Raw genomic sequence first — 57,671 nt, 5'->3', positions numbered from 1 at the left:
AAACGAGATACGCCGCGATCTGAATTTACCCGTCTGGCCCGATTTTGCCGGGGTAACCAAAGACGACGGCGGCCTCGACCGGGAAGCGCGCCGGATGATGCTTACCCTTGAGCGCTGCGAACCCTGCGAAGGGGCCGGGGTGGCCTGTTATTCCGGGTCGACTGTCACCCACGTAGGGATCGTGGTCAGTATCGATGGTCTGCTGCATGTGGCGGAATGCAATCCGGGAACGAACGTCACCTTTCTGCCGTTGCCGCGGTTTAAGCGGCGATTTGTCAAAGTGGAGTTCTGGCAATGACCATTCGTTTTTATCCGTCCCGGCTTCCCGGAGAACCACTCGAAACGCATGAGCATGGTGTAACCAGTATTCGCAACTGGCTGGTGGCAAATGTTGAAGGCTACGGGGATCGGGATGTCCCACCGCTGACCGTTGAGGTTGAGGGGCTGTCAATTCCGCCAGGCGAGTGGGCCACCTGCGTGATCCGCCCTGATAGTGATGTTCGGCTTTATCCGGTTCCCTTCGGGCTGGAAGCCGCGACAATTGCATGGATCGGTGTCGGTATCTCCGTTGCCGCAGCAGCCTATTCGCTGTTTATAATGAGCACCATCGATACGGGCGGCTATACCTCATCCACAGGGCGGAGTCTCGACCTTAACCCGGCAAAGGCGAATACCGCAAAACTCGGTGATGCCATTCGTGAGGTATTTGGCCGGGTGCGTATCTACCCTGATTATGTGGTGCAGCCGGTTACCCGGTTTGATGCCGCCGATCCTACGAAAATGCGCGTCCAGATGTTGCTGTGTCTCGGTGTCGGTGATCTGATTTATACCAATGGCGATATCAGGGTTGGCAGTACGCCAGCTTCAACGCTACCGGGATTCAGCAGCACCCATTACCCGCCAGGCGCGGACGTTTCCGGTGATGAGCGCAGCGAAAACTGGGTCAACTCCACCGAAGTGGGCGGGACGTCATCCGGCACCGGGCTGGATATGGCCCAGACGTCGCCGGACGCAGACGACATTATCGCAGACAGCATGACCGTATCCGGTTCGAGCGTAACGTTTACCGGGCTGGACACGGATGATGATGACGATAATGACGAGAACGATAACGCGCTGCCGCCCAGCTGGGTCGCCGGCGCCGTGGTCGAACTGAAAGCCCCGGCGAACTACCAGATCACTTCGGCGGCTGGATACAGTGTTATCGCCAGCCCGCTGCTGACGGAGATCGCGCCGGTAGTAGGTATGCCGGTGACGCTGGGGTTTAACTCTGTCGATTACGATCTGTTTATCGCGTCATATACCCCCGGTCAGGCTGCAGTGCCCGGCGCCGGGGGGAATGCGGCAAAACTCCAGGCCAGTGCGGCCCCGACCACCTACGATTTTTCGACCAGCTCCAGCACGTTCACGATCACCTGGCAGGGGGTTACCTACCCGGTGTCGCTGGTGGCTAACTACGTCTCTATGTCGGGACTGCTGGCGGCCATCACCGAGGGACTCACCGGCTCCGGCCTGGTTGCACAGGACAACGGCGGCACCGTACTGATAACCGAGTCGGCCAGTCCGTTCGCGGGTGGGGCGATCACGTCCTCTTCGCTGCCTGCAGCTGTTTTCGGTGATGCCCCGGTTTACACCTCCGGCACGGCATCAACCGGCGGCAGCCCGGCGGTAACGGCGAATGTGACGCTTGCCTATAACAGCGCCACGGGAACAGCCTTTTCCGGCATGCCGGAGGGGGTGCAACGGCTTTCACTTGCTCACCGCGGGAATGAGTACCGCATTGTCTCGACCGACGGCACAACGGCGACGGTGGCGCGCCTGGTTAATGGTGCCGTTGATGAGTCATGGCCGGGATTCACCGCCCGGACGATGATCGACTATGAGGCCACTGGTCTTAACGACACGTTGAGCTGGCTGGGGCCGTTCCTGGTTTGCCCTGAAAATGAGACCGTCGATATGTTCGAGGTGAATTTCTCCTTCCCGAACGGCATCTGTGGCTTTGACAGCAAGGGGAAAAAGCGGCTTCGGCATGTTGAGTGGGAGATTCAGTATCGCGTCTACGGTTCCGGATCGGGGTGGGTGAGTCACCAGGGAGAGTATGCGCTTAAAAACGTCAACGGGCTGGGATTCACTGAGCGGATCACCCTCAGCTCACCAGGGCTGGTAGAGGTTCGCTGTCGCCGGCGCAATGAGCAGGGCTCAAACAACGCCAGGGATTCGATGTACTGGCAGGCACTGCGCGGGCGACTGCTGACGCGCCCTTCATCCTATCCCGGTGTGTCGCTGATGGCGGTGACCGTTGAGACGGGGGGCAAATTGGCGGCTCAGTCGGACCGCCGCGTAAACGTTGTGGCCACGCGGGCCTATGACTCAGGAACGGCCAGAACCATTTCGGGAGCGCTGCTGCATGTCGGGAACTCGCTGGGGCTGGAAATGGATGTCGACACCATCAACGCGCTGGAATCCGCGTACTGGACGCCACGGGGCGAAAATTTCGATTTTGCTACCGGCGACAGTATCTCAGCGCTGGAAATGCTGCAGAAGATAGCCAATGCCGGCAAGTCCCGCTTCCTGTTAAGTGATGGCCTGGCGACGGTCAACCGTGAGGGGATTAAGCCCTGGACTGGCGTGATCACTCCGCATGAGATGGTGGAGGAGTTGCAGAGCGGATTTACCGTACCGTCCGACGATGATTTTGATGGTGTCGACGTGACATACATCAACGGGACTACCTGGGCAGAGGAGACCGTTAAATGCCGGATGCCAGACAATCCCACGCCGGTGAAAATCGAGGCCTACAAACTCGATGGAGTACTGAATCAGGATCACGCCTACCAGATCGGCATGCGTCGCCTGATGAAATACCTTCAGCAGCGGGTGACGTTCCAGACCACTACCGAGCTGGACGCGCTGTGCTACAACCTGGGCGATCGCATTGTGCTCACGGATGATATTCCGGGTAACAACACGATTTCCTGTCTGGTGGAGGCGATGACAACGGCTGGTGGCGTGACAACGTTCACCGTCACGGAGCCGCTGGACTGGTCTTTCGAAAATCCCCGCGCGCTGATCCGCTATCAGGATGGCTCTGCATCCGGGCTGATGGTGGCGAGCAGGGTGGGTGATTTTCAGCTGTCAGTCCCGCACCTGAGCGAGTTTGATGATCCCATGCGGGTTGACCTGTCGTCGGCAACCATCGAGCCGATCCGCCTGGTGTTCTGCGGCTCAACGCGCCACGTCTACGACGCCATTGTAGAGGAGATCGCGCCGCAGTCTGACGGCACCTGTCAGATCACCGCAAAAGAATACCTCGAATCGTTCTACCAGTACGACGACGCCACATACCCCGGCGACGCTGCTTAATACCGAAAAAATCCCTTTCAACTTTTCTTTCGCTCAAACCCTCGTTTGGGCGAAGCCTCTTTTTGGAGCAAAAAACATGGCCTTTGATCCGCCTCTTGGGAGCACGTCGCCCGCGGTGCTGCTCGATAACGCCACTCGCCTGGACGAACTTGTTAACGGGCCAGCGGGAACGGTTAATGATCGTGCCGGGCAACCGCTGGACTCCTGGCGAAAAATCATCGCCGCCCTCCTGGAAAGTTCTGCAGCAGCGATGGAAACCATTCGTCTGACGCTGATCCCCCTCGGTGAACAATACGCCACAGAGGCCGATGCGCAGGCGGCGATTAATAACGGAACGATCCCCGCTGGTTCATATTTTTTCGTCAGGAGCACTGACGACAGCGCGCTCGCTGTTGAATACAGGAATGTTTCTGGTACAGCTCAGCCTACCGGACGCAAAATGCCGTCTCAGGATTTGCTAAACCAACTGACTGAGTCGCTCGGTTTTCTGCTTCCCCTGGCTGACACCACACGTTTTTTTAAGGCCGGGGTAACAGGCACAGCCTACGAAGCGATCAACGCTGAAGATATCTTTATCGATGCTGAGAATAACCTGCAGTACTGGATAAAGGACGGCGTGCGGCAGTACTTCCTGCCGGTTCGGGTCCCGACACTGGAGGCTGACACCGTTCTTGTTGACGGTATCGCCGTCGATCCGGCTGCTATTCCCCCGGCTGTCCTCGCCACAAACCTGCTTGGCCTGGCTCAGTCCAGCAAATTCCTGGACCCGGAGGCATTTCAACCCGGCGGCGCGTATGAGGGCTGGGAAGGCTACGACAATATCTGGCTGGATAAATCAGGAAATATTCAGGGTTATACCCGTGAAGGTATCAGCTATTTGCTGTTGCCCCTGTCAGTGCCTGAACTCAGTGCAAAAAAAATCCGCCTCGACGGTGAAGACCTGCGGGACGTGATCGCCAGACGCACGGAAACACGGCTCCCGTTCACAGAAATGGTGGACGGAAAAAGCCAGATCATGCTGCTGAATAACCAGACCGGCCAGCTGTCGCAGGTGACTGATGGCACCGCAAATGAAACGGACCCGGTAGTTGATGGCGGCGGTGTGCTTTCCTGGACTTCGGACAGGGACAGCAGCGTACCCGGCGGGAAATATTATCTGGCGGAGAGCGGCAAAATTCATCCTGTCATTTCCCGGCGCGTCCTGGCGGGCTGGGGCGATTCGTTCATGGAAAACCCCGTTTTTATGAATACCCTCCATGCTCTGACAGGTTTACCCGCCTACAACTTTGGCAAATCAGGGCTCAGAAGCACCGCTGTTGCTGCCCGTCAGGGGGGCGATCCTTTTTACTGTATACCGGTGGATCGAGTAATCCCGGCCAGTGGGACGGTCAACCTGATACCGAACGTACCGGGACCCCATGCCTCTGCATCAAACGGGGCAATGGCGGCCATAAAATGCCAGCTGGCTGGCGTAGACGGAACGTTTAACTGGGATGGCGTGCAGGCCAGCTTTACCCGTGATACGGCGGGCAGTGCAAAGACTGTCAGCGTGCTGACAGCGCTCTTTGTTTACCCTTATACCACCTCTGACGTGCTGGGCTCGATGCCTGCAGGCGTGCTGTATCCTGAGCACGATGAAGCAATTCTGATCCTGACCTGCGGTCGTAACAACACAACCAGCGTCAGCGAAGTGGTAAATAACGTAATTAATACCGTCAATTATCTCAAGCCGATCGGGAAATTGCCCTGTATCTGCCCTCAGTTTACACGCGGTGATGAAACCCGAGGCTCTGCTGGCTATCAGCGTATTCATGCCATTAACGCAGGGCTCAAAGCGGCTTTGCCGGAGTACTACTGTGAAATTGATGGCGTTGATCTGCTGCAGAACTTCAAAAACCACTACAACCCGGCGAATGCAACCGATGTGCAGAATATCGCCGACGACACCACACCTGCTTCCCTGAAATACGACACGCTGCATCCGTCACAGACGCTGATGAGCGGCGCGCTGTACGTCGGGGCAGAAGTTAACGCAAATTTCGTTTGCCAGTTTCTCAAACATAAAGGATGGGTTAAATAATGGGTAAGGTCGAACAGAGCACCGACTGGGTGAACGACACCGGGTCAAAATTATATTATTTTCCGTCCATCAATGCCGGTACGCTGGGAATGATCGATGTGAAGCATAACTGGGCAGGAGGGGCGAAGAACCTGGCTCCCGGTGCCCAGCTCAAAAATCTGTGCTATCTGGATGAACCGGCCAGCGTGGGTTCAGTAGCCCTGAACTTTGACAGCACTACCGGTGGGCTGATTTTCGATAAAACGTCGCGCCAGTACCTGCGCCTGCCGGCGGGGTTTATTCCGACAGCGGCCATGAAAGACTACATGCATACGTTCTGGCTGAAAATCGATCCGGCGAATGCTGGCGCGGATGGTTTCAGTAATGTCTGGGTGGGGATTGGGGCAACCAGTTACGCCACTACCGCTAACCGGTTGATTCAGGTCTATCCGACCATCACGGCTGGGATGATCACGGCGCTGACGGTGTGCGTGCGTGGCATTAACTACAGCATTAAGGATTACATCGGCAGTCTGGCCGACGGCAATCTTCACTGCCTGAGCGTCCGCTATCAGGAGTCGGTTGATGGCACGCAGCAAAAGGGACTGGCTTATCTGGATGGCGTTCTTGCTTATGAGGGGGTCTGGACGGGGAAAATTGCCTATCCGACGGCGGCTGTTAACCTGAATGGCATCGGATCAAACCTGGCGGATACCACACCCTTTGCAGGTCGGTTTTACCGTGCGCGAATTGACGATCTTACACTGGTCAGCAAAACTGCGCTGCAGGTCATCGCGGAGGAGATGGTGGCAGTGTCGGGAAGGTTTAGCTAAAAAAAATGTATAGATATCATAATTAATGATATCTATACATAATATGTCTACTTTGAAAAAGCTTTTACTAAAGAAATAATCAATCCAATTATCGTCGGGATTGCTAAGATAATTGTGTATTTAGCCTCTGAAACCGCAGACTTAATTGCTGCATCATTTATTTTTGTTGTGTTTTCTATTTTTTCATGAATGCTTTTTGATGAGGTTTCTAACCTCCGGTCAAGTTCATTGAATCGATTGTTGGTTGATTCAAACTTATATTCATATTTATCGAGCTTATGGTCCAATTGAGTCATTAGATTATTTATTTGTGTTAATGATTTGGTTATTTCATTAACTTGGGACTCCAGTCTGTCTAGTCGATACAAAAAATCACCTCCACCCCCACCAGAACCTATTGAGCCGCCCCCCCCTCTATAGTCCATAGAGTCGGATGAGCCTTTATCTCTATACACATCCAAGTTGGTTATTTTATTTGGAAACATTTTTATTTACGCTTTCTTCAGGAAATGTTTGGTTATTTTCGAATTCATATTTTGTGTTCAACACTGCATATGCGTTGTAAAGTTTAACATACCCGCAGTTGTTACAAGTTGATATAACAAATGGAGTTTTATCGTCATCAGAAATTGAGTTGATTGCTTTTACTTTATGTATCAATAAAATGCTGTCTTTACCATCGGTGTCACTCAGTGTAAAAAAGTCTTCATTTCCACACTCCGGACATGCCAATTTAATCCTTCTCACCATTAAATGCCTAATGAAATCTCTAACCGTAAGTGATTTAATTTCTTCATCTGCGTTTTCAGGTATAAACCAAAAGTCCATACTTCCATCCTTAATGTAAGATTTTAGTAATGATAGAAAGTATCATTGCTTCAAATGAAATAATCAATAGTCGTAACAACTTTTTTAAAAAACAGCGTCAGCGGTTTGAAGCCTAGCATCACAATCTAGGCTATTCGCTTTGCTCGTTAACTGAACCGGGAGGCGCACAGGTTGTAATCGGCAGTCAGTATATCGGTGGCCGTCAGGCCGGATGAACCGATATCATCAACCCGTGCGCGATACAGCATACCTGTCCAGGACAACGGAAACGGATTGCTCGTTCCCACCCTGCGCGTTGTTGGCTCTCCGGGTGGTGTCACCGCCAGCGCAGATGTTGAGGTAAACACCACCACCTTATCGATATAGGCGCGAATAGTATGCTGAGTGCCATCCGCGCTGAACTCGCATTCAACGGCAAACTGATGCTGCCCACCATCAAACAGGGGGAGCAGATTGCTGGTCACTACGTAGTTTTTACCACGTACGGCCAGCTCTATTTTAGTCGGTTGTCCGGTTGCATCGGTCGTCGGCACTACTGATAACAGCGCATTCGCATAGCCGTTTGTTTCGGTCGTGGAAAAATGCAGGAGCTGGTTGTTGAAAGTGGACAGGGACCCGGCTTTCGTAACTTTTACCCAGGCCATAAACAGCCAGTGCTTATCGCTGACTTTCATGCAGCTGGCGGCATCCAGATCAAACCCGTCGTTTTTTACGCCAGCGAAAAGCATGCCTTTGTTTGCTGCGCTGTAGGTTTTAGCCAGGGAAAACGCCCCGGTGTGATCGTTATAGGTTAGATCGTGGATTATCGCTCCAGCAGCTAAATCTTTACCTCCTCCCATTGCGTCGACAGCCATATCAAATACGCTACGGGTACCTTTGTTAATGCTTTTATCGCGATAAAATTTCTTCCCGGTATCGTTAATCACTCCCTTTAACACTTCAATTCTTCCACTCATTACAATACCCACCCTTTTAATTTCATAAAGTTGTAAACGAACTCGGTATTAACATCTGCTCCTGCATACAGCGCATACTCTGGTGTGACTGAGCCCGATATACTCTGGCTGGGGTGCAAATTGTCGTAACGTAACGATCTCGGTGTTACGCCATTATTGATATCTTCGACATCTCCGGGCGACGTCGGATTATAATGATTCATAAAGTTTTGCAGCAGATCGATACCATTAATCTGGCAATAATTATCTGGAAAATTCTGCTTATATAAGTTATTTAAAATACGCACGTAATTATTATTGGTTGAACCCGTTGGCTCAGTCCCACCAGGAAAATCAGGCAATATCACAAAGCGTTTTCCTACCGATTTAAGCCATGACACCATCGCTTGCGCATTACTGATTATCAAATCAATCTCAGAAATATTATTTCGACCCAGCCAGAAAATATTAATACACTCATCATGCTGATCGTACCGGGTTCCGCCCGGCGCGCCGTTTGTTACTGAAAACCCTGTTATCGGATAAACGATCACCGGAGTGGGCACACTGACTGTCAACGCAGCGCCTGCAGCAGTCCTGGTAAACGTCGCATTCGTCCCGTCCCAGCCAAACATCCCGTCAATACCCGCAAAGGAGCAGGCAATACTGGTGGCGGCAGCATTACCAAAAATGCGATTTGGGCCGGGTTTAGCGGGACTTAACGTCACTGCACCAGATGCGGGGATGACACCGCCAGCAGGAGTGTAAAACGTATGGGCAGCTCCCTGGCGGCTGGCGATACCTTCAGATGTCAGTCCAGACTTGCCAAAGTTGTAGGTATAAAGGCCTGTCAGCTGGGCGAGCCGTGAAAGAAAGCGGCCGTTCTCCATGAAGCTGTGACCCCATCCAACCAGTTTTGGCCTGGCGATATAGGGATATTCTTTAAAGCCTGGGCCCTCGGCATAAAACAACCCGCCGGGGGCATTGTCGGCTCTGTCTGACGTCCATACGATCCGGTCCAGAATATCCGGCCGGGGATTCGTTTCGTTGCTGCTCCCTGTCGTTACGGCGATTTCTTTCTTATTCTCAGTATCATAAACGCGAACCTGTGATTTCCCGCTGGCGTCGATCTGCGTGAATGGTGCGTAGGGGTTAACTTTTGGCGGTTGTAAAGAAAACAGATAAGCCTGTTGCCATCCGATGGATCGCTGTATGTATTCATCCAGATCAAACTGAATGTTTTTATCTTCGTCCAGGATGACATATCTCGCGGGGTTCAGCTCATACTCACCCGATGCGGAGCTGAATTCCGTTGTACCGCTGAGCACTTCGAGGTTTGTTTTATCCATCGTTCCCAGGATACCAGCAGGATTAATACTCTTCCCGTTAACTGACAGGCCACAGAAATCAAATAAGCCGTTTTTCAGCGCGACCAGAATGTTGTATTCGCTGTCCACCACAACAGAATCGTATTCATCATTTAATTCTGTCATCGTCCTGAACGTCGTGGTTTCAGACAGCGCAACCAGGGGGGTCAATTTACTGACCACTATATCGGAGGGCATACGCCTGCCGGTCGCGGTGAGTGTGCCGCTGATATTGATGTATTCATCTGCGAGAGCATCGTCGGCTGTGCTACGAACGAACGTTGCAGAGCCAACCGGAATGTTCGCGATATCCGCCTGCGCTTCCGGGAGGGTCATATACTGACGGCTCAACGGAACCAGGTTGCGCCGGATATCGTCCAGCGTAGTCGAAATCCGCGACATGATACCTCGCCAGGTATCCAGATCAGCCCCGGAGCGGTCAGGGAAAACCAGTGCCAGGCTATTCAGCAAATTATCCAGGCGAGTGGCGTTATCGAGCAGCACCGCGGGCGACGTGCTCCCAAGAGGCGGATCAAAGGCCATGTTTTTTGCTCCAAAACGGTATTCGCCCAAACGAGGGTTTGAGCGAAAGGCTGCGGCTTTTTACAATCAGCTATTTCAAAGGGTTACAACATGCTGATTGGTTATGCGAGGGTATCAACCGGGGATCAAAACCTCGATTTACAGAAAAACGCGCTGATCCGCGCAGAATGTGAGCTGGTTTTTGAAGACACGGCCAGTGGGAAAAATGCCCGGCGGCCAGGGTTAAAGCGCGCCTTACGGCGGCTGCGACCGGGCGATGTGCTGGTGGTGTGGAAGCTGGACAGGCTGGGCCGCAGCGTGCGCGATCTTATTACGCTCGTGTCGGAGCTGCAGGCGCGCGGGGTGAATTTCCGCAGCCTGACCGACTCGATTGACACTTCGACGCCAGCCGGCCGCTTTTTCTTCCACGTTATGAGCGCCCTGGCGGAGATGGAGCGCGAATTAATAGTGGAGCGTACCCGAGCCGGTTTAGCCGCAGCGAGGGAGCAGGGGAGAGTAGGTGGACGGCGCCGGGTAATGACCACTGAGGTTGTGGAGCGATGCCGCAGGATGTTGGGTACGGGCGCAACCCGGCAGCAGGTAGCCGATGTGATAGGGGTGGGAGTGAAGACGATTTATAAATATTTTCCAGCCGGTTAAGTTTGCTCACCTGCGAACCGTATGCAAGAGATCGCAGGTGAGCAATTTGCTATGAAGCATTGCTATAGCTGAAAAATTTTAACCTCGCATTGTTCGCAAAACCATCAAACAGCTAAGGCTTGAATTCACTTTAAGACTTACCTTACTCATTACATCAATATGTTACGGCAATGGCGTAAATTGATAGCCATAGCCTATATTGATATGTCGCCCTGTTAAAACTACTGTATATAAAAACAGTATTAATGTGAGCGAGTCTATCATGCAGTTCTACACGCCCGTTGAGTTACGTCAGATCATGCTGCTCCCCTTGTACAGCGACCTTGTGCAATGTGGTTTTCCAAGTCCAGCGCAAGATTATGTTGAGCAACGTATCGATCTGAACGAGTTGCTCGTTAACCACCCCAGTGCGACGTATTTTGTCAAAGCCGCCGGCGACAGCATGAAAGACGCCGGCATAGGGGAAGGGGATCTTCTGGTTGTGGATAGCTCAAGGACAGCAGTTCATGGCGATATCGTTATTGCTGCTGTGGATGGGGAATTCACCGTTAAGAAGCTGCAGCTGCATCCGCGGGTTCAGCTTAACCCAATGAACCCTGCATATTCGCCGATAGTCGTGGGTAGCGAGGATACTCTCGATGTGTTCGGGGTCGTAACTTACATCATCAAATCGGCTGGCTGAGATGTTTGCACTTTGCGATGTGAACTCATTTTACGCATCCTGCGAAACTGTTTTCCGTCCTGACCTGAAGGGGCGGCCGGTGGTCGTTCTGTCAAACAACGACGGCTGTGTGATCGCCCGTTCGCAAGAAGCGAAGCCCTTCGTCAAAATGGGGGAGCCTTTTTTCAAGCAAAAGGACATGTTTCGCCGGCACGGTATTATCGCATTTAGCAGCAACTATGAGCTTTATGCCGATATGTCCAACCGAGTGATGACAACACTGGAGGAACTCTCTCCACGCTGCGAAATTTACAGTATTGATGAGGCATTTTGCGATCTTACTGGTGTGCGAAACTGTCGCGATCTTACCGACTTTGGCAGGGAAATTCGCGAGACGGTTCTGCGCAGGACGCACCTCACGATCGGCGTCGGCATAGCCCAGACTAAAACCCTGGCGAAGCTGGCCAATCATGCTGCGAAACAGTGGCAGCGACAGACCGGAGGAGTTGTGGATCTGTCTAATCTGGAAAGGCAGAGGAAGTTGATGGCTTTGCTTCCGGTGGATGAGGTCTGGGGAGTCGGGCGCCGCATCAGTAAAAAACTGGAGGCAATGGGTATTAAAACAGTGCTTCAACTGGCTGATACTGATATCCGTTTTATCCGGAAACATTTTAATGTCGTGCTGGAAAGAACTGTGCGGGAGCTGCGTGGCGAGCCATGCCTTGGACTTGAGGAGTTCGCGCCGGTAAAGCAGGAGATTGTCTGTAGTCGCAGCTTCGGGCAGCGGATTTCCACCTACGAAGAGATGCGCCAGTCGATATGCTTATACGCATCCCGTGCCGCGGAGAAACTCCGTGGCGAGCATCAGTATTGTCGGTTCATCTCAGCGTTCGTTAAAACCAGCCCCTTTGCGTTGAATGAACCGTACTACGGGAACAGCGCATCAGTAAAGCTGCTAACTCCAACCCAAGACAGCAGGGACATCATCACCGCGGCGACGAAATGCCTTGATGCAATCTGGCGAGATGGACATCGCTATCAGAAAGCAGGCGTGATGCTTGGTGATTTCTACAGTCAGGGCGTGGCCCAGCTCAACCTGTTTGACGATAACGCACCGCGGAAAAATAGCGGAAAACTGATGGAGGTCCTGGATCATCTGAATGCCAAAAATGGGAGAGGGGCGCTGTACTTTGCCGGCCAAGGAATCCAGACTACCTGGCAGATGAAGCGAGAAATGCTTTCGCCTCGGTACACCACAAGATACAGTGACTTGCTCGAAGTCAGGTGATTCAGCCAATTAATATTACATTGTTCGATCGTGTGTCTACTCTTTCCGGAGTCCGCTTAAAGCGAAAAGCGTACCTGGAGAGCCGGGGTGTAATATTTACAGATCTGCGCTCCAGGGTGAAGGTTGATCTTGTCAATTTAAATCCATGTTACATCATGGTTTTATTGAGGTCGTAAATCACCGTATTTATAAGAGGCTGTTGTACCACCATCCATAAGCAGATCACTGCCGGTTACATATGTCCCGTTCGGCCCAAAAAGGAATTCCGCTAAGGCAGCTATTTCATCCGGTGTTCCCCCCCTGCCTACCGGTGATTTATCCAGCATATTTCGGTAAAACTCACCTCTTTCAGCACTATTAAGTTCGTCATAGGCCAGCGGTGTAAAAATAATACCGGCGCTAATGCAGTTAATTCGTGCCCCCCGTTTACCCCACTTCACGGCCTCTGACATCACACGAAGCGCATTACAGCGTTTGGAAATCTGATAAGCATATAGGCTGTCTTTAATTTCTTTCACCAAGGGCATCTCCAGCAGCGCTTCGGGAGATAATGTTGCCAGGTCATCGGCCTGAGCTTGAGTCAGCTCATCAATGGCTAAACGATGACTGGACTGCGAACCAATCACCACACATGAGCCACCCGGTGCAATGACTTTACCAAATTCTTCAAATAGCACAGCACTTCCATAGAGATCCACGCGGATGAGATCCTGTGCTTTCGCCTGAGAAGGTGACAATCCTGCGGTATGAATAATTCCTTTGACGTTTCCTGTATTGCACGCCGTTTTCACAAGTTGCTGTATCGACTGACGTGAGCTGACATCAACTATTGTTGTACTTACCTCGAAACCGGCCCTGGAAAGCGTTTTTTCTGCCTGCTGTGCGTTTGTAGCTTTGATATCTGCCAGCAAAACATGTTTTCCCACACTAACACGTCGTGCAATAGCCTGGGCAATCGAGCCGCTACCGACAACAACAATAACATCTTTCATAATAACCCTCGTTTACAAGCTGTGGCAGTAACCTTGACGATTGACACTGGCGATGCATAAAGCATAGCGGTTATGAACAAAGGAATTAACCAGGCTAAAGAGCATAACGCTATGAGTTTTGCTCATGAATCACAGGGTGCTTAGTGGTTGGCGCGGGAAAAGGGACCGAGAAAAGAGATAGCAACGGTATGATTTGGAGGAAACAGAATGATATCTATTGGCACAAATCGGCAAGCCCAGTGAGTTGTCTGAGCCTGTATGAGCGAAAAGCGGACGCTGGGTTTACCGTTTCGGTAAAACTTATCTGGCAGATTTCGATACTACACCAGACCCACTAAACAACATGCGGATACCGAGGCCTACCATGACAACTCCTGTAAATCGTTCCTGCCATTTTATAAAGCCTGGGTGTTTACCTAACCAGTTTCCAAATGTTCCTGATGCCATTGCAACTGACCCCAGTGAAACAATTCCAGCCAGCTTTTGGATACTCCCCAGAACAAGCAATTGCAGCCAGACGGGACCCTCGGCGGGATCGACAAACTGAGGAAGAAAAGCAAACATGAACAACAGAGATTTTGGGTTCGTCAGGCTGTTCAGGGCACCTTCCTTAATGGCATTCCAGTCAGAAATTTTTGCCGTTTTTCGCAGCCGCGTATCAGTGCCTGAAGTTGCAATCATTTTTATGCCCAGCCACATCAGATAGGCCGCACCAGCCCACCTTAGCAGATCTAGCGCCACCGGCCAGGCATGAACAACGGTTACCAGCCCCATGACAAGAAAAGAAACTTGCACAAAGCCTGCTACAAAAACATTACCCAGTACCGTAAGCAGTGCAATACGTCTTCCCTGACCGACTCCTCGGGCGATAGTTAGCATCATGTCTGGACCCGGAGAAATCTCCAGAAGCGTCAGCGCGAGAAGAAAAGTTATAAACGTTTCGATGGAAGGCATCTTGGTTGAGTCCGGAAAAATATTTCCGCTACGTTACCTCAGTCCTATTCGAGCCGAAAGCGGAATATACTGCAGCGTCCGCTCCTGGCACAGAACGGACGAAGCGCTTAAGACCCGCTAGAGGGAGTAGAGGACATCGGTCATGACAAAGAATTACGCATGAAGGTTTAAGAATCGCTTGCCAGAGATGCTTCAGCCATCGTGTAGTAGCTCACAGCAGGTCTCATAGTTTATGCTTTGAGCATGTAGATGCATGATTTTACAGTCTGTCCGGAATATGTAGTTACCTCTACTGGTACCCGTTCATACTCAGAACCTTCGAACTCATCGAGCATGTGCCAGTGAAGATGCAAATTCTCTGACATGAAAATAAAACCCTGTACACGATTACCGGAATCATCTAATACGATCCCCGGATATCCCATCTCTGCACCCCAACCTTTATCTAATAAAGAACCACCAACGTGGCCTTCCTGCCATGTCCCCCCAATCTTTTCAAGAACATGAGCATTAGGTCGGCCAGGCCCCAGGGTCCCGTAGACAAACAAGCTTTCCATCATTCCTCCGCTTATCGTAAAGCCAATGTGAATGTTCTATGTGCTAATTTTGTTTTTCGGACTCTGGCATGACAAATCATTTGTTCTCACAATATGCGTGAATTATTATCACGCGTATGATATTTGATCGCCTTCCCCCATTGCAGACTCTGCGTGCTTTTGAAGCTACAGCACGGCTTTCCAGCATGACGCTGGCAGCAGCAGAGTTGCACGTAACGCATGGCGCGATAAGCCGGCAAATCCGGAAGCTTGAAGAGCATCTGGGGTTAAAACTATTTTTCAGGCTGACCCGACAGATAATACTGACTCAGGAAGGGGCTGACTATCATCGCACTGTCACCCGTCTTCTGAATGAATTAATGATGGAATCTGAGCGTCTGCGCGGAAGGAACCCTGAAAAAAGTTTACGTGTCAGTACAACGGTTTCATTTGCCAGCAAATGGTTGGCACCGCGTCTGAGCCGCTTCAGGCAGAGATATCCAGAATTTGATTTTCAGCTGGATGTTACTGACAGTAATGTGGATCTAAATGATGGTCAGGTAGATGCAGCCATTCGTTACGGTCTTGGCCATTACCGCGACGTTTCGTATGAGCGTATCTTCGATGAAACAGTTACTCCCGTCTGTAGCCCTAGTTTTCTTAAAGAACATAATGGTCTGACAGAAATTAAGGAGCTGTCAAACTGCGTTCTTCTTCATGAATACAGAATGTTGGCGAACTGGGAGGCATGGTTTGAAATGGCCGGAGAAAAAAATTTTTGCTGCCATCATGGCCCCTTATGGACTCTTGGCAGCATGGCGACTGAGGCTGCTATACGTGGCGAGGGTGTTGCTCTGGGACGCAGTGTTCTGATTGCAGATGATGTAGCTGCTGGAAGGCTTGTTGTCCCATTTCTGCAATACAAACTTAAGGCTGAGCGGGGATACGATTTAGTTTATCGCTCAGACAATCAGGATTCATTTAAAATACGAATTCTGAGACAGTGGCTCTCTGAAGAAATGAGCTTGCTGGAAGATTGAATGTCCATCTTAAAATAGTTCATTTCTGGCACGGAGCGGACTTAATCACTGAGTGTGAGGTCCGCTATGAGCGAGGTGCGGACATTTACTATTTATATCTGTTTAGCTCCACATTCTTTTGAGTGTTCCGATTGTCCGTACTTAAGTGGTTTACTAAATTTGGTCACCTGAAGAGAGTTTCTCTCAGTTTTTCGATTCGCTCTTACCGCTCGGACGTGTCAGAATAATATTCTGACAGTCGGCTGAGCGTTGTAATGCACTTTGCAATAATCCACGTTCACTCGGATCATTCTGAGCATAAATCCAGAGATTTTTCACATTATTTGCATTAAGTAAATCGCCTAAAAAACTCCATAGCATTTCTTGGTCATCTCGCCTCAACCCGAACAAATTATATTCTTCGATCCGATTTATCAGTTTCGACAGTGTTGGGGAGTCGTCGGCAAGTGAGCTTGCTGCAAGGAAGGCTCTCATTTGATCATGGCGGAACTCCCATGATTGACCGGCTCTTCGTATTATTCGGATACTGTCGCGTGATAATATGGCCGCGACATCCGCTCCGAGTGCTAATCCTTCCTCAATAGTGAATGCTCGTTGTCCTTTAACAATCATCTGTACTGCAAGCTGTCGTAACGGGAATAGATCAGGAATATCCGCACCGTAACTAGTAGCCATAATAAGTACTGCGCGATAGAGCTCAATCCTGCCATTGGGAATCGGTGCACCAGCTTTTGCGAGGTCTACCACCAGACGGAGGTCGTATCCTGAAATTATCACACTGTTGTGATCCTCAGCAAGGTACTGCTCTAGCACCGTACCCTGTTCGTATCCGAGCCATAACCGCAATAGTTCAGCCCTCTGTTCTGAGATATCTGCTGGTAAGCGCCATATATCCCAGCCTTCACCAGGCTCTGACTGAGAGGTAGCAATCAACTTTACTTGGGGATACTGGCGTCCAAATGCGGCAATAGCTTCACTGCGATCGGCCTCGTTGGTGCCATCAAGCGCGACGGCTATGTTCCCGGAACGCAACATGGCCGTGAGTGTATTTTCTTCCAGTATGAGGCCATATTTTTCGAACCGCTGGCGAATAGCCTCCACAACCCAACTTTCTATGTGGGCTGTATGCGGAGAGGGGATAGCTGAATAATCTCGCACAGGAAATAAAACAAATATAAAGCCGTACTTGCGAACACTATCTTTTAACGTCTTGCATGTCGGATTGCTGTAATATTCCTGTGCCCAAGCTGCAAAAACAGTACTTTTACCCATACCAGTACGCCCTTGTAACCAGATTCTTTGTGTGGATGAAAGTTGTTTGGGAAGGGTAGATGCATCTACTATCTGTCCCTGATTTCCGCGGACAGGTGGGTCTATAAAAGTGACAATATTGTTCATCATTTCACGACGAACACATTGAAACCATGGTTCGAGTATCCAGCACTGTATGGCTGGGGAATGACGTAACAGGAAAACAGGCCATGTCAGCAATTTTGTCCCCCAGGCAGGATCCAGTAGTATGCGAAGTGCTGGCATAGAGTTGTGAGACATCCACAGAAAAAACAGGAAGATAATTATATAAACGATCCCAAGTCCCGATACAATCTGCGGCCAAATGGTAATAATGCGATGGAGTAAAGGCTGATTGAGGGAGACCTGTAAGGGTTGGCCAACTTGTGAATACCCCTGAACAAGTATCATCGTCCAGTTACCAGTGGTGTCCAAAGTCACACCTGATTCCAAGTCTGCGACGTCAGCATTCACGACCGTACCTTCCATACGCCGTACCGGAGATGAGCGTATTAGTTTATCCCCCATGATTGTTAGCAAACGCATCCCGAGCATATCAACGGCTGGGGCACAGGGATGACTAAATCTCAGATGAACTTCCAATGGCGTATTTTGTACGACCCACTGGTGAGTATCAGAGAGTAGTTTAACAGTAGCATCGCGAAACGGCTTAGCTGGAACCTCGAATAGTCCATATTGGGCGAAAAGCAAAACCCCCCCGCTCGGTAGCTCGAGCACATCAGATACTTTGCCAGTCTTCACTCTACCGACGGACACTGCGATGTCCAAATGTGCATCATAACGAAACCATCCATTTTCGGCATTAATTAGTACCCCACCTCTTGGCAGGGAATATATTCCATATACCGCTCCAATCAAAATGCCTAAATGGCCAGCCGGTCCAACCTTCTTCGTCTGCGCGTCGTAACGAAAAATCCCGTTCTCTGTTCCCAAAAGAATCCTGCCGTCTGGAAGTGCCAGTAATCCGGAGATGCCACCGGTATCTGCCCCACCAACGGATACTACCTGACCAGAGTTTGCATCGAAACGGAACAATCCATTTTGGGCTCCAAGAAGCAAACTCGCACTTGAGCTTTCGAGCACCTCAGTTACATACCCTGTAACTTCTCCACCGGCTGACACCATCCTCTTTGCTCTCGAATCGTAGCGAAACCAACCGTTAGCCGCCCCCAGGATGACATCGCTACGACCACCTGGCGATGATAGTGTTCTGTACACATAGGCTATATCGGCCCCACCGACGGACACGATCTTTTTTACCTTTGTATCGTAGAGAAACCATCCATTCCCTGCTCCTAATAACAAATCACTACCGTCTCCAGGTAGCTTTATCACTTTATATACATAGATAGCTTCAGCTCCATCAGTTGGTACCACCTTTCCGCCGTTCGTGTCATAACGAAACACTCCCTTTTCAGCGATGATTAATAACTCGCCATCAGAAATCTCAAATACATCGGAGACGGCACCAGTACCAGTTTCTCCAGCAGGTACAATCCGATTATCAGTTGGGTCATAGCGGAAAATTCCATTTTCAGTAGTGAGTAACGCTCCACTATTTCCAGGTAAAGTAAATACCCCAGTTACTCCTCCCGTATCAGCGCCACCGACTCGTACTACTTTATCAGTGTCGGGATCATAGCTGAACACTCCATTTTTAGCGCCGATGAGCACCTGACGATTTGGCAGCTCAAGCATTCCGGCCATGTAGCCTGTATCCGTCCCTTCAATAGGTAAAACCTGAGTCAACCTAGCATCATAACGAAATAATCCGTCATTCGTGACGAACAAAATGCCTCCGCCCGATAATGAGAATTTCCTATATGCGTAACCTGTTGCTAGGTTACCTGCTGATACAACCTTGTCGCCTGCATAATCGTATCTGAACCATCCTTTTTTTGCGTTGATCAAGACCCCATCATCCGGGAGTGAAAACACGCCATATACATCACCCGTAATACTCTCGTTTCTAAACGGTATTACACAGGTATCTGCTGGTTCTCTGGTAAGAGTTGTAGGGAATGAAGCCTGAGATGTAGTACTGATTAGCACGAATAAGAGTAGAACTTTAATCTGCAACAAGCTTATAAGGTAGCATGTTCTCTGTTTGATCATTGAATTATCACCTTTATGTTACAGCCGCTTATTTATTATTGAATACTGGAACGCTATTTGAAAGTTTAATATTAGGAGTAGCTTATCGGATTGAGTTTATGATAATTTTTTCTAGTTTCTCTTGTTGAATTTTTAAGACATATTTATGCAGCCTTATTTCATTGCGACTGTAAATCAACGGGTCTCACACCTTTGGTCCATAACTCAAAGTTAGTTATACAAGATAACCGGAAGAACTACGTCCGCTCATGGCACATTCCGGACGTTATCAAAGCTATAGGCTTTTGATAGCCTCAATCAATTCAGACCCCTGATTCTTCACATTACCCACTGCCCGCGTCACGGCGTGCCAGATAAACTTGTCGGCGGGCACTGCTCCGTCGGCTGCTATCTCTTCAGCTTCCTTCCCACCTATATCCTGGCGCATCCATTCGCGTGCTGCTTCCGGCATCAGAACCAGCGGCCGGCGGTCGTGAATATCGACCAATCCCTGATCGGCCGCAGCGGTCACTATCAAAAACCCTTCGGCTTCATCCCCGCGCTCGAAAGGAACGCTGCCGATCGCAGCCATGAATATTGGCTGGCCGTCTTTCCGGTGGATGAAATAGGGCTGCTTCTTGTCTCCTTCTCGCTTCCATTCGAACCATCCATCAGCAAAGCAGATCGCCCGGCCATGTTGCCAGAGAGGTTTAAACATCCTGCTGTTGGCTGCGGTCTCAACCCTGGCATTAATCAAGGGCGGTTTATCCCACCACCCGGGTGCGTAACCCCAGTGAATCGGATCGAGGTGCAGCTGTTCGTCTCGTTCGCTCAGAAGCAAAACTTTAGTCCCCGGCGCCACGTTGTAACGCCCAATTGGCTCAGGATCGTATGCAATGTCGCGCTCGGCCTCTTCAGCCAAATAAGCCAGATATTCTTCACGGGTTTGGGCTTGTGCAAAACGTCCACACATAGAAACCTCCAGTCAGTAAGACTAAAAGTATAGACGTTGCGAGTGATGGCCAACTGATGGGTTTTCCTAGGGAGGGCCGTTATCATGAAAGAGTGGTGCGCACCGAAAATTACATGATTAACGCAGGAGATGATGCCATGGGAGGATATTGTCGTAAACATGTACTATTTCTTTCTGGAAAGCTGCTCGCAAAAGAGGGGCATAGAAGGGGCATCGGATAAGAAAAAGGAGCCAAAAAGGGCATTAAATTCGTAGGCTGGCGTCGGTTGGCGTTGTTAGTATGGGGTAATAACTGACTGTATTAGAAGATAAAATTAATAAATTCAGGGGCTTGAAATTATTTGGAAAACTTATCGATGTTGTATTTTTCTTTTTTACTGATTTCTTGATTTTGCAGCATGTAATAGTGGCTCAATTCATAGTGTGGCATCAGAAGAGCACGCGTTCTGCCAGCCTGGACAACGTGGCGCTGGCGCGTAGCAATTAATGAGGTCTGACAGACAACCGTGGCGTGTATGGTACGGATTCAGGGGCAGAATGTCAGCATCTTTCCGGCACTTTCCGCTGCGGGCAGGCAGGCGGAGGCGGTGTAAGCGGAAATAAAAAGCCCGCCGGGCGGCGGGCTGTGGCGTTAACGCACCACCAGGACTGAGCACTCGGCGTGGCGGACCACCGCGGCGGCGTTGGAGCCCAGCAGATAGGTGGTGATATCTGGCCGGTGCGACGCGATGATCACCAGGTCGGCGGGTAGCGACTTGGCCAGCGCGAGGATCTTATCTTTTGGCGACCCTTCGGCGACGTGAAAATGCATCCGATCTTCCGGGATGGAAAATTGTTTGGCGATCTCTTTAAGCTGCGTTTCCGTTCCTTCGCGCAGCTCATCCATACCCGGCAGTTCGGCGGTGTAAGCCATTCCCAGTGAGGCATAATAGGGCAGGGAAGGGATCACGGAGAGGAAATGGACCTCGGCGTCGTCAATCCGTGCTTCCGATTCAACGTGACTGATAATGCGTTCAGTAAATTCTTTATCAGAGATATCGATAGGGACAAGAATCATTCTGCTCATAAAAACCTCCTGTTTAAGTATCCCCTCACATTGTACGGCATTAGAGCACGTTTTGTATCATGACCGTGGTCACACTTTGACATTAACGTGGCTTGCGTTCGGGGAATTTCCCTTTGATCACGCCGTCATAAAATCGTCCTTTTGACACCACCTGTAAAAAATCGCGGAAAATACGCGGTGGCACGCCGGTATATTGCAACGGCGGCTGGTGATAAAAATAGATTTCCAGTGTGGCGGAGGCGTCATCGTAGGCGACAGAGATAATTCGGGATGATTTTACCGGGTGATGATGCATGGTGGACGTCCTCGGGCAAGCACTGACTGAGCACGACTATATCACTAAATGGACGGCTATTTTAACCAGCGGGATATATTGTTTTGTTTTATCTACTGTACGGCGGGAGGAAGAAGCCCGCCGGAACCGGCGGGCTGGCGCATCAGAACTGGTAAACCAGGCCCAGGGCGACGATGTTGTCGGTAGAGATACCGTTGTCTTTGTAGAAGCTGTCGTTGTCATCCAGCAGGTTGATTTTGTAATCAACGTAGGTAGACATATTACGGTTGAAGTAATAGGTAGCGCCAACGTCCATATATTTGACCAGATCTTTATCGGCGTAGCGGCCGTTATTATAGAGATCTTTGCCTTTGGACTGCAGGTAGGAGATGGCCGGACGCAGGCCGAAGTCGAACTGATACTGCGCGGTGACTTCGAAGTTTTGCGTTTTATTGGCCACGCCGTCATTGCCGTACGGGGTCATATTGCGGGTTTCTGAGTACATGGTCGCCAGGTAGATATCGTTGGCGTCGTACTTCAGGCCGGCGGTCCAGGCTTCGGCTTTATCGCCGCGGGCGTTGGTCTGGGTCATCTGATCGTTGGTACGGTCAGAAGAGGTGTAGGCCGCTGCCGCGCTGATGCCCATGCCGAAGTCATAAGAGGTGGAGAGACCGAAGCCATCGCCATTGTCGAAGCGAACATCGCTGTCGCTGCTGCGGTTATTGGTGCCGACGTTGATATCCTGCGCGTTCTGACCTTCGTTTTTACCCTGATACTGCAGGGCAAAGTTCAGACCCTCCACCAGGCCAAAGAAATCGCTGTTGCGGTAGGTCGCGACGCCGTTGGCGCGGCCTGCCATAAAGTTATCCGCATAGGTGTAGGAGTCGCCGCCGAACTCCGGCAGCATATCGGTCCAGCCTTCGACGTCGTACAGCACGCCGTAGTTACGACCGTAGTCGAAGGAGCCGTAATCGCCGACTTTGATACCCGCGAATGCCAGACGGGTCCACGCCTGATCGCTGGAGCTCTCGGTGTTGTTGGCCTGAACGTTATATTCCCACTGACCATAGCCGGTAAGCATATCGTTGATCTGGGTTTCGCCTTTAAAGCCGAAACGCAAATAAGTTTGATCGCCGTCTTTTTTCGAGTCGCTGGAGAAATAGTGCAGACCGTCTACCTTGCCATAGAGATCTAATTTATTTCCGTCTTTATTATAAATTTCCGCCGCATGGACGGCACCGGCGGCTAATAAAGCCGGAATAACGAGGGCCAGTACTTTTCTTTTCATGAAGAAATTCCTTTAACTGTTTTTATGTTTTAGCTTCCGGGAAGGAAGTGAACTCATGCTAAAGGAGCGGTCTGAGATATGGTAAGACTCAATTGTTACGATATAAGTAAAATCTAAAATAAATAATACCAAAGAAATGGTGATAATTATGCTGAATATATCCGTGGATAATATACAAAATAAAAATTATACATGCCCAGGGTAATCACGTATTATTCGCACGTTATATGCCTTTATTGTCATGCCAATTATTTATTGTTGCCGTCTCATTCTGCGGAATGATTTTGTTTATCGGTAAAACGACAAGCCCGAACAACATGTTCGGGCTTTTTTTATGGCTGCAGGATGGAAAATAACCTTAGCCTTCGCTCGGTGATTTCTCCGCTTTGCCGGCCAGCTGGGCGAGGAAGTCATACCGTTTCTGCAGATCGGCGGCGGCGTCTTTCCACAACTGCTCCGCCACCTCCGGCTGCTGGGCGTTCAGGCGACGGAAGCGTTGCTCGTTGAGCAGCGTCTCGGCCAGCGCGTCGGACGGCGGACGAGAATCCAGCGCCAGCGGCAGTTTGCCTTCGTCAGCGCGACGCGGGTCGAAGCGGTAGAGCGGCCAGAATCCAGTGGCGGTCAGCTGACGCATCTGATCGTGGCTGAGCGCCAGATCGTAGCCGTGCTCTTCGCAAGGACTGTAGGCGATGATCAGCGACGGTCCCGGATAGGCTTCCGCTTCCTGAATCGCTTTCACCGTCTGGTTCAGCTGCGCGCCCAGCGAAATCTGCGCCACATAGACATGACCGTACATCATCATGCTGACGCCCAGATCTTTGCGCGCCTTGCGTTTACCGTGTTCGCCAAACTTAGTGACCGCCCCCAGCGGGGTGGCTTTTGACGCCTGGCCGCCGGTGTTGGAGTAACACTGGGTATCCAGCACCAGAATGTTGACGTTTTCCGTCAGGCTCAGCACATGATCCAGACCGCCGAAGCCAATATCGTAGGCCCAGCCGTCGCCACCGATCAGCCAGACGGATTTCTCCACCAGCGCGTCAGCATCGGTCAGCAGCTCTTCAGCGCCGTCCACGCCGGCCAGCGCCTGGCGCAGGGCCGCCACCTGTTCGCGGCGTACTTCCGGCGTCGCCTCGGCATGCAGCGCCGCGTTCAACTCTGCCGGCAGTTTGTCGGCAAATTCGCTCAGCAGGCGCATCACGCGCTGACGGTGCTGGTCGACGGTTAAGCGGAAGCCGAGCCCGAATTCAGCGTTATCCTCAAACAGCGAGTTGGCCCATGCCGGGCCGCGGCCGTTGGCGTCGGTCGTATACGGCGTCGAGGGCAGGTTGCCGCCGTAAATGGAGGAGCAGCCGGTAGCATTGGCAATCAACATCCGATCGCCGTACAGCTGGGTCAGCAGTTTGATATACGGCGTTTCGCCACAGCCGGAGCAGGCACCGGAGTATTCAAACAGCGGGCTGATCAGCTGCGAGGTGCGAATATCTATCCGCTCCAGTTTTGTGCGGTCGATTTCCGGCAGGTTGAGGAAGTAATCGTAATTGACCTTCTCCTCTTCCACATGCTCCAGGCGCGACATCATATTGATAGCCTTGATCTCCGGGTTCTGGCGATCTTTCGCCGGGCACACTTCAACGCACAGGTTGCAGCCGGTGCAGTCTTCCGGGGCGACCTGCAGAACGTATTTTTGTCCGCGCATATCGCGGGATTTGACGTCCAGCGAGTGCAGACTGGCAGGGGCGTTCTCCATCTCTTCCGGCGCGACCACTTTGGCGCGGATCGCCGAGTGCGGGCAGGCGGCGACGCAGTGGTTGCACTGCGTACACAGCGCTTCCTTCCAGATGGGGATCTCTTCGGCGATATTGCGTTTCTCCCAGCGCGTGGTGCCCATGGGCCAGGTGCCGTCCGGCGGCAGGGCGGAGACCGGCAGCGCATCGCCGAGGCCGGCCAGCATCGCGGCGGTGACCGTTTTGACGAAATCCGGCGCGGCGTCGGAGACCACCGGCGGGCGGTTCGGACTGCTGGCGTTCACTGGCTGGAGCGGCACTTCCGCCAGCGATTCCCGGGCCAGGGCCAGCGCCTGCCAGTTGCGTTCCACCAGCTCCTGGCCTTTGCTGCTGTAGCTTTTGGCGATGGCTGCCTGCAGTTCCGCCAGCGCGCTGTCGCCCGGCAGGATGCGGGTGAGATGGAAGAACGCCATCTGCATCACGGTATTAATGCGCGCGCCGAGGCTGCACTCGCGGGCGATTTTCGCCGCGTTGACCACGTAAAAACGCGCTTTTTTCTGATTCAGGGTGGCCTGGACTTCCTGCGGCAGGCGAGACCAGACCTCATCGGCGCTGTACGGCGTGTTGAGCAGGAAAATACCGCCGGGCTTCAGCCGCTCGGCCATCTGGTATTTATCGATAAACTGTAGCTGGTGGCAGCCGACGAAATCAGCCTGCGAAATCAGATACGAAGAACGAATCGGTTTTTCGCTGACGCGCAGATGCGAGACGGTGAGGCCGCCCGCTTTCTTCGAGTCATAGACAAAATAGCCCTGTGAGAACCACGGGGTCGAGTTGCCGATGATTTTGATGTTGTTTTTGGTGGCTGACACGCTGCCATCGCTGCCGAGACCGTAGAACAGGGCCTCGAGCTTGGCCTCTGCTGGCAGGGTATTTTCTCCCAGCGGCAGTGACAGATTGGTCACGTCATCATAGATACCGACGGTAAAGCGTGGCTTCGGCTGAGCGGACTGCAGTTCACTAAATACCGCCAGCACGCATTCCGGGCCGAACTCCTTGGAGGAGAGGCCATAGCGGCCGCCGATGGTGCGCGGCAGCGTCTCGCGCTCGCCGCGGTTAAAGGCTTCCGCCAGGGCGGTCATCACATCTAGATACAGCGGCTCGGCAAGCGCGCCAGGCTCTTTGGTGCGATCGAGCACCGCTACCGCCCGGGCGCTTTCCGGCAGCGCTGCCAGCAGGTGAGCGGCGGAGAACGGGCGATAGAGGCGCACTTTCAGCACGCCGACTTTCTCGCCGCGGCTCAGCAGTTCATCAACCACCTCTTCGCAGGTACCGATGGCCGAACCCATAATGACGATCACGCGCTCTGCCTGCGGGTGGCCGTAAAACTCAAACGGTTTGTACTGACGGCCGGTGGCGGCGGCGAAGTCGTTCATCGCCGTCTCAACATGGTCATAGACCGCGTCGTACCACGGATTGGTGGCCTCCCGGGACTGGAAGTACGTGTCGGGGTTGGCCGAGGTTCCGCGGATCACCGGGTGTTCCGGATTGAGCGCGCGCTGGCGATGCTCGGCGATTTTATCCTGCGGTAGCAGGGCGCGAATGGTGTCATCCGCCAGCGGGGCGATTTTGTTGATTTCGTGCGAGGTGCGGAAACCATCAAAGAAATGAATAAACGGCACCCGGCTTTGCAGGGTGGCGATATGCGAGATCAGCGCAAAATCCTGCGCCTCCTGGACGCTGCTGGCGCACAGCATGGCGCAACCGGTCTGCCGCACGGCCATGACGTCGGAATGATCGCCGAAGATCGATAGCGCGTGGGTGGCGACGGTGCGGGCGGCGACGTGCAGCACAAACGGCATCAGCTGGCCGGCCAGTTTGTACAGCGTGGGGATCATCAGCAGCAGACCCTGCGATGAGGTAAAGGAGGTGGAGAGGGCGCCGGTCTGCAGCGCGCCATGTACGGCGCCAATGGCGCCTGCCTCCGACTGCATTTCGACCACGCGGGGAACATCGCCCCAGACGTTTTTCAGCCCATTGCCGGCCCAGGCGTCGGCCTGTTCCGCCATCGTTGAACTGGGCGTGATCGGGTAGATGGCGATAACTTCACTGGTGCGAAACGCGACGGAAGCGACCGCGCCATTACCATCAATCGTAATCATATGAAGACACCCTTACATTGCGCAAAAGAATGGACACGTGAAACCGCGACGCGCCCTGTAATTATATAAGGGGTAGTTTAGCAAACCGTTGGCGCGGCCATTTTTGCATTTGTGTCCTCAATGCGCCGGCCACCCGTGACCAGATCAATATTTTGCATGGTTCGCGGAGAAAATGGCTTCCTGCCGAGTGTCGAATCACGTGCGCCCGGCGACCAGGCCGGAGCAGATCAAGCTTTCGGCGAAAATTTGCTAGAAAATGTTAATGAGGCGCATAAATACGTACTTCCCCCCTCGACGCCGCCCGCCACGCTGCCTATTATTCTGGGGTTTGCTTTTTTAAGACGTTTCCGAGGGGAGAGAGAATGCGAGCTGCGATATTAGTAGGTTGTGCGGCGCTGTTGCTGTCGGCGTGCAGTAGTGAACCCGTTCAGCAGGCCACGGCGGCGCACGTCACGCCAGGCATGCGGGCGGCGATGAGCGACGCCGGTCAGGCCAACTGCGCCATGATAGGCGGCTCGTTATCGGTGGCTCGTCAGCTCGATGGTTCGGCGATTGGCATGTGCGCGCTGCCGAACGGCAAACGCTGCAGCGAGCAGGCGCTGGCGGGCGGCAGCTGCGGCTACTAACGGCGGCCCCGTCGCGGGGCAGCGTCAGCGGCACCTCAAGGCCGGCTAGTGCATCAGGTCGGCGAGCTTATAGACCAGCGTCTGGTCGGCGGTCGCCAGCGTCAACTGGTTTTCCGTCAGATCGACCTGCGCGCCTTCGCGCAACATCTTGCCGATCGTCGCGTCAAGGGTATTAAGCTGGGCATCGTGGCACAGCATCCGGGTCATCGCCAGCGACTTCACCTTCAGCTCGCCGTCCGACACCTTGCCTTCCCCGCTAAAACCGTTGCACATATTGCCCGAAACATACATCTTGCCCGTAATAGCCATCTTCTCGCCGAAGCTCAGCTCCAGCGGCCGGTCGCCGGCGTTGACCGCCTGGCCGTTGACGCTGGTCAGCACGAAGCGATGATGCTGCAGCTGTTCCGCGCCGGTGGACACCTTACTGTTATAGACACAGCCGGACAACAGCATACCTGCCGCCAGTAGCGCCGCCAATTTGTTCATTTTCACTCCAAAACATTCACATTTCTAATAAAACCAAGCCAGTGTAACGGTATCGCAGCGGGGATCTGTGGGGATTATCTGAATGTGCTCCCCCCGGGAGAGGAGCACAAAAGGGAAAGGAATCAGACGATGGCGTTCGGGCAGGTTTCGCCGTTGGCGACCTGCTGCAGGTTGCCCAGGGTGGTCTCCGAAATGCTGATCAGCGCCTCAGCGGTGAGGAACGCCTGGTGGCCGGTGAACAGCACGTTGTGACAGGCGGAGAGGCGGCGGAAAACGTCGTCCTGGATCACATCGTTGGATTTGTCTTCAAAGAACAGATCGCGTTCGTTCTCATAAACATCCAGCCCCAGCGCGCCAATTTTCTGGTGCTTCAGGGCGTCGATGGCCGCCTGGGAGTCGATCAGCGCGCCGCGGCTGGTGTTAATCACCATCACCCCGTCCTTCATCTGGTCAAACGCCTCGCGATTGAGCAGATGGTAGTTTTCGTCGGTCAGCGGGCAGTGCAGGGAGATCACGTCCGACTCCTTGTACAGTGTAGCGAGGTCGACATATTCCACCCCCAGCTCCAGCGCGGCGGCGCTTGGGTACGGGTCGAACGCCAGCAGGCGCATGCCGAAACCTTTGAGGATCCGCAGCATCGCCACGCCAATTTTCCCGGTGCCGATCACCCCGGCGGTTTTACCGTACATGGTGAAACCGGTGAGGCCTTCGAGGGAGAAGTTGGCATCACGGGTACGCTGATAGGCACGGTGGATGCGACGGTTGAGCGACATCATCATACCGATCGCATGCTCAGCGACGGCTTCCGGCGAGTACGCCGGGACGCGGACCACGCGCAGGCCAAGCTCCTTTGCCGCCTCGAGGTCGACGTTGTTAAATCCGGCGCAGCGCAGAGCGATATACTTCACGCCGTGGGCCTTCAGCTCTTCCAGCACCGGGCGGCTGCCGTCGTCATTGACGAAGATACACACCGCTTCGCAACCGTTGGCGGTTTTGGCGGTCTTCGCTGTCAGCAGGAAGTCGAAGAATTCCAGTTCAAAGCCGTAGGTATCATTCACGTGCTGCAGGTACTTTTTATCGTACTGCTTCGTACTGTAAACCGCGATTTTCATAAGACTTTTCTCCAGTGATTATAACGTCACGGTAGCATATTTAAAATAATCGTACAATTATTAAAAAATAGTTTAAGTGTAAGGTGCTTATGCTAATTCTAGAGCATATCGCGGATTTGCGGAATCTCTTTGAAAGACAAAGTTTTTTCACCACAAACTGAGGCTTAAAGCGCCGGGGGAGAGCAGCAGAAACGGCCACAGCAGACCGGAGCTGACGTTAGCCAGCTGAAACGACCACAGCGGCAGGCCGCTGGCGCCGCTGACCAGGGGCAGGGTGGCGCGCAGGGGAGAGAGGAAGCGACTGAAAAAGACCGCCCACAGCCCGCGGCGCTGAAAAAAGAGTCGGCTGCGGGCCAGCCGCTCGGCGGTGAGCCAGCGTAACTGTGTGAGGCGGTGACGATAGCGAACGCCTAACCACCACGAGAGCCAGAATCCGCCGATGGCGCCGAGGCTGGCGCTGGACCACATTAACAGGAAATGACCGAGGCTGGCGGAAGCGAATGTCCCCAACAGCAGCAGACCGGAGGTGCCCGGGATCGCCAGCGACACCAGCGCGCAGGATTTAGTGAAGGTAAGCAGGAAAACCATTAGTAATACCAATGGATAGTGGCCCTGTGCGCTCTCAATGAGCGAGATAATTAACGACACGGTTTCTCCCGCAAGCCATTTCTGTCTGGCTGGAGTGTGGCAGGCGCTGCTTAAACAAAAGCTAAATGATGACGGCCGATCGCCGCGCCGCGAGTCCGGCTGGCAACTATGCTTTAACAGGTCGCAAACTTTCACTCACTGGTCGAACGTGTCACAATGGGCGCCATTCGGCTTTTACTTATGTTGAATCAGGATATTAACTGCCCATGAAGGGTAAATATAAAGCCGCCATCGCGCTGGTGTTAGTGCTGGTGTTATTGCCGCTAACGCTGCTGTTGACGCTGACCCACTGGGTGCCGACGCTGGCGGGCATCTGGCTGCCTGTGGGCACTCGTATCTCGTTGCAGGAGAGCCCGCGTCTGACGCGGTCGGCTCTGCTGATCCCCGATCTGCGCTATCTGGTGGGCGACTGTGAACTCGCCCGGGTGACCGATACCCGCCTTTCGCGTCCCAGCCGCTGGCGGCTGCATATTGGCCAGCTGGACATCAACAGCGCTTGTCTGAGCAAACTGCCGGCCAGCGAGCCCACGCCGGGATCGCCGCGCACCCTCGCCGAATGGCAATCGATGTTGCCCTACAGTTGGTTAACGATTGATAACCTGCGGCTGTCGCCGTGGGAGAAATGGCAGGGGCGGCTGGTGATGTCGTTGACGCCAGCGCAGCAGGACATCGGCTTTGCCGGTAAGGAACTGAGTCTGCAGGCGCGCCTGCGCGGCCAGGCCCTCACCGTCAGCCAGTTCAGCGCCCGGCTGACTGACGATCAGCCGCCGGTGAAGCTGGTGGGAACCTTCCACCTGCCGCTGGTACCGGATGGTCTGCCGGTCGACGGCCAGATGCAGGGCACCTTTGAATTTCCACAAACCGCGGAATGGATCGATGCCGAGCTCGAGTGGCAGCACAATCGCGGCCAGCTGCTGGTGACGCCGCGCGGCGAGGTAGAGCCGATCCTGGACCTGCCGTGGGAGATCACCCCGGAGCGGATCACCATCAGCGACGGCCGCTGGCGCACCCGCTACCAGAACTATCCGCTCAGCGGGCGCGTCGCATTGTCGGTGGGTAACTGGCAGCAGGGGACCGAGCAGATGACCGTCAGCGGTCGCTTAAATGTCCTCACCGAGGGGCATGCCGGCAAAGGCAACGCGGTGCTGAATATCGGTCCGGGCAAGCTAAGCATGGATAACAGCGACATGCCGCTGCGGCTCACCGGCGAGGCCAAGCTGGGGGAGATGATCTTCTACGCGGCGCTGCCGGCGCAGCTCAGCGGGTCGCTGGTCAGCCCGCAGCTGGCGTTTCATCCCGGGGCGCTGCTGCGTTCGCGCGGACGAGTGATCGATGCGCTGAATATTGATGAAATTCGCTGGCCGCTGGCTGGGGTGAAAGTGACCCAGCAGGGCGTCGATGGCCGCCTGCAGGCGATCCTCCGCGCCCATGAGCAGCAGATGGGCGACTTTACGCTGCATCTGGACGGTCAGGCGAGCGATTTTCTGCCCGACAGCGGCCGCTGGCAATGGCGCTACTGGGGTGAGGGACACTTCACCCCGATGCAGGCGCGCTGGGATGTGAAGGGCAGCGGGGAGTGGCGCGACAATGCTATTACCCTGAGCAGCCTCTCCACCGGCTTCGATAAGCTCGAGTACGGCACGATGCGGGTCAGTACGCCGCGTCTGACGCTCGAGCAGCCGATCCGCTGGCTGCGTGATGCCCAGCACCCGCGGCTGACCGGCGCGCTGTCGCTGGACGCGGCCAAAACCACCTTCTCCGGCGGCAGCTATCTCCCGGCGTCAACGCTGAAATTTGCCCTCGACGGCCGGGACCCGACGTGGTTCCAGTTCACCGGCGCCCTGCACGCCGATACCATTGGCCCGGTGCGGCTGACCGGGCGCTGGGATGGCGAACGGCTGCGCGGCCAGGCGTGGTGGCCAAAACAGTCGCTGACGGTGTTCCAGCCGCTGGTGCCACCGGACTGGAAGATGAACCTGCGGGAAGGGAGTCTCTATGCGCAGGTGGCCTTTTCGGCGGCAGCCGGGCAGGGATTTGAGGCGGGCGGCCACGGCGTGCTGAAGGGCGGCAGCGCCTGGATGCCGGATAACCAGATTAACGGTGTCGACTTCGTGCTGCCATTCCGTTTCAGCGACGGCCACTGGCAGCTGGGCACCCGTCGTCCGGTCTCCCTGCGTATTGGCGAAATCGTCAACCAGGTTACCGCGCGCAATCTGACGGCGGACCTGCAGGGCACCTGGCCGTGGAGTGAGGCCAATCCGCTGCAGCTCAGCGACGTCAGCGTCGATCTGTTAGGCGGTAAGCTGACGCTGCTGCAGCTGCGCATGCCGCAGCGCGACCCGGCGCTGATCCGCCTGCAGCATATCTCCAGCAGCGAACTCACCAGCGCCGTCAAGGTGAAGCAGTTCGCCATGTCCGGGGCGGTGAGCGGCGCGCTGCCGCTGTGGCTGGAAAACAACCAATGGATCATCCACGACGGCTGGCTGCGTAATGACGGGCCGATGACCCTGCGGCTGGATAAAGACACTGCCGATGCGCTGGTGGCGGACAATGTCTCCGCCGGGGCGGCGATTAACTGGCTGCGCTATATGGAGATCTCCCGCTCGTGGACGCGGATTAACCTCGACAATCTGGGCGTATTGACGCTTAAGGCCACCATCAACGGTACCAGCCGGGTGGACGGGAAAAGCAGTACCGTGCATTTAAACTACGCTCATGAAGAGAATATTTTCGACCTGTGGCGCAGTTTACGCTTCGGCGACAATTTACAGGCGTGGCTCGAACAGAATGCCATGCTGCCCGTGCGGCACTGTACGGACGGTAAGACATGTAAGGAACCTAAATGAAGAAGTTGCTACTGGCCATGGTGGCGCCGATGCTGCTCGCCGGCTGTACGCCGCGTATCGAAATTGCGGCATCGAAAGAGCCCATCACCATTAATATGAATGTCAAAATTGAGCATGAGATCCATATCAAGGTCGATAAGGATGTGGAAAATCTGCTGAAATCCCGCAGCGATCTGTTCTGAGGCGACGATGAGAAAACGACTGTTAAGCGCAGCGCTGGCGCTGACCTTACTCAGCGCGCCCGCGCTGGCGTTGACCCTGAGCGAAGCGCGGCAGCAGGGGCGGGTGGGGGAAACGCTGAACGGCTATCTGGCGCCGCTGCGCCAGGATAAAGAGACCTTAGCGCTGGTGAAGCAGATCAATGCCGCGCGCAGCGAAAGCTACCAGCAGCTGGCGGATGACAACAATCTGCCGGTAGATGAAGTGGCGAAAATGGCCGGGCAGAAGCTGGTGGCCCGGGCTCAGCCCGGGGAGTACGTCCAGGGGCTGAACGGCCAGTGGCGGCGTAAATGATCAGCGGCAGCGCTTGCGGTATTCGCCCGGCGAGACGCCAAAGCGCTGCTTAAAGGCGGTGGAGAAATGGCTGTGGTCGCTGAAGCCCCAGCGGTAGCCGATCCCCGCCAGCTTTTCGTCGTCATGGGCGTTCTGTAGCGCCCGGGCGCACAGATCCAACCGCCGGTTCTTAATATACTGCGCCACCACCAGCCCTTTGTCGGCAAACAACCGGTACAGGCTGCGTACCGACATCCCCGTCTCGCTGGCCAGCCACTCCGGGCGCAAATGCTCCGACTGAATGGACGCATCGATTAAGGCAATAATCTTCTGAAACTGCTTTTCCCGCCGGGAAGGGGCAGGCTTGCGCTGATGCAGCACCGGGCGCAACAGGCAGGCGATCGCCTCCAGCGCCGCTTCACTCTCGCTGGCGGAGAGTGTCGTGCCGCCCATGCTTTCCAGCAACAATCGCTGGCTGAGCTGCACCATTGGCAGGGATTTGTCCAGCCGGCAGGCGGTGGCGATGTCGCCTGTGGGCGCCACCCGCTGGCGCGGCAGCAGCAGGGAGGCCTGACGCGAGGTCTGCTGCCAGACAATCGAGCAGGGGCGGGCGGCGTCGATTAACGTGATATCGCCTGCCGCCAGCGTCACCTGGCGCTCGTCCTGTTCGATGATGGCTTCGCCGGCAAGCTGAAATACGGTGTAGAACCAGGCGTCGTTATCGCGTTTTATCTCATTGTGTGTGCGGTAGAGATTAACCCCGGCGGCGGTGACCGTGCTGACCTTGAGGTTACCAGCGTAGCGGGCGTCAATCTCGCCGTGGAAGCGCCCCTCCAGCGGCCGGGCGGCGAAATGGCCGCAGACCTGATTGATCGTCGCCAGCCAGCGCTGGTACGCCAGCCCCCCCTCTGCCGTGGTCATCATTCGCCCTTCTCCTGTAATAACAATGTTTCCGCATTGTTGCATTTATGCCGCCTCAGGCAAGGCCGCGATGGCGGGTATATGAAAGAACTATTACCTGCGGCACATTTCTGCCAGGGTAAGCCGCGGATTTGCGGCGACTGTCACAGCGGCGCAAACGAATGTCACAGAGAAAAAAGCGCCAGCCGCCAACCGGACATAGACTGAAAGCACTATCCGCGAAGAATAAGGAAAGGGTATGTCCACCTCTCAGATAGCGCTGCTTGCCAGCGTCCAGCAGTTTTTAGACCGTCAGCATGGCCTGTATATCGACGGCGCTCCCTGCGCCGCGCAGAGCGAAAACCGGTTAACCGTCTGGGATCCGGCCACCGGGCAGGCGATTGCCACCACCGCCGACGCCAGCCCGGCGGATGTTGACCGGGCGGTAATGTCCGCCTGGCGCGCTTTTGTCGATCGCCGCTGGGCCGGGCGCACCCCGGCCGACCGTGAACGCATCCTGCTGCGTTTTGCCGACCTGGTGGAGCAGCACGGCGAAGAGCTGGCGCAACTGGAAACCCTTGAGCAGGGCAAATCCATTGCGATCTCTCGCGCCTTTGAGGTCGGCTGCACCCTTAACTGGATGCGCTACACCGCGGGGCTGACCACCAAGATCAGCGGCCGGACGCTGGACGTGTCGATCCCGTTCCCGCAAGGGGCGCGTTACCAGGCGTGGACCAAAAAAGAGCCGGTCGGGGTGGTGGCGGGCATCGTCCCGTGGAATTTCCCGCTGATGATCGGCATGTGGAAGGTCATGCCGGCCCTGGCGGCAGGCTGTTCGATCGTCATCAAACCTTCTGAAACCACCCCGCTGACCCTGCTGCGGGTGGCGGAGCTGGCGACCCTGGCGGGCATACCTGACGGGGTATTCAACGTGGTCACCGGCAGCGGCGCCGGCTGCGGCGCGGCGCTGACCGCCCATCCGCAGGTAGCGAAGGTCAGCTTTACCGGCTCAACGGCGACCGGGAAACAGATCGCCCGCGTGGCCGCCGACCGCCTGACTCGCGTGACGCTGGAGCTGGGCGGCAAGAACCCGGCGATTGTGCTCAAAGATGCCGATCCCCAGTGGGTTATTGAGGGGCTGATGACCGGTAGCTTCCTCAATCAGGGACAGGTCTGCGCCGCCAGCTCGCGGATCTACATCGAAGCGCCGCTGTTTGACACCCTGGTCAGCGGTTTCGAGCAGGCGGTGAAATCGCTGCAGGTGGGGCCGGGGATGCAGGAGACGGCGCAGATCAACCCGGTGGTCTCCCGGGCCCACTGCGACAAGGTGGCGGCCTACCTCGAAGAGGCTCGCCAGCAGAAGGCAGAGCTCATCAGCGGCAGCGCCGGACCGGATGCGGGGGGGTACTATATTCCGCCGACGCTGGTGGTTAACCCCGACGCCGGACTGCGCCTCACCCGTGAGGAGGTATTTGGCCCGGTGGTGAACCTGGTGCGGGTGGCCGACGGCGAGGAGGCGCTGCGTCTGGCCAACGACAGCGATTTTGGTCTGACCGCCAGCGTCTGGACCCGCGATCTAACCCAGGCCCTGAACTACACCGACCGTCTGCAGGCGGGAACGGTATGGGTCAACAGCCATACTCTGATTGACGCCAACCTGCCTTTCGGCGGCATGAAGCAGTCTGGTACCGGCCGCGATTTCGGCCCTGACTGGCTCGACGGCTGGTGCGAAACCAAATCCGTCTGCGTGCGTTACTAGACCGCTGTCGGGGAAAGCGAATGGCTTTTCCCGACGCGCCGCTTGCCGACCTCCGGTCTTTCTCGCTACTGTGGAGGGCAATCTTTGCCCAACCAGGGCGGTGAATCACCAGGAGGTCTTCGGCATGACAGCATTTCCTAAGGTTGCACTTATTGGTCCCGGCGCCATCGGCACGACTATCGCCGCCGCCCTGTTTGAGGTGGGGAGGGCGCCGATGGTCTGCGGGCGTACCGCCCATTCGGCGTTGGTGCTGCGCACTGACGAGGGCGAGATCGTGGTGCCCGGCCCGGTGCACACCGACCCAACGGCGATAGCCGCCCCCTTCGACCTGGTGTTTGTCGCGGTGAAAACCACCCAGACGGAGGCCATCGCCCCCTGGCTGACGGCCCTGTGTTCCGCGGACACCGTGGTGTGCGTGCTGCAAAACGGCGTCGAGCAGCGCCAGCAGTTTGCTCCCTTGACCGGCGGCGCGACGGTGTTGCCCTCGGTGGTCTGGTTTCCGGCGCAGCGCGATGCCGATGCCTCTGTCTGGCTGCGCGCCACACCGCGCCTGACCCTCCCGGATCTGCCGGGGGCAGAGCGAGTGCAGCAGGCGCTGGCGGGGACCCGCTGCGCGGTGGACCTGGCGGCGGATTTTACCACCGTGGCCTGGCGTAAACTGTTGCAGAACGCCGTCGCCGGACTGATGGTGCTGACCGGACGCCGCGCCGGGATGTTTGCCCGGGAAGACATTACTGCCCTCGGACTGGCTTATCTGCGCGAATGTCTGCAGGTGGCGCGGGCGGAAGGGGCCGCCCTGGGCGACAGCGTGCCGGAGGAGATTATCGCCGGTTTTCACCGGGCGCCTGCCGACTTAAGCACCTCTATTATGATCGATCGCCTGAATGGCCGACCGCTGGAGTGGGATATTCGTAACGGCGTGGTGCAGCGTCGCGGGCGTCAGCACGGCATTCCGACACCGCTCAGCGATACCATCGTGCCGCTGCTGGCGGCAGCCAGCGACGGCCCGGGCTGACCCGGGCAGGCGCGGGGTTAGTCCACCAGGGAGGGATCGAGGTCGATCATTAACTGCTTCATTTCGGCAAAATGCTGCCGCGAGAAATCGGCAATCTTCTCCCAGTCCTGGGCCGTTTTTTCCGCTACCGCGTCTGACAGAACCTTCAGCGGCTGGCCGGTGGACCAGGCGGTGATCAGGATCTGACAGGCGCGCTCCAGGGTCCAGATATCATCGAACGCCTCGCCGATGGTCGGGGCGGTCACCAGCACCCCGTGATTCCCCATCAGCAGGCGGCGTTTGTCCGCCAGCAGGCCCGCCAGCCGGGCGCCTTCTGCCGCGTTGTCCGCCATCCCGCCGTACAGCGTATCGACGGCGACCCGGTTAAAATAGCGGGCCGTGTTCTGGTCGATGGGCAGGATCTGCGGCGTCGCCAGACAGGCGAGGCTGGTGGTGTACACCGGGTGCAGATGCAGCACCACCCGCACGTCCGGGAGCCGCTGATGGATCTGCCCGTGAATAGCCCACGCGGTGGCATCGACGTCAGGGCGCGCGGCGCAACGTTCATCATCGGCGTTCAGCACCAGCAGATCGCTGGCGCGGATGCGCGAAAAGTGTTTCCACTTCGGGTTGAGTAAAAACGTTTTCCCGTCGGCGGAGAGCGCGGCGCTGAAATGGTTGGCCACCGCCTCATGCATGCCAAGATGGGCAATGATGCGAAAGGTGGCCGCCAGGTCGATGCGGATCTGCTCTTCATCGGAATCGCGCATGGGCATTACTCCGCTTTCGGCATCAGGGTCTGCAGATCGTCCGCCGTCGGCGCCTGGAAGTGATATTTCTTCAGCAGGGCGGCATATTCCGGCGTCGCGCTGTATTTTTTCAGCGCCTCTTCGAGGGCGGTTTTCACCTCAGTATTGCCTTTTTTAACGCCAAAGCCGTTCAGCACCGGATAGATCAGCGTGTCAGAGGAGATAACCACCCGGTCACCCAGTTTTTCCACCACCCCGCGCGCCACGGCGGCGTCGGTGATCTGCGCATCCACCGCGCGCGACAACAGCGCCTGGGTGGTCTGCGGGTCGGTGGTATAAACGCTCAGCGCAATCGGCTTCAACCCCTTCTTCACGCAGTAGTCGGCGGAAAGCTTCTGCAATTGCGCCAGCCACGAGGTGGCGCCCATCGAGCCGATTTTATGCCCGCAGAAGTCCTCCGGGGTCTTAGGCTGGTAGTCGCCGCCTTTGCGGGCGAGGATCGCTTCCCCACTTTTCAGGTACGGCACCATATCGATCACCTTCAGGCGTTCGGCGGTAATGTACATCGACGAGTTGGTGATATCGAAGCGCCCACCCTGCAGCCCGGGGATCAGGTTGGGGAAGCGGGTATCGATATTCACTGCTTCACGGCCCATAGTCTTCGCCAGACCATCGAGCAGCTCGATGTCAAAACCGGCTGGCTTATTGTTTTCCATGTACTCGTAAGGAAAAAAGGTCATGTCCGAACCGGCGGTGATCTTACCGCTTTGCTGAAAGGCCAGTGCGCTAAAGGATGTCAGAGCAGCCGCTGCGCAGAGCAGCAGGGTCAGCGGGCGTGGTGCGAAAATGCGTGTCATAAAACCTCCGGAGTGTGGGCAAATTACATGCTGGCGCGATCGGCGCCGGCCTGCTGAACAAAAAACGAAGCGCCGCGCGGCTTCTGCGGCAGACGAAGCTGGTTATTGGTGCTGCGCACCAGACCGCTCTCTTCTCCCGCGACCAGTTGGCCGGCATGGCGGCTCGGCAGCGGGTTTTCGCCGTAGGGTAGCGCATCCTCCGCGGCGTAGACGCTGATGAACAGGGTGCGCGGCAGGGCGGTTTCGTTGGGACTGGAGGCGTGCAGCAGGCGGGTATGCATAAAGCAGACTGAGCCCGCCGGGCCAAAACAGGCCTGCGGCTGCTGGCAGTGCGTCGCCACCACCTCATCATCCACCGCCCCCGTGAAGCGCCCCTCCTGCCAGTGGGACCACAGCGGCCCCTGATGACTGCCCGGCACCACGTTGAGCGGACCATTCTCTGGCGTCACCTCGCTGACCATCAGCAGGGCGGTGATGATGTCGTCATTGCTGTGTGGGGTGAAAAGGAAATCCTGATGCCATTTCACCTCGGTGGCGGTGTGCGGCAGCTTGGAGTTAATTTTGCTGTGATGAAAGCGGGTGCCGCTGCCGCCGATCAGCTGCGCGGCGATGGTCGCCATCCGCGAGTTCAGCGCAGTATGGCGATAGGCCTCGGAGATCTCCGTCGGGGAGGCGACCCGGCGCAGCGACGGATGGTCAGGAGCATGATCGCGCTCGATATCGAAGCGCGGCCGCCCGTCGAGGGTTTCTCCCCACACCGTCGCGTGACCTCGGCTCTCCTCGACCCAGCCGTCGAAATCGCTCTGCAGGGCGGCGATGTCGGCGCTGGAAAGCACCTCTTCGACCACCAGAAAACCCTGCTGATGAAACTGATCAATTTGCCACTGCGCAATCATAGTTTTTCCTCTTCACGTTCCGATAGTTAAGCCAGAGAAACATCTTTGAGAAAGGCCTCGACCCGCGGGTGTTGCCCGCTACGCATCGCCTGCGGCGTGTCATCGCACACCACCCGGCCTTTCTCCATAAACACGATCCGGTCGGACACTTTGAAGGCGAAGTTCATCTCGTGGGTGACGATGACCATGGTGATGCCTTCGTGGGCCAGGGATTCGATAACCTGCAGCACTTCATTCACTTTTTCCGGATCCAGCGCCGAGGTGGGCTCATCGAACAGCATGATCTGCGGACGCATCATCAGGGCGCGGGCGATCGCCACCCGCTGCTGCTGTCCGCCGGAGAGCTGGTGCGGATACTTCCAGGCGTGCTCCAGCATGCCCACTTTGTGCAGCAGTTCGCAGGCGTGCTGGCGGAGCTCCGCGTCACTTGCCAGATGGTGATAGCGCGGGGCCAGCAGCAGATTGCCGAACACGGTCAGATGCGGGAACAGGTTAAAGCTCTGGAACACCATGCCGATGTTCAGGCGATGTTCGGCATTCTCCATAAAGCGCGGCTTCTGCTGCCCCTGACGGTCGAGGTGAATAAAGGGTTGGCCGTTAATCTGAATTTCGCCGTTATCGATCTGCTCAAGACCGTTCAGCAGGCGAATGAGGGTGGTTTTCCCCGAGCCTGACGGACCGATGACCGAGACCACCTCGCCGGGCTGGATCTGCAGGCTCACCGCCCCCAGCACTTCGACGTTGTTGTAGGCCTTATGCAGCTTAGAGGCCTGCAGCGCCGGCTCATGACTCTGGGCGACGCTGCGCGCCATCGCCGGGTGGCGGGCGCTGGCCAGCCGCTGCATCTCGGCATCTACCGGACGAGCGGTATTGCGCTGGGTCACGTCAAGGTAGTTCTCCAGCCGTTTCAGCAGAAAATCGAACACCGTGACGATAAAGATGTAATAAAACGCCACGGCCGTCATCGTCTCCATGACCAGAAAGTTCTGCGAGTAGAGCTGCTGGCCGACCATCAATATTTCGGTCAGGGAGATCACCGACACCAGCGAACTGAGCTTCACGATGGCGATATATTCATTGGCCAGCGCCGGCAGGGCGACGCGCAGCGCCTGGGGGATGATCACCCGCCACTGGATCCCGGCGTAGCGCAACCCCAGGGCCCGTGCGGCTTCGCTCTGCCCGCGAGGGATGGAGAGCAATCCGCCGCGGTGGATCTCGGCGATATAAGCCGCTTCGCTGAGGACCATCGCCAGCAGGCCGGCCCAGAAGGGATCGTTCAGCACCGGGGCGAAGGAGGGCAGCGCCTGCGGCATGTTGTAGACAAAAATCAGCAGGACCAGCAGCGGCATACTGCGAAATAACCAGATATACAGCCGGGCTGGGGTGGATAACCAGCCGCGCGGCGACTGTTTGGCCAGCGCCAGAATAAATCCGAGCACAATACTGCAGCCCCAGGTCAGCAGACTTAATTTAATGACGGTCCAGGTGGCCCACCAAAAATCGGCATCGCTGAGCAGGCTTAACATGTAGTTCCAGTTAAACGTCATGGGCTATTTCACTCGTCATAATTATCAAAAATGAAAGTGGCTCGGCTGTGCCGTAATGGGGAGCCACCGGTATTCATCGTGCGAATACACTATGCTGGCAGGATGCTTTCAGAGGCAATTAGTAAATTTTTGGCCTTTAAGTTTAAAAAAACTATACAGCGATATTAACGATATGGAATTTAAAGTGATTGTTAAGATACTTTGCGTAAACAATTTAAAAACAATGACTGTAATTCAATAACGCTATTTTGAGCAGACAGGTTATTTTGCGCGAAACTGGGGCAGACGCTGCCAGTCTGGCGTGCAGCGTGGCGCATGATGGTGCAATGGTGGAAATAAACCACGCGGGCGTAGAGCAATAATAAATATTGTCGCCCCTTGTCGGGCAATGCGCCGCGCTTTTCCTGGGGTGGCACGCGGATTGCTTGGGACTTAGAGGAAAACTATTCCCCGTGTGCGCCGGACCATATTTTATCAATGGTGATGCTATGAACCGATTTACCCTGAAGCAGCTCAAATATTTCGTCACCGTGGTGGAGACGGAGAGTATCGCCGAGGCCTCCCGCCAGCTGCACATTGCGCAGCCGTCGATTTCGATTGCCATCAAGAATCTGGAGAGCACCTTCGACCAGCAGCTGTTTATTCGCCACCATGCGCAGGGCGTTTCGCTCACCTCCAGCGGTCGGCGGATCTACGATAAAGCGAAAGAGCTGCTGCGCCTGTCCTGGGAGTTCGAACAGAATTCGCGAGCGGATAAAGAGCTGGTTTCTGGCATGATCTCCATCGGTTGCTTCGAATCGGTGGCTCCGCTGTATATGCCGAAGCTGGTGGCCGGGTTTAAGAAATGCTATCCGGAAATCACCCTGCATCTGTACGACGGCGAACAGCATGAGCTGATGCATGGCCTGCACCGCGGCCGCTTCGACCTGGCGCTGGTTTACGATCTGGAGCTCGGCCATTCGATCAATAAAGAGCGGCTCAATGCCCCGCATAAACCCTACGCGCTGCTGCCCGCCGCGCATCCGCTGGCGCAGAAGGCGCAGGTGACGCTGCAGGAGCTGAGCCGCGAGCCGATGATCCTCCTCGATGCGGTCCCCAGTAAAAATTATTTTATCTCCATCTTTAAGGAAAAGGGTTATCACCCGGAAGTGGCTTACAGTTCCCCCTCCATTGAAATGGTGCGCTGTATGGTGGGTCAGGGGTTGGGTTTTTCGGTGCTGGTCACCCGGCCCTGCTGCGATATGACCTACGATGGTGAAAGAGTGGTGCAGCGGGATATTGCCGACGAGATGCCCGCCTCGACCTTAATTATGGCGCATCTCGCGAATAATGAGCCCACGCGGCCGACGCAACTGTTTATGGATTATTGTCGCAGCATCGAATTAACCCCAACTCACGCCTGAAATAACGCCTGTCGATCCGGCAGGCCTTATTTTTTGTCGTCACTCAGCCTCGTAAAATTCTATTCAGTCGATCGTTTTATAATATTTTACCAATTCGTCACAGTTAAATAACCTGAAAGCCGTCAATTCCGGCGACGTCGTCGGCAACTGTGCTTGAAGGATAGCGAAATGACTGAACAGATTACCGAGATCGATACCCTGGTGGTGGGCGCGGGGCAGGCGGGCGTCGCCATGAGCGAGCATCTGACCCGGCTGGATATCCCCCACCTGGTGCTGGAAAAGCAGGGTATTGCCCAGGCCTGGCGCAGCGGACGCTGGGATTCGCTGGTCGCGAACGGCCCGGCCTGGCACGATCGGTTCCCGGGCATGGTGTTCCCGGACTGCCCGGCAGACAGCTTTGTCGGCAAAGAGCAGGTGGCAGACTATTTTGCCGCCTATGCCCGCAGCTTCAATGCGCCGATCCGTACCGGGGTGGAGGTTTTCAGCGCCGAACGCCTCGTCGGACGGCCGGGCTTTCGTATCGACACCTCGCAGGGGGTGATTGAAGCGCAGCGGATTGTGGCGGCCACCGGGCCGTTTCAGCGGCCAGTGATCCCGGCCATCGCCCAGCAGAGTCAGGCTATTCAGCAGCTCCACTCCGCGCACTATTTTAACCCGCAGCAGCTACCGGAGGGCGGTGTGCTGGTGGTTGGCGCAGGATCCTCCGGCGTGCAGATTGCCGATGAGCTACAGCGAGCCGGACGCGCGGTGTGGCTGTCGGTGGGAGCGCACGACCGCCCGCCGCGTCGCTATCGTCAGCGCGATTTTTGCTGGTGGCTCGGGGTGCTGGGAATGTGGGATGCCGCGGCCAATGCGCCGGGTAAAGAGCATGTCACTATCGCGGTGAGCGGCGCGCGCGGCGGCCATACCGTCGATTTTCGCCAGCTGGCGCATCAGGGAGTCACGTTAGTGGGGCAGACCCGTGGCTTTGACGGTGACAAGGCACTGTTTCACCACGACCTGGCGGAGAATATCCGCCGCGGCGATGCCTCCTACCTTGCGCTGCTCGACGCCGCGGACGCGTGGGTGGCCCGCAACGGCATGGACCTGCCCGAAGAGCCCTCCGCCCGCGAATTTCTGCCCGATCCGGCCTGCGTCACCGACCCGCTGCTCAGTCTCAATCTGGCGGAGGCCGGGATCGGCACCATCATCTGGGCGACGGGCTACACCACCGACTATCGCTGGCTGAAGGTCAACGCCTTCGATGACGCACAGCGGCCACAGCATCACCGCGGCGTATCGACGGAGCCGGGCGTCTATTTCCTCGGCCTGCCGTGGCTCTCGCGGCGCGGGTCCACCTTTATCTGGGGCGTCTGGCACGATGCCAAATATATTGCCGATCAGATCGCCATTCAGCGCCAGTACCAGCGTTACCAGCCGTCCTGTTAACCGTTTTCCTTAAGGAGTGCTTTGATGCCAACTCATACCCGTATTCGCATGTTTAACACCAAAGAGACCTACCCGAACCAGGCGCTGAACAACGATCTGTGCCAGGCGGTGCGGGCCGGCAATACCGTCTACGTTCGCGGCCAGGTTGGCACCGATTTCGCCGGCAATCTGATTGGCCTCGGCGACCCGCGGGCGCAGGCGGAGCAGGCGATGAAGAATGTTGAACAGTTGCTGAAAGAGGCGGGAAGCGACCTCTCGCATATCGTCAAGACCACCACTTATCTGATCGATCCCCGCTATCGCGAGCCGGTCTATCAGGAGGTGGGCAAATGGTTAAAAGGCGTCTTTCCCATCTCCACCGGGGTGGTGGTGTCGGCCCTCGCGCAGCCGCAGTGGCTGATGGAGATTGACGTTACGGCGGTGATCCCTGACGACTGGCAGGGGGAGGCAGCAGAATGACTCTCTCTATTAGCGCCCGCTGCCCGGAATCAGGTCAGTTGGGCATTGCCATTAGTTCGTCGAGCATGGCCGTGGGATCGCGCTGTCCGTGGCTATTGCCCGGCGTCGGCGCAGTCGCCAGTCAGAACATAACCTTACCGTCGCTGGGGCCGCATATTCTTGGTGCGCTTGAGGCGGGGGCCTCCGTTGAGCAGGCTCTGAACCTGGCCCTGGCGGAGGACCGCTTCCGCGAATATCGCCAGGTCGCGGCGATTGATGCCAACGGTGAAGTGGCGGCGTTCAGCGGAGAACATACTCTCGGGATCGGTGGCACCCTGGCGGGAGATAACTGCGTGGCGGCGGGCAACATGCTGGCCAGTCACGAGGTGATCGCCGCGATGGTGGCCGCCTTCGAGACGGCGAGCGGTGAACTGGCCAGCCGGCTGCTGGCCGGGCTGCGCGCGGGGATTGCCGCCGGGGGCGAGGCCGGCCCGGTCCACTCGGCGGCGGTGAAGGTGGTGGACGATTACCCGTGGCCGGTGGTCGATCTGCGTATTGACTGGGCGGAGACGGATCCGCTGGCGGCCCTTGAGCAACTGTGGCTGGCCTGGGAGCCGCAAATGGACGCCTATATTACCCGGGCGCTCGACCCTCGCGATGCGCCCGCCTATGGCGTCCCCGGCGATGAATAACATCCTCGCCGCGCTGCTGGCTTTTGACACCACCAGCCGCCATTCGAACCTGGCGATGATCGACTGGATCGCCGATTTTCTCGCTGCCCGCGGCGTGGCGTCCCGCCGCTTTTATGACCCGTCGGGCGGTAAGGCCAATCTCTACGCCCGGCTGGGGCCGTCCGGCGGCGGTGGGGTGATGCTCTCGGGCCACACCGACGTGGTCCCGGTGGACGGCCAGGCCTGGAGCGTTCCGCCTTTCAGCCTGACCGAGCGCGATGGCCGCTACTATGGCCGCGGCAGCGCCGATATGAAGGGGTTTCTCGCCTGCGTGCTGGCGGCAGTGGATGACTTTCTGGCGGCGCCGCTGCGCATGCCACTGCATCTGGCCTTCTCCTATGACGAAGAGGTCGGCTGTCTCGGTGTGCGCAGCCTGGTGGATTTTCTGCAGGCCTCGCCGGAGAAACCGGCGCTGTGCCTCATCGGCGAGCCGACAGAGATGCAGCCGGTGTTCGGTCATAAAGGCAAACTGGCCATGCGCTGCTGCATCGAGGGGCAGGCCTGCCATTCGGCCTATGCCCCGCAGGGGGTGAACGCCATCCGCTACGCGGCCAGGCTGATCAACCACCTGGATCGGCTGGGCGTGCGTCTGGCCCGGCAGCAGGACAGCCGCTTTTCGCCGCCCTTCAGCACGCTGCAGGTGGGCACCATTCAGGGTGGGGCCGCGCTGAATATTGTTCCGCAGTCCTGCCGCTTTGATTTTGAGATCCGCTACCTGCCGGGGATGCGTCCCGAAGCGGTCACCGAGGCGCTGGCGGCCTACGCCCGCCGCCAGCTGCTGCCGGAGATGCGCCGGGTAGGCAGCGGGAGCGACATCCAGTTCCAGCTGTTAAGCCACTATCCGCCGCTGCTCAGCGATCCGCAGTCCGACTTCGCCCGCTGGCTGTCACAGTGGTGCGGCAGCGATCGCTTCTCCACCGTGGCGTTCGGCACCGAAGGGGGGCTGTTCGATGAGATGGGCGTCGCGACCCTGGTCTGCGGACCGGGCAGCATGGCCCAGGGCCATAAGGCCGATGAGTACATCAGCATCACGCAGACCGAGCGCTGTATGACGATGCTGCGACAGCTTTGCGCGTGGATGCGTGCCGAACCGGCGGAACCGCTCACCTGATCCCTCAACACAGGAACCCAAGCGATGCACAACCAACACTCTCCCCACATCGATCAAGCGACCATCGACCGCTGGCAGGCGGATGGCGCGGTGTTATTAAAAGGCGTCTTTACCCCCTGGGTCGATCGCCTCGCCGAGGGGGTCACGGCGCTGATGGCCAGCCCCAGCGAGTATGGTCATGCGCGCACGGTGATCCCCAAAGATGGTTCGCCGCCTTTTTTTCAGGACTACTGCAACTGGTCGCGGATCCCGGCGTTTAGCGAGTTTGTCTTTCAGTCAGCGGCCGCCGAGATCGCGGCGGCGCTGATGCAGTCGCAGACGGCGAAATTTTTCCATGAACATACGCTGGTCAAACCGGCCGGAGGCAGCACGGTGACTCCCTGGCATCATGACCAGCCTTACTATTGCGTCTCCGGCAGACAGAACGTCAGCTTCTGGATCCCGCTGGACCCGGTGGCGGAGGCCACTTCGCTGCGCTGCATTCGCGGGTCGCATCGCTGGGAGGAGGAGTTCAGTCCTACCCGTTTCAATGGCACTAAGCTTTACGAGCACACCCGGTTCAGCGCGCTGCCGGATATCGACGCCCATGAGGACGAATACGATATCGTCAGCTGGGCGCTGGAGCCGGGGGATGCGGTGGCCTTCCATTTCCGCACCGTCCATGGCGCCCGCGGCAACCCCGGCGCGCGGGCGCGACGGGTCTTCTCCGCCCGCTGGGTGGGGGATGACGCCGCGTTTGCCGATCGCGGTGGCGTGACGTCGCCACCGTTCCCCGAGCTGACCCTGCGGGACGGCGACCCGCTGGATTCCCCGCTGTTCCCCCAGGTTTGGCCGCGGGCGTGAGCCACTGGCGGCGGGATCTGCTATGATCCCGCCTTTCGCTGTCTGGAGCCTGTCGATGTTCAACGACGCCATTGTTTATGACCGTTACGGGCCGCCGGCCGCCGTGCTGACCCTGAAACGCCTGCCGCTGGCGCCGCTGGCGGGCGGACGGGTGCGGGTCAGGATGCGCTATGCCCCGGTGAATCCCTCGGATTTGATCCCCGTGACCGGCGCCTATCGCCACCGCACCCGACTGCCGGCCGTCGCCGGCTATGAAGGCCTTGGCGAGGTGGTCGCCGCGCCATACGGCAGCCGGCTGTCCGCGGGACAGCGGGTACTGCCTCTGCGCGGAGGCGGCACCTGGCAGCGGTTTATCGATCTGGATGAGACCTGGCTGGTGCCGGTGCCGCCAGCGGTTGACGATCTGCTGGCCGCCCGCGGGTATATCAATCCGCTGACGGCTATGCTGATGCTCAAGCGCTGGCCGGTTGCCGGAAAACACCTTGTGCTGACCGCGGCATCGTCCTCCTGCGCCAGCCTGCTGGGACAGTGGGCGCTGGCGATGGGCGCCCGCTCGGTGAGCGGGATTATTCGCTCGCCGCAGCACCGGGCGCGCCTGGAACAGGCCGGGATCTATCCGATCCTCGATACCGACCGGGCGCTGATGGAGAAGGTCAGCCAGCACAGCGATCTGGTGTTTGACGCGGTGGGCGGCGAACTGGCGAATACGCTGCTGTCGGTGCTGCCCGCATCGTCGACCCTGATCTCCTATGGTTTATTATCCGGGCGGCCGCTGACCCAGACGCGCGGTAGCGCGACGGTGCGCAAGTTTCATCTGCGGGAGGCGTTGCCGACACTCAGCGTGGCGGCGTGGCGGGCGGCGTTTGACGAGATTTGGCTGCGCTTGCCAACGACCACCCAGCCGCCGGCCCAGCGCATAGCGTTGAACGACTGGCGGGAGGCAATTGCCGCCGCCGACCAGCCGGGAAGAGGCGGTAAAATCCTGCTCGATTTCACCGCGGGCTAAGATTACTTTTTCTTCTCGCCAAGGGTTGGGGTTTCGTCAAAGAAGTTCCACGGCTTCAGCAGGGCGTGCGCCCACTCGGTCGGCATGATCGGCCACTCTTCGGCGCGCGCCACGTGGGTGGTGCCGGTGGTGATCCACACGACGTCATCGTGGTTAGTCAGCGACTCATCATCCTTTGCGTACTGCCCTAAGCCGGTATCCTGGGCGGAACGGTTCGGGTATTTCCCTTCCGGATAACGCTCTGTCGGGTGGTAGCGCGTCACCCACAGCTGTTTATCCATAAAGCTCAGGCGATGGTAGATCCACTCGTCCGGGGCGAACTTCGCGCCGGTCGCCGCCGGGTGCGTACCGCCGGCATACGGGATGATCTGATAAGAGACCGGGTTGCCCATGCGGTTCTCTTTGCTGGTGTTGCTCAGCAGGCGAATGGTTCCCGGGTCGAATTTCTGCGCCGCTTTCTGCTCGCTGTCAATGGTGTACTGATTCACCTGCATGGTACTGGTGCGCGGGCCACCGGCGGTGTTGGGCTTCACTTCAGGATCCATCGCCACCAGGGTGTTGTTTTCGCCGTCCACGTCGAGGTCGAGGCGGAAGTTATAGATGTGCTGATGGGTGGTGCCGACAATATTATGGTCGATCAGCGTCCCGTAGCGGGTATCCTCTTTGGCGCTGGGGTCATGCATGGTCTTCGCCATCACGCCTTTAACGGCTTCAATGCCGGTGGCGCCGGCGTCGATACCGATGGTGCCGTTGTCGTGGAACACCCAGTCAAAGATATAATCATAGTTCCCGACGGTACTGATCCAGCGTACCACCAGTTCCCGGCGTTCGGTGCTGACGTTGGGTTTGCCCATTTCCAGGTGCTTATATTCCGGCCCGGCATAGCGTTCGAATATGGCGACCGCGCCTGGAATCGTGGTCGGTTTGCCGGTGTAATCGGCGATGGTTTCATCCAGCAGCACCGCATTCGATGGCGCATCTTTACCTCGCACAATCGGCGATGTCAGGGTGCCCATGCCGTAATCGCCGGAGTCCAGATAGGCTTTGAAATACCAGCCGACGTCCGGGTCGCCGTAGGGGACGATCATCCCGCCCAGGGAACCTTCATACATCACCTGGCGTTTTTTGCCGTTATCGTTGTAGGTCACCGTCGAGAGAATTGGCCCGACGCGTGAGTTCAGGCGCAGGTGGAAATCCCAGTTCTGCCAGTGAATGGTATCCCCGGTAATGGTGTAGTTTTTGCCTTCCGGTTCGGTTATCTCCAGCGGTTTCACCGCCGGGGCGTTGCGGTCGCGGCCATCATACGGACGGGGCTCCATCGGTACCGGGATCACCGGGCCTTCCTCAATTTTGATAATTTTCTTCGCTTCAAGGTCGACCACCGCCACCAGGTTTTCAATCGGGTGCGCCCAGTAGTTGCCGTCGCCAGTATCGAGATAACTGACCACCTTCAGCAGACGCGCATCCTGTTGCAGGCCATCTTTGCCATCAAAATAGCCAACGGTGAGCGGGGTGGTGACCACTTTGCCTGGATCGGTAATACCGTGCTTTTTCAGCACCTCAGCGAATTCGCTGCTGGCGTTGATGATGTTCTGCACGCTGACACAATCATCGAGCAGTACCATCCCGTGGGCGCCTTTAATCGGCGTCCAGGAGAGGATTTTTTTGTTTTGCAGATCGACGACGGCTTCAATCACGTGTTTGCCATCCAGCATCACCACATCGGCGGTGCGCGGTGAATCGACCGGCGTACCCTGCAGGGCAAAGGCCCACACCGCCGCTTTATCCGGCTCGTGCAGGGAAATTTCGGTAAAGCGGGTATTGGGCTGGAATTCCGGCGCGGCTTTGACAAGGGTCACCGCTTCACTGATTTCCGCCGCCGAGAGCGAGTTTAACGGGTGAGGGCGCTTTTCCACCTGGAAGGTCTGATCGAGACCGGACTGGAACACATCGTTGATAAAGGTATCGGAGACCCAGGCTTTTCCTTCCTTCATCACCACCGGCACCTGCAGGTCAAGGGTTTTACCGTTGACGATCGCGGTTTTGGCGCCGGGCTTCACTTTGACGTAAGCGCCGTCTTTTATCAGGGTAAACATTTGCGCGTAGTCATCCCACTGGACATCGGCGCCGAACGCCTGCAGCGTTTTATCCAACGGCACCATGTGCGCTTCGCTGCCGTGGGCGAAGACCGGTGATTGCCAGGCGCAAACCACCGCGACGGCCAGCGCCAGCGCGGTTTTACGAGGAGAAAATTTCAAGCCGTTTGCCATAGTGACCTCATCTTATTGTTGTGTTGTCTCTTGCCGCTGCGAATGTCGGCTTTGTCACCCCTAAGCTACCAGCCAGCGGCGCCGGGGCGTTTGTTTGCTTTTGCCAGCTTGTTTGTCAGTTTTGCCAGACGGACGTAAAAAATGCCTCCGCAGAGGCATTGAGAACGTGCACCGATTTTTTTGCCGGGTGGCGGCTGACGCCTTACCGGGCCTACAGCCCCTACAGATCTAAATCATCGCTGGCGCTGGGGCCGCTGAAACTGCCGGTGCTGGCGGCCTCAAAATCGCTGAGACGTTCCCGGAAGGCCGGGGCAGCCCGCATGGATGCGGGCTGAGGGCCGTGTTTTGCAGGGACGCTGCCTCGGCCCGACCCGCAGCCTGCAGGGATAAGTCGAAGGTACCACGCAGTGGCGATTTTGCTGGCCGGAGCCCGGGGGTACAGGGGGCGGCGGCGACTGGCCGCCCCCTGTGCGCTCCCTGCGCCATGAGTGACATAACGCAGACGATTAATCGGGAGCGCAATGTGCGCTGAAGCCACAGATAACATAAAGGACTTCCCGGGGCGAAACCGTTGCAAACCGATTGCAGGATCAATGGCTCAAGGATCGGCCAACAGAGCGCCAGCGGTCTATTTTCCGCTATTACGCCGGAAAATCCCCTTGCTGGCGCGCCACCAGGGTCAGAATGGAATACAGCGCCACCGCCTGCTGGTGCTGGTTGAAAATCTCCACCGCCCATTCCACCACGCCGGTGGCTTTCTCATCGGCGCTACGCTGACGCTTAACGGTTTTACGCTTACAGGTCAGGCGAACCTGAATGGTGTCTCCCGGTTTGACCGGCTCAATAAAGCGCAGGTTTTCCATCCCGTAGTTGGCGATAACCGGCCCGACGCCGGCATCGACGAACAGCCCGGCCGCGGCGGAGATCAGGAAATAACCGTGGACCACCCGCTCGCCGAAAATCGACTCGGCGGCGGCGATTTTGTCCATATGCGCATAGAAATGGTCGCCGCTCAGGCAGGCGAAGTTAACGATATCCGCTTCGGTCAGGGTTCTGCGCGGGGTTAATAAGCTATCGCCAGGCTGGATCTCTTCGAAGTATTTACGGAACGGGTGAATGCGGTCTTCGCTAACCTGCGCGCCACGCACCCACTGCTGGCCGATGGTCGCCAGCATCGTTGGGCTGCCCTGGACCGCGGTACGCTGCATATAGTGTTTCACCGAGCGCAGCCCGCCAAGCTCTTCTCCGCCGCCCGCGCGGCCAGGGCCGCCGTGTACCAGCTGCGGCAGCGGCGAGCCGTGGCCGGTCGACTCTGCCGAGGACTCCTCGTTAAGGATCTGAATACGACCATGGGCGCGCGCGGCGCCAAGGATAAACTCGCGCGCCAGCTCGCCGCTGGCGGTGACCAGCGTACCAGCCAGACTGCCACCGCCGGCGCGTGCCAGCGTGAGCGCATGCTGGCGGTCGCGATACGGCATCAGCGTCGCTACCGGGCCAAAGGCTTCAATGGCGTGAACCTCTGGCGTTTCATCCGGCTGCGGGCAGTACAGCAGGGTCGGCGGGAAGAACGCGCCATCAGCATTAAGATCTGCCTGTCCGCCGAGCAGCGCTTCACAGCCGGCGGCGATCAGTTTATTGACGTTATCCTGCACATCCTGACGCTGTTCGCGATTAACCAGGGCCCCCATCTTAATGCCCTCCTGCGCAGGGTCACCGACGGTTACTTTATGCAGGCGGGAGATCAGTGCATCGCTAACCGCATTAATCTGAGCCAGTGGCACGATGATTCTGCGGATAGCGGTACATTTTTGCCCGGCTTTCGCCGTCATCTCGCGGACCACTTCCCGAATAAACAGCGCGAATTCCGGTTGCTCCGGGGTGACATCTTCGCCTAAAACGCAGCAGTTGAGCGAATCTGCTTCCATGGTAAAGGGAATCGATTTGGCCACCAGGTTAGGATGCGACCGTAGCTGCTGGCCGGTGGCGGCAGAGCCGGTAAAGGTCACCACGTCCTGGCTATCGAGATGGTCGAGAAGATCGCCCGCGCCGCCGCAAATCAGGCTGATGGCGCCTTCCGGCACCAGGCCGCTGTCGACAATCGCTTTCACCATCGCCTGGGTAAGCTGGGCGGTAGCGGTGGCCGGTTTAATGATCGCCGGCATGCCGGCAAGCCAGGTCGGCGCCAGTTTTTCCAGCATTCCCCAGCAGGGGAAGTTGAAGGCGTTGATATGTACGGCGACGCCTGATTTCGAGGTCAGCACGTGACGCGCGGCAAAACCCCCTTGTTTGGAGAGCGGGATGAGCTCGTCCTCCGGCCACAGGAGATCGTCCGGCAATTCGCGACTACCGAGCCCGGCATAGGTGAAAAGGGTGCCGATGCCGCCTTCAATATCCACCCAGCTGTCGGCGCGGGTTGCGCCGGTTTGCGCGGAGATGGCGTAGAACTCGTCTTTCTGCTCCAGCAGCCGTTTTGCAACCGCTTTTAACATCGCGCTGCGTTCAATAAAGGTCATGGCTTGCAGAGCCTTACCGCCGCGCTCAATCGCGAAGCGGCGCGCTTGCGCCAGATCCAGACCTTCACTGGTCACCTCCCAAAGCGCCGCGCCGGTAATGGCGTGATGGATAGTACGGGCGCGGCCCCGACCGGTCTGCCAGGCGCCGGATAAGTAGCTGGCTAACTGCTGCATCGCAAATCTCCAAATATGTTACGTGTGATATCTATAAATAGTTCTTTTATGAATCATAAAAATCAAGCCTGTATTTAATAATTTATTAACATTGTGATCGGTGGCTGATGGGGCGTTGCGTTTACGCTACTGATCTATCGGCTGTTTACAAAAGGTTTTGCGGTTGTTATCACAAAAGGAGCAAACAAAATTTGTGGTTTTATTTAACCAATATGTAACCTTCAATAAACAAAGTGATTCACATAAATGTTTATGTTGTGAATATCAGAATCATAAAGGTGATGACGTGACAGAAGAACAACGCTTTGACCAGCGCATCGCGCAGGAAACGGCCATCGAACCGCAGGACTGGATGCCGGATGCCTACCGTAAGACCTTGATTCGGCAGATAGGCCAGCACGCGCACTCGGAAATCGTCGGCATGCTGCCGGAAGGCAACTGGATCACCCGCGCGCCGACGCTGCGCCGCAAAGCGATCCTGCTGGCTAAGGTACAGGATGAGGCCGGGCATGGGCTTTATCTCTATAGCGCCGCGGAAACGCTGGGCTGCGCCCGGGAAGACCTGTATCAGAAAATGCTCGACGGGCAGATGAAATATTCCTCCATTTTTAACTACCCGACCCTGAGCTGGGCGGATATCGGCGTGATCGGCTGGCTGGTCGATGGCGCGGCCATCGTCAACCAGGTGGCGCTGTGCCGGACCTCCTATGGCCCCTATGCCCGGGCGATGGTCAAAATCTGCAAAGAAGAGAGCTTTCACCAGCGTCAGGGTTTTGAAGCCTGCATGGCGCTGGCGCAGGGCAATGACGCGCAGCGGCAGATGCTGCAGGACGCCATTAACCGTTTCTGGTGGCCGGCGCTGATGATGTTTGGCCCCAACGATGACAACTCGCCGAACAGCGCCCGCAGCATGGCGTGGAAAATCAAACTGCACTCCAACGACGAGCTACGTCAGCGCTTCGTCGATAACACCGTGCCGCAGGTAGAGATCCTCGGTATGACCGTCCCGGACCCGGATTTGCAGTTTGATGAAGCCAGCGGCCACTACCGCTTCGGCGAAATCGACTGGCAGGAATTTAACGAGGTGATTAGCGGCCGTGGGATTTGCAATCACGAGCGGCTGGCCGCCAAGCGTAAGGCCTGGGAAGAGGGCGAGTGGGTGCGCGAGGCCGCGCTGGCCCATGCGCAAAAACAGCAGGCCCGCAGCGCGGCATGAGGAGAGACAACATGAGCAAAGTTTACTGGCCGTTATATGAAGTGTTCGTTCGCAGCAAACAGGGGTTATCCCATCGTCACGTCGGCAGTCTGCACGCCGCTGATGATCAAATGGCGCTGGAGAATGCCCGCGATGCCTATACCCGCCGCAGCGAAGGCTGCTCAATTTGGGTGGTGAAGGCCAGCGAAATCGTTGCTTCGCAGCCGGAAGAGCGCGGCGAATTCTTCGACCCGGCGGAAAGCAAAGTCTACCGTCATCCGACTTTCTATACCGTGCCGGATGGCATGGAACACATGTGAGGCGGCGATGAATAACCCTAACCCCGTAGCCACCTACGCCCTGCGGCTTGGCGACAATGGTCTGGTTCTGGCCCAGCGTTTAGGCGCCTGGTGCGGCCATGCTCCCGAGCTCGAGATCGATCTTGCGCTGGCCAACATCGGCCTCGACCTGCTCGGCCAGGCGCGCAATTTTTTAAGCTATGCCGCCGAGCTTAACGGCTGCGGCGACGAAGATACGCTGGCCTTTGGCCGCGATGAGCGCCAGTTCAGCAACCTGCTGCTGGTGGAGCAGCCAAACGGCAATTTTGCCGACACTATCGCCCGCCAGTTCTTTATCGATGTCTGGCACGTCGCTCTGTTCAGACGCCTGGTGAACAGCCGCGACACGCAGCTGGCGGCCATTGCCGCTAAAGGGCTGAAAGAGGTGCGTTACCACCAGCGCTTTAGCCGCGGCTGGCTGGAGCGTCTGGGTAACGGCACCGAGTTATCAAATCGCAAAATGCAGCAGGCGGTCGACAATCTTTGGCGCTTCACCGGCGAACTGTTCCTTGCCGATGAAGTGGAGCTCAGCCTGGTTGAGCAGGGCATTGCGGTTGATCCGCGCGAGCTTCAGGCCGAATGGCAAAGCGCGGTACACACGGCGCTGCTCGACTCCGGCTTACAGATCCCGCAGGAAGCGGCCTTCCGCAGCGGCGGCAAACAGGGGCTGCACAGTGAACATCTCGGCCCGCTGCTGGCGGAGATGCAATATCTGCAGCGTTCGCATCCCGGACTGCAGTGGTAAGTGAGGTGACTATGCAACGTCTTGCCGATATCGCTCCTGCAGAGGTTCGCACCATCTGGGGGTTATTAAGCGCGATCCCGGATCCGGAAGTGCCGGTACTCACCATCACCGACCTCGGTATGGTACGCAGCGTCGCGCGCCATGGCGACGGCTGGGTGATTGGCTTTACCCCGACCTATTCGGGCTGTCCGGCGACGGAGCATCTGCTGGGCGAGATCCGTACGGTCATGAGCGAGCATGGCTTTCTGCCGGTGCATATCGTCCTGCAGCTGGATCCGCCGTGGACCACCGACTGGATGAGTCAGGATGCTCGCGAGCGCCTGCGCCAGTACGGCATCAGCCCGCCCCAGGGGCACGCCTGCCACGCGGACATGCCCGCTGAGGTGAGCTGTCCGCGCTGCGGCAGCACCCATACTTCGCTGATTAGCGAATTCGGTTCCACGGCCTGCAAAGCGCTCTATCGCTGCGACAGCTGCCGGGAACCTTTTGATTACTTTAAATGTATTTGAGGTTGCCATGACGACGTTCCATTCGCTTAAGGTGGCGAGAGTCGAGCCGGAAACCCGCGATGCGGTGACCATCACTTTTGCGATTCCGCAAGCCCTGCAGGCGGAATACTGTTTTCGCCCGGGCCAGCATCTGACGCTAAAAGCCCGTCTGGGCGGCGAAGAACTGCGCCGCTGTTACTCCATTTGTCGCAGCCGCACGCCAGGCGAAATTAGCGTCGCGGTCAAAGCCATCGACGGCGGGCGCTTCTCGCGCTACGCCCAGCACGATATCCAGCAGGGTATGGAGCTGGAAGTGATGGTGCCGCAGGGGCATTTCGGTTATCAACCGCAGGCCGAACGGCAGGGTGAGTATCTGGCGATTGCCGCCGGTTCCGGGATCACGCCGATGATGGCGATCATTAGCGCGACGCTGGCGACCGAGCCGCAAAGCCGCTTTACGCTGATCTACGGCAACCGCAGCAGCCATAGCATGATGTTCCGCCAGGCGCTGGCCGATTTAAAAGACCGCTATCCGCAGCGCCTGCAGGTGATACACCTGTTTAGCCAGGAGTCGATGGACAGCGATCTGCTACAGGGGCGCATTGACGGCGACAAACTGCGCCAGCTCGCTGACCATCTGCTGGATTTCAGCCGTTTCGACGAGGCCTTTATCTGCGGGCCGGCGGTGATGATGGACGAGGCGGAAGCGACGTTACGTGAACTTGGCGTAGCGGAGAAATCGATTCATCTCGAACGCTTTAATACCCCAGGCGGCAATGTGAAGCGGGCCGCTGGAGTGCAGGCGGAAGGGCGCACGGTGACCATCCGTCAGGACGGGCGCGATCGGCTTATCGCCCTCAGCGCCGAAGACGACAGCATCCTGGATGCCGCATTGCGTCAGGGCGCCGATCTGCCGTTCGCCTGTAAGGGCGGGGTATGCGCCACCTGTAAATGCAAAGTGCTACGCGGTGAAGTGGCGATGGCCGCCAATTACAGCCTGGAAGCGGATGAGCTGGCGGCGGGCTACGTGCTGAGCTGCCAGTCGTTGCCGACCAGCGGCGATGTGGTGGTCGACTTTGACGCGCGGGGGATGGCATGAGTGACCTGCTGATCCACCGTCATGGCCGGGCGCTTCAGTTGACGCTGAACCGCCCGCAGGCCCGCAACGCGCTGAACAATGCCTTATTAACCCAGATTGCCGAGGTGCTGGAGGCCGCGGCAGTTGATGACAGCGTCGGCGTCTGCGTTATCAGCGGTAACGCGCGTTTTTTCGCCGCCGGGGCTGACCTCAATGAAATGGCGGAAAAAGATCTGCCTGCCACCCTTGATGATATTCGCCCACGGTTATGGGCGCGAATCGATGCCTTTACTAAACCGCTCATCGCTTCGGTCAACGGCTACGCGCTCGGTGCCGGCTGCGAGCTGGCTCTGCTGTGCGACATGATTGTCGCCGGCGACAACGCCCGCTTTGGCCTGCCGGAAATTACCCTCGGCATTATGCCGGGCGCTGGCGGCACCCAGCGGCTGATCCGCAGCGTTGGCAAGGCGCTGGCCAGCCGGATGGTGCTGAGCGGCGAGAGTATTGACGCCCGCCAGGCGCAACAGGCCGGGCTGGTCAGCGATATCCATCCGGCGGCTTTAACCGATGAGTATGCCCTGAAACTGGCAACCACCATTGCCCGCCATTCGCCGCTGGCGCTACGGGCGGCAAAACAGTCGCTGCGCCTGTCGCAGGAAGTCAGCCTGCAGGCTGGTCTGCAACAGGAGCGCCAGCTGTTTAGCTTGCTGAGCGCCACCGAGGACCGCCGCGAAGGCATCGACGCCTTCTTACAAAAACGTACACCGGAATTTAAAGGACGCTAATCGTGGAAGCTTTCATTCTCAGCGCAGTGGAACAGGGCGTCATGACCATTACCCTCAATCGCCCGGACCGCCTCAACAGTTTTAACGATCTGATGCATCAACAGCTGGCGGAATGTCTGAAGCAGGCCGAGCGTGATGACGGCGTACGTTGCTTGCTGATCACCGGCGCCGGTCGCGGCTTTTGCGCCGGCCAGGATTTGAACGATCGCAATGTCGACCCCAGCGGCCCACCGCCGGATCTCGGCCTGTCGGTAGAACGCTTTTACAACCCGTTAGTGCGCCG

The 57,671-nt window shown here is 56.7% G+C and carries 51 protein-coding genes (2 of these 51 running past the window's edge); 28 read left to right on the top strand and 23 right to left on the bottom strand.

The genetic code is table 11. The features are described 5' to 3' along the window. The 4 genes from N438_RS04765 to N438_RS04750 form a co-directional block, all read left to right on the top strand. Nucleotides 1–298, top strand: the 3' portion of a protein-coding gene (locus N438_RS04765; RefSeq protein ID WP_023341367.1) for a hypothetical protein. Its footprint begins 83 nt before the window's first position; 298 of the gene's 381 nt are visible here — the last part of the coding sequence; its start codon lies off the left edge, out of view; its stop codon occupies nt 296–298. Next, nucleotides 295–3,363, top strand: coding sequence for a host specificity factor TipJ family phage tail protein (locus N438_RS04760; RefSeq protein WP_116696134.1), 3,069 nt, complete (start codon nt 295–297; stop codon nt 3,361–3,363). Before N438_RS04765 ends, N438_RS04760 begins: the two co-directional genes overlap by 4 nt. 76 nt (nt 3,364–3,439) lie before the next feature. After that, on the top strand, nt 3,440–5,443 hold the full coding sequence (locus N438_RS04755) for a hypothetical protein (RefSeq protein WP_116696133.1): 2,004 nt from the start codon (nt 3,440–3,442) through the stop codon (nt 5,441–5,443). Further along, nucleotides 5,443–6,255 carry a hypothetical protein gene (locus tag N438_RS04750; RefSeq protein ID WP_116696132.1) on the top strand — a complete coding sequence of 271 codons (813 nt, stop codon included), beginning with the start codon at nt 5,443–5,445 and terminating at the stop codon, nt 6,253–6,255. The genes N438_RS04755 and N438_RS04750 overlap by 1 nt, the downstream gene beginning before the upstream one ends. Before the next feature lie 47 nt (nt 6,256–6,302). On the opposite strand, the gene N438_RS27455 is transcribed toward N438_RS04750, so the two are convergent. The 4 genes from N438_RS27455 to N438_RS04730 all read right to left on the bottom strand — a co-directional run bounded on the left by N438_RS27455 (nt 6,303) and on the right by N438_RS04730 (nt 9,928). Continuing rightward, nucleotides 6,303–6,740 carry a hypothetical protein gene (locus tag N438_RS27455; RefSeq protein WP_133246599.1) on the bottom strand — a complete coding sequence of 146 codons (438 nt, stop codon included), beginning with the start codon at nt 6,738–6,740 and terminating at the stop codon, nt 6,303–6,305. After that, on the bottom strand, nt 6,727–7,083 hold the full coding sequence (locus N438_RS04740) for a hypothetical protein (protein ID WP_116696130.1): 357 nt from the start codon (nt 7,081–7,083) through the stop codon (nt 6,727–6,729). Before N438_RS04740 ends, N438_RS27455 begins: the two co-directional genes overlap by 14 nt. Before the next feature lie 146 nt (nt 7,084–7,229). Continuing rightward, a complete protein-coding gene (locus tag N438_RS04735) occupies nt 7,230–8,039 on the bottom strand; it encodes a hypothetical protein (RefSeq protein ID WP_133246598.1) in 810 nt (269 codons plus the stop codon). Next, on the bottom strand, nt 8,039–9,928 hold the full coding sequence (locus tag N438_RS04730) for a hypothetical protein (RefSeq protein ID WP_116696128.1): 1,890 nt from the start codon (nt 9,926–9,928) through the stop codon (nt 8,039–8,041). Before N438_RS04730 ends, N438_RS04735 begins: the two co-directional genes overlap by 1 nt. Nucleotides 9,929–10,018: 90 nt before the next feature. Between N438_RS04730 and N438_RS04725 the strand changes: the two genes are divergently transcribed. The 3 genes from N438_RS04725 (at nt 10,019) to N438_RS04715 (ending at nt 12,516) form a co-directional block, all read left to right on the top strand. Next, nucleotides 10,019–10,567, top strand: coding sequence for a recombinase family protein (locus N438_RS04725; RefSeq protein WP_087759836.1), 549 nt, complete (start codon nt 10,019–10,021; stop codon nt 10,565–10,567). A 262-nt stretch (nt 10,568–10,829) separates the two neighbouring features. Further along, on the top strand, nt 10,830–11,249 hold the full coding sequence (locus N438_RS04720) for a translesion error-prone DNA polymerase V autoproteolytic subunit (RefSeq protein WP_004179627.1): 420 nt from the start codon (nt 10,830–10,832) through the stop codon (nt 11,247–11,249). 1 nt (nt 11,250) lies between these two features. Next, the gene (locus N438_RS04715; RefSeq protein ID WP_116696127.1) at nt 11,251–12,516 is read left to right on the top strand and encodes a Y-family DNA polymerase; all 1,266 of its coding nucleotides are present in this window, start codon (nt 11,251–11,253) and stop codon (nt 12,514–12,516) included. A gap of 161 nt (nt 12,517–12,677) precedes the next feature. Here N438_RS04715 and N438_RS04710 read toward each other — a convergent pair whose 3' ends face one another. The 3 genes from N438_RS04710 to N438_RS04700 all read right to left on the bottom strand — a co-directional run bounded on the left by N438_RS04710 (nt 12,678) and on the right by N438_RS04700 (nt 15,019). Further along, nucleotides 12,678–13,508, bottom strand: a complete 831-nt coding sequence (locus N438_RS04710) for an SDR family oxidoreductase (protein WP_116696126.1) — start codon at nt 13,506–13,508, stop codon at nt 12,678–12,680. A 300-nt stretch (nt 13,509–13,808) separates the two neighbouring features. Then, a complete protein-coding gene (locus N438_RS04705; protein ID WP_116696125.1) occupies nt 13,809–14,462 on the bottom strand; it encodes a LysE family translocator in 654 nt (217 codons plus the stop codon). 230 nt (nt 14,463–14,692) lie between these two features. Beyond that, a complete protein-coding gene (locus N438_RS04700) occupies nt 14,693–15,019 on the bottom strand; it encodes a gamma-glutamylcyclotransferase family protein (protein ID WP_116696124.1) in 327 nt (108 codons plus the stop codon). Between the two features lie 116 nt (nt 15,020–15,135). Here N438_RS04700 and gcvA point away from each other — a divergent pair, with 116 nt between their 5' ends. After that, nucleotides 15,136–16,038, top strand: coding sequence for a transcriptional regulator GcvA (gene gcvA, locus N438_RS04695; protein WP_207786594.1), 903 nt, complete (start codon nt 15,136–15,138; stop codon nt 16,036–16,038). 183 nt (nt 16,039–16,221) lie between these two features. On the opposite strand, the gene N438_RS04690 is transcribed toward gcvA, so the two are convergent. The 6 genes from N438_RS04690 to nifJ form a co-directional block, all read right to left on the bottom strand. After that, nucleotides 16,222–19,260 carry a hypothetical protein gene (locus N438_RS04690; protein WP_133246597.1) on the bottom strand — a complete coding sequence of 1,013 codons (3,039 nt, stop codon included), beginning with the start codon at nt 19,258–19,260 and terminating at the stop codon, nt 16,222–16,224. Between the two features lie 478 nt (nt 19,261–19,738). Then, nucleotides 19,739–20,416 carry an SOS response-associated peptidase gene (locus N438_RS04685; RefSeq protein WP_116696122.1) on the bottom strand — a complete coding sequence of 226 codons (678 nt, stop codon included), beginning with the start codon at nt 20,414–20,416 and terminating at the stop codon, nt 19,739–19,741. 631 nt (nt 20,417–21,047) lie between these two features. Continuing rightward, complete coding sequence (uspF, locus tag N438_RS04680; protein WP_008805149.1) at nt 21,048–21,482, bottom strand: universal stress protein UspF; 435 nt, start codon at nt 21,480–21,482, stop codon at nt 21,048–21,050. 82 nt (nt 21,483–21,564) lie between these two features. Then, complete coding sequence (locus N438_RS04675) at nt 21,565–21,777, bottom strand: KTSC domain-containing protein (protein WP_008805148.1); 213 nt, start codon at nt 21,775–21,777, stop codon at nt 21,565–21,567. Nucleotides 21,778–21,919: 142 nt separating this feature from the next. Then, nucleotides 21,920–23,044 (bottom strand): porin OmpK37, encoded by a 1,125-nt coding sequence (ompK37, locus tag N438_RS04670; protein WP_022066059.1) that lies wholly within the window; start codon nt 23,042–23,044, stop codon nt 21,920–21,922. Between the two features lie 358 nt (nt 23,045–23,402). Continuing rightward, on the bottom strand, nt 23,403–26,930 hold the full coding sequence (nifJ, locus tag N438_RS04665; protein WP_032730192.1) for a pyruvate:ferredoxin (flavodoxin) oxidoreductase: 3,528 nt from the start codon (nt 26,928–26,930) through the stop codon (nt 23,403–23,405). 362 nt (nt 26,931–27,292) lie between these two features. Between nifJ and N438_RS04655 the strand changes: the two genes are divergently transcribed. After that, nucleotides 27,293–27,556 (top strand): DUF333 domain-containing protein, encoded by a 264-nt coding sequence (locus tag N438_RS04655; RefSeq protein ID WP_008805145.1) that lies wholly within the window; start codon nt 27,293–27,295, stop codon nt 27,554–27,556. A 45-nt stretch (nt 27,557–27,601) separates the two neighbouring features. On the opposite strand, the gene hslJ is transcribed toward N438_RS04655, so the two are convergent. The 3 genes from hslJ to N438_RS04640 all read right to left on the bottom strand — a co-directional run bounded on the left by hslJ (nt 27,602) and on the right by N438_RS04640 (nt 29,802). Next, a complete protein-coding gene (gene hslJ / locus N438_RS04650; protein WP_008805144.1) occupies nt 27,602–28,042 on the bottom strand; it encodes a heat shock protein HslJ in 441 nt (146 codons plus the stop codon). A 122-nt stretch (nt 28,043–28,164) separates the two neighbouring features. Then, nucleotides 28,165–29,154 carry a 2-hydroxyacid dehydrogenase gene (locus N438_RS04645; RefSeq protein WP_008805143.1) on the bottom strand — a complete coding sequence of 330 codons (990 nt, stop codon included), beginning with the start codon at nt 29,152–29,154 and terminating at the stop codon, nt 28,165–28,167. A 147-nt stretch (nt 29,155–29,301) separates the two neighbouring features. Further along, nucleotides 29,302–29,802, bottom strand: a complete 501-nt coding sequence (locus N438_RS04640; RefSeq protein ID WP_004204015.1) for a DedA family protein — start codon at nt 29,800–29,802, stop codon at nt 29,302–29,304. A 206-nt stretch (nt 29,803–30,008) separates the two neighbouring features. Between N438_RS04640 and N438_RS04630 the strand changes: the two genes are divergently transcribed. Genes N438_RS04630 through N438_RS04620 form a run of 3 tightly spaced genes read left to right on the top strand, consistent with a single transcriptional unit; the run spans nt 30,009 to nt 33,161 of the window. Continuing rightward, nucleotides 30,009–32,648: a YdbH family protein gene (locus N438_RS04630; RefSeq protein WP_032732892.1), complete on the top strand. Its 2,640-nt coding sequence runs from the start codon at nt 30,009–30,011 to the stop codon at nt 32,646–32,648. Then, nucleotides 32,645–32,830 carry a YnbE family lipoprotein gene (locus tag N438_RS04625; protein ID WP_012541949.1) on the top strand — a complete coding sequence of 62 codons (186 nt, stop codon included), beginning with the start codon at nt 32,645–32,647 and terminating at the stop codon, nt 32,828–32,830. The genes N438_RS04630 and N438_RS04625 overlap by 4 nt, the downstream gene beginning before the upstream one ends. A gap of 7 nt (nt 32,831–32,837) precedes the next feature. Next, entirely contained in the window at nt 32,838–33,161 is a 324-nt protein-coding gene (locus N438_RS04620) for a YdbL family protein (protein ID WP_012541948.1), read from the top strand. Here the strand turns inward: N438_RS04620 and feaR are convergent, their stop codons facing one another. Then, nucleotides 33,162–34,064: a transcriptional regulator FeaR gene (feaR, locus tag N438_RS04615; RefSeq protein WP_116696121.1), complete on the bottom strand. Its 903-nt coding sequence runs from the start codon at nt 34,062–34,064 to the stop codon at nt 33,162–33,164. It lies immediately after the preceding gene. A 235-nt stretch (nt 34,065–34,299) separates the two neighbouring features. Between feaR and N438_RS04610 the strand changes: the two genes are divergently transcribed. Beyond that, a complete protein-coding gene (locus N438_RS04610) occupies nt 34,300–35,799 on the top strand; it encodes an aldehyde dehydrogenase family protein (protein WP_012541945.1) in 1,500 nt (499 codons plus the stop codon). A 124-nt stretch (nt 35,800–35,923) separates the two neighbouring features. Further along, nucleotides 35,924–36,814 carry an oxidoreductase gene (locus N438_RS04605; protein WP_109909989.1) on the top strand — a complete coding sequence of 297 codons (891 nt, stop codon included), beginning with the start codon at nt 35,924–35,926 and terminating at the stop codon, nt 36,812–36,814. Between the two features lie 17 nt (nt 36,815–36,831). On the opposite strand, the gene N438_RS04600 is transcribed toward N438_RS04605, so the two are convergent. The 4 genes from N438_RS04600 to N438_RS04585 are packed head-to-tail and all read right to left on the bottom strand — an operon-like array spanning nt 36,832 to nt 40,842. After that, nucleotides 36,832–37,563, bottom strand: coding sequence for a class II aldolase and adducin N-terminal domain-containing protein (locus N438_RS04600; protein ID WP_012541943.1), 732 nt, complete (start codon nt 37,561–37,563; stop codon nt 36,832–36,834). Nucleotides 37,564–37,568: 5 nt separating this feature from the next. Then, the gene (locus N438_RS04595) at nt 37,569–38,399 is read right to left on the bottom strand and encodes an ABC transporter substrate-binding protein (RefSeq protein ID WP_008805135.1); all 831 of its coding nucleotides are present in this window, start codon (nt 38,397–38,399) and stop codon (nt 37,569–37,571) included. 23 nt (nt 38,400–38,422) lie between these two features. Further along, nucleotides 38,423–39,295, bottom strand: a complete 873-nt coding sequence (locus tag N438_RS04590) for a phytanoyl-CoA dioxygenase family protein (protein ID WP_004224469.1) — start codon at nt 39,293–39,295, stop codon at nt 38,423–38,425. A 26-nt stretch (nt 39,296–39,321) separates the two neighbouring features. Then, nucleotides 39,322–40,842 (bottom strand): amino acid ABC transporter permease/ATP-binding protein, encoded by a 1,521-nt coding sequence (locus tag N438_RS04585; protein WP_116696120.1) that lies wholly within the window; start codon nt 40,840–40,842, stop codon nt 39,322–39,324. Nucleotides 40,843–41,330: 488 nt separating this feature from the next. On the opposite strand from N438_RS04585, the gene N438_RS04580 reads away from it, so the two are divergent. The 7 genes from N438_RS04580 (at nt 41,331) to N438_RS04550 (ending at nt 47,802) form a co-directional block, all read left to right on the top strand. Then, the gene (locus N438_RS04580; RefSeq protein WP_004190428.1) at nt 41,331–42,245 is read left to right on the top strand and encodes a LysR substrate-binding domain-containing protein; all 915 of its coding nucleotides are present in this window, start codon (nt 41,331–41,333) and stop codon (nt 42,243–42,245) included. Between the two features lie 168 nt (nt 42,246–42,413). Next, complete coding sequence (locus N438_RS04575) at nt 42,414–43,673, top strand: NAD(P)/FAD-dependent oxidoreductase (protein ID WP_116696119.1); 1,260 nt, start codon at nt 42,414–42,416, stop codon at nt 43,671–43,673. A gap of 24 nt (nt 43,674–43,697) precedes the next feature. Further along, nucleotides 43,698–44,132, top strand: a complete 435-nt coding sequence (locus N438_RS04570) for a RidA family protein (RefSeq protein WP_004190423.1) — start codon at nt 43,698–43,700, stop codon at nt 44,130–44,132. Next, nucleotides 44,129–44,803, top strand: coding sequence for a DUF1028 domain-containing protein (locus N438_RS04565; protein ID WP_008805132.1), 675 nt, complete (start codon nt 44,129–44,131; stop codon nt 44,801–44,803). The genes N438_RS04570 and N438_RS04565 overlap by 4 nt, the downstream gene beginning before the upstream one ends. Further along, nucleotides 44,796–45,953, top strand: a complete 1,158-nt coding sequence (gene argE / locus N438_RS04560; RefSeq protein ID WP_116696163.1) for an acetylornithine deacetylase — start codon at nt 44,796–44,798, stop codon at nt 45,951–45,953. Before N438_RS04565 ends, argE begins: the two co-directional genes overlap by 8 nt. 24 nt (nt 45,954–45,977) lie before the next feature. Beyond that, nucleotides 45,978–46,796 carry a phytanoyl-CoA dioxygenase family protein gene (locus N438_RS04555; protein ID WP_032754209.1) on the top strand — a complete coding sequence of 273 codons (819 nt, stop codon included), beginning with the start codon at nt 45,978–45,980 and terminating at the stop codon, nt 46,794–46,796. A 22-nt stretch (nt 46,797–46,818) separates the two neighbouring features. After that, nucleotides 46,819–47,802 (top strand): zinc-dependent alcohol dehydrogenase family protein, encoded by a 984-nt coding sequence (locus N438_RS04550; protein ID WP_162499974.1) that lies wholly within the window; start codon nt 46,819–46,821, stop codon nt 47,800–47,802. Between the two features lie 2 nt (nt 47,803–47,804). On the opposite strand, the gene tynA is transcribed toward N438_RS04550, so the two are convergent. Together tynA and paaZ are read right to left on the bottom strand one after the other, a co-directional pair. Further along, nucleotides 47,805–50,072: a primary-amine oxidase gene (gene tynA, locus N438_RS04545; protein ID WP_116696118.1), complete on the bottom strand. Its 2,268-nt coding sequence runs from the start codon at nt 50,070–50,072 to the stop codon at nt 47,805–47,807. 641 nt (nt 50,073–50,713) lie between these two features. Next, nucleotides 50,714–52,759: a phenylacetic acid degradation bifunctional protein PaaZ gene (paaZ, locus tag N438_RS04530; protein WP_116696116.1), complete on the bottom strand. Its 2,046-nt coding sequence runs from the start codon at nt 52,757–52,759 to the stop codon at nt 50,714–50,716. A gap of 286 nt (nt 52,760–53,045) precedes the next feature. On the opposite strand from paaZ, the gene paaA reads away from it, so the two are divergent. The 7 genes in view from paaA to paaG are tightly spaced (at most 11 nt apart) and all read left to right on the top strand, a layout consistent with a single transcriptional unit that may run on beyond the window. Further along, nucleotides 53,046–53,975 carry a 1,2-phenylacetyl-CoA epoxidase subunit PaaA gene (paaA, locus tag N438_RS04525; RefSeq protein WP_004176377.1) on the top strand — a complete coding sequence of 310 codons (930 nt, stop codon included), beginning with the start codon at nt 53,046–53,048 and terminating at the stop codon, nt 53,973–53,975. Nucleotides 53,976–53,986: 11 nt separating this feature from the next. After that, nucleotides 53,987–54,274: a 1,2-phenylacetyl-CoA epoxidase subunit PaaB gene (paaB, locus tag N438_RS04520; protein WP_004224492.1), complete on the top strand. Its 288-nt coding sequence runs from the start codon at nt 53,987–53,989 to the stop codon at nt 54,272–54,274. 7 nt (nt 54,275–54,281) lie between these two features. Further along, on the top strand, nt 54,282–55,037 hold the full coding sequence (gene paaC / locus N438_RS04515; protein ID WP_116696114.1) for a 1,2-phenylacetyl-CoA epoxidase subunit PaaC: 756 nt from the start codon (nt 54,282–54,284) through the stop codon (nt 55,035–55,037). Between the two features lie 11 nt (nt 55,038–55,048). After that, complete coding sequence (gene paaD / locus N438_RS04510; protein ID WP_004224495.1) at nt 55,049–55,546, top strand: 1,2-phenylacetyl-CoA epoxidase subunit PaaD; 498 nt, start codon at nt 55,049–55,051, stop codon at nt 55,544–55,546. Nucleotides 55,547–55,553: 7 nt separating this feature from the next. Beyond that, a complete protein-coding gene (paaE, locus tag N438_RS04505) occupies nt 55,554–56,624 on the top strand; it encodes a 1,2-phenylacetyl-CoA epoxidase subunit PaaE (RefSeq protein ID WP_015705611.1) in 1,071 nt (356 codons plus the stop codon). Then, nucleotides 56,621–57,388, top strand: coding sequence for a 2,3-dehydroadipyl-CoA hydratase PaaF (gene paaF / locus N438_RS04500; protein ID WP_032711768.1), 768 nt, complete (start codon nt 56,621–56,623; stop codon nt 57,386–57,388). The genes paaE and paaF overlap by 4 nt, the downstream gene beginning before the upstream one ends. A 2-nt stretch (nt 57,389–57,390) precedes the next feature. Further along, a protein-coding gene (gene paaG / locus N438_RS04495; protein ID WP_032711767.1) for a 2-(1,2-epoxy-1,2-dihydrophenyl)acetyl-CoA isomerase PaaG crosses the window boundary here: on the top strand, nt 57,391–57,671 show its beginning. 508 nt of this gene lie beyond the right edge of the window; only the first 281 of its 789 coding nucleotides appear in the window; its start codon is at nt 57,391–57,393; its stop codon lies off the right edge, out of view.

Source organism: Klebsiella sp. GL120222-02, assembly GCF_003097195.1.
Classification (GTDB): Bacteria; Pseudomonadota; Gammaproteobacteria; order Enterobacterales; family Enterobacteriaceae; genus Klebsiella; species Klebsiella variicola.
The sequence above is the reverse complement of the archived record's forward strand: the minus strand, read 5'-3'. Positions and strand labels throughout refer to the sequence as shown.

Excerpts from the sequence above, each read along its gene's own strand:
- argE (WP_116696163.1), top strand. The coding sequence starts at position 44,796 with ATGAATAACATCCTCGCCGCGCTGCTGGCTTTTGACACCACCAGCCGC.
- paaE (WP_015705611.1), top strand. The coding sequence starts at position 55,554 with ATGACGACGTTCCATTCGCTTAAGGTGGCGAGAGTCGAGCCGGAAACC.
- N438_RS04550 (WP_162499974.1), top strand. The coding sequence starts at position 46,819 with ATGATCCCGCCTTTCGCTGTCTGGAGCCTGTCGATGTTCAACGACGCC.
- N438_RS04580 (WP_004190428.1), top strand. The coding sequence starts at position 41,331 with ATGAACCGATTTACCCTGAAGCAGCTCAAATATTTCGTCACCGTGGTG.
- uspF (WP_008805149.1), bottom strand. The coding sequence starts at position 21,482 with ATGAGCAGAATGATTCTTGTCCCTATCGATATCTCTGATAAAGAATTT.
- N438_RS04710 (WP_116696126.1), bottom strand. The coding sequence starts at position 13,508 with ATGAAAGATGTTATTGTTGTTGTCGGTAGCGGCTCGATTGCCCAGGCT.
- N438_RS04655 (WP_008805145.1), top strand. The coding sequence starts at position 27,293 with ATGCGAGCTGCGATATTAGTAGGTTGTGCGGCGCTGTTGCTGTCGGCG.
- N438_RS04725 (WP_087759836.1), top strand. The coding sequence starts at position 10,019 with ATGCTGATTGGTTATGCGAGGGTATCAACCGGGGATCAAAACCTCGAT.
- N438_RS04755 (WP_116696133.1), top strand. The coding sequence starts at position 3,440 with ATGGCCTTTGATCCGCCTCTTGGGAGCACGTCGCCCGCGGTGCTGCTC.
- tynA (WP_116696118.1), bottom strand. The coding sequence starts at position 50,072 with ATGGCAAACGGCTTGAAATTTTCTCCTCGTAAAACCGCGCTGGCGCTG.
- paaZ (WP_116696116.1), bottom strand. The coding sequence starts at position 52,759 with ATGCAGCAGTTAGCCAGCTACTTATCCGGCGCCTGGCAGACCGGTCGG.
- N438_RS04675 (WP_008805148.1), bottom strand. The coding sequence starts at position 21,777 with ATGCATCATCACCCGGTAAAATCATCCCGAATTATCTCTGTCGCCTAC.
- N438_RS04555 (WP_032754209.1), top strand. The coding sequence starts at position 45,978 with ATGCACAACCAACACTCTCCCCACATCGATCAAGCGACCATCGACCGC.
- N438_RS04685 (WP_116696122.1), bottom strand. The coding sequence starts at position 20,416 with ATGTGTGGACGTTTTGCACAAGCCCAAACCCGTGAAGAATATCTGGCT.
- N438_RS04645 (WP_008805143.1), bottom strand. The coding sequence starts at position 29,154 with ATGAAAATCGCGGTTTACAGTACGAAGCAGTACGATAAAAAGTACCTG.
- feaR (WP_116696121.1), bottom strand. The coding sequence starts at position 34,064 with ATGATGACCACGGCAGAGGGGGGGCTGGCGTACCAGCGCTGGCTGGCG.
- N438_RS04760 (WP_116696134.1), top strand. The coding sequence starts at position 295 with ATGACCATTCGTTTTTATCCGTCCCGGCTTCCCGGAGAACCACTCGAA.
- N438_RS04585 (WP_116696120.1), bottom strand. The coding sequence starts at position 40,842 with ATGACGTTTAACTGGAACTACATGTTAAGCCTGCTCAGCGATGCCGAT.
- N438_RS04600 (WP_012541943.1), bottom strand. The coding sequence starts at position 37,563 with ATGCGCGATTCCGATGAAGAGCAGATCCGCATCGACCTGGCGGCCACC.
- paaD (WP_004224495.1), top strand. The coding sequence starts at position 55,049 with ATGCAACGTCTTGCCGATATCGCTCCTGCAGAGGTTCGCACCATCTGG.
- paaF (WP_032711768.1), top strand. The coding sequence starts at position 56,621 with ATGAGTGACCTGCTGATCCACCGTCATGGCCGGGCGCTTCAGTTGACG.
- N438_RS04630 (WP_032732892.1), top strand. The coding sequence starts at position 30,009 with ATGAAGGGTAAATATAAAGCCGCCATCGCGCTGGTGTTAGTGCTGGTG.
- hslJ (WP_008805144.1), bottom strand. The coding sequence starts at position 28,042 with ATGAACAAATTGGCGGCGCTACTGGCGGCAGGTATGCTGTTGTCCGGC.
- N438_RS04715 (WP_116696127.1), top strand. The coding sequence starts at position 11,251 with ATGTTTGCACTTTGCGATGTGAACTCATTTTACGCATCCTGCGAAACT.
- N438_RS04720 (WP_004179627.1), top strand. The coding sequence starts at position 10,830 with ATGCAGTTCTACACGCCCGTTGAGTTACGTCAGATCATGCTGCTCCCC.
- N438_RS04625 (WP_012541949.1), top strand. The coding sequence starts at position 32,645 with ATGAAGAAGTTGCTACTGGCCATGGTGGCGCCGATGCTGCTCGCCGGC.
- N438_RS04590 (WP_004224469.1), bottom strand. The coding sequence starts at position 39,295 with ATGATTGCGCAGTGGCAAATTGATCAGTTTCATCAGCAGGGTTTTCTG.
- paaC (WP_116696114.1), top strand. The coding sequence starts at position 54,282 with ATGAATAACCCTAACCCCGTAGCCACCTACGCCCTGCGGCTTGGCGAC.
- N438_RS04705 (WP_116696125.1), bottom strand. The coding sequence starts at position 14,462 with ATGCCTTCCATCGAAACGTTTATAACTTTTCTTCTCGCGCTGACGCTT.
- paaB (WP_004224492.1), top strand. The coding sequence starts at position 53,987 with ATGAGCAAAGTTTACTGGCCGTTATATGAAGTGTTCGTTCGCAGCAAA.
- ompK37 (WP_022066059.1), bottom strand. The coding sequence starts at position 23,044 with ATGAAAAGAAAAGTACTGGCCCTCGTTATTCCGGCTTTATTAGCCGCC.
- N438_RS04610 (WP_012541945.1), top strand. The coding sequence starts at position 34,300 with ATGTCCACCTCTCAGATAGCGCTGCTTGCCAGCGTCCAGCAGTTTTTA.
- N438_RS04565 (WP_008805132.1), top strand. The coding sequence starts at position 44,129 with ATGACTCTCTCTATTAGCGCCCGCTGCCCGGAATCAGGTCAGTTGGGC.
- N438_RS04620 (WP_012541948.1), top strand. The coding sequence starts at position 32,838 with ATGAGAAAACGACTGTTAAGCGCAGCGCTGGCGCTGACCTTACTCAGC.
- N438_RS04605 (WP_109909989.1), top strand. The coding sequence starts at position 35,924 with ATGACAGCATTTCCTAAGGTTGCACTTATTGGTCCCGGCGCCATCGGC.
- N438_RS04570 (WP_004190423.1), top strand. The coding sequence starts at position 43,698 with ATGCCAACTCATACCCGTATTCGCATGTTTAACACCAAAGAGACCTAC.
- gcvA (WP_207786594.1), top strand. The coding sequence starts at position 15,136 with ATGATATTTGATCGCCTTCCCCCATTGCAGACTCTGCGTGCTTTTGAA.
- N438_RS04740 (WP_116696130.1), bottom strand. The coding sequence starts at position 7,083 with ATGGACTTTTGGTTTATACCTGAAAACGCAGATGAAGAAATTAAATCA.
- N438_RS04575 (WP_116696119.1), top strand. The coding sequence starts at position 42,414 with ATGACTGAACAGATTACCGAGATCGATACCCTGGTGGTGGGCGCGGGG.
- N438_RS04595 (WP_008805135.1), bottom strand. The coding sequence starts at position 38,399 with ATGACACGCATTTTCGCACCACGCCCGCTGACCCTGCTGCTCTGCGCA.
- N438_RS04700 (WP_116696124.1), bottom strand. The coding sequence starts at position 15,019 with ATGGAAAGCTTGTTTGTCTACGGGACCCTGGGGCCTGGCCGACCTAAT.
- N438_RS04735 (WP_133246598.1), bottom strand. The coding sequence starts at position 8,039 with ATGAGTGGAAGAATTGAAGTGTTAAAGGGAGTGATTAACGATACCGGG.
- nifJ (WP_032730192.1), bottom strand. The coding sequence starts at position 26,930 with ATGATTACGATTGATGGTAATGGCGCGGTCGCTTCCGTCGCGTTTCGC.
- N438_RS04750 (WP_116696132.1), top strand. The coding sequence starts at position 5,443 with ATGGGTAAGGTCGAACAGAGCACCGACTGGGTGAACGACACCGGGTCA.
- N438_RS27455 (WP_133246599.1), bottom strand. The coding sequence starts at position 6,740 with ATGTTTCCAAATAAAATAACCAACTTGGATGTGTATAGAGATAAAGGC.
- N438_RS04730 (WP_116696128.1), bottom strand. The coding sequence starts at position 9,928 with ATGGCCTTTGATCCGCCTCTTGGGAGCACGTCGCCCGCGGTGCTGCTC.